Origin of the sequence: Staphylococcus sp. 191 (genome assembly GCF_011174885.1) — a bacterium.
In the GTDB taxonomy this organism is placed as follows: Bacteria; Bacillota; Bacilli; order Staphylococcales; family Staphylococcaceae; genus Staphylococcus; species Staphylococcus coagulans.
Genome location: NZ_PNRJ01000007.1, coordinates 57,672 through 115,342, shown reverse-complemented (window position 1 = coordinate 115,342; position 57,671 = coordinate 57,672). Strand labels below are relative to the sequence as shown.

The following is a 57,671-nucleotide window of genomic DNA, read 5'->3' as shown; positions in this document are numbered from 1 at the left end:
TAACAAATGACATCACAAATCCTAAAATCATTCTCGATCTATAGGGTGATACCCACTTTATAATCTTAAATGTAATATGAAACATATTAATCCTCCTTTGTATTTGAGTACATTACAAATTAAGAAGAAACCCCCCAATCTTTCGCATCGATGTGCATATCCCACATTTGTTTATAGTGACCATTCTTATCCAATAATCTTGCATGGTTACCTTTTTCAAGAATTTGCTGATGACCTAATACAATAATTTGATCTGCTTGTTTAATGGTAGATAATCGATGGGCAATTACGATGAGTGTCTTGTTTTGCGTCAAAGCATTTAATGCAGCTTGAATTTTTTGTTCATTATCTGGGTCGACATAAGCAGTTGCTTCATCTAAAACAATAATCGGTGCATCTTTCAAGATCATTCTCGCTATTGTGACACGTTGTTTCTCACCACCTGATAATTTATCACCAACAGAACCTACATTCGTATCATAGCCTTCTGGTAATTTCGTAATAAATTCATGACATTGCGCTAATTTGGCTGCTTCTTCAACTGCTCCATTTGATGCTTCCGGATTACCCAATTTAATATTTTCTTTAAATGTAAGATTTAATAAAAAGTTATCTTGCCCTACAAAACCAACTAATGCGTTCAGTTTCCTAGGCTCAATATCTTTAATATTTACGTCACCAATATCAATTTCACCAGACGTTACATCCCAGAACCTTGATAATAATTTCGCAATAGTAGACTTACCACTACCGGATGCACCGACAATTGCTGTAAAAGTCTTCTCTGGAATATCAAAAGACAAGTGATTAAATACTAAGTTATCTTGATCGTTGCAATAAGAGAACCCAACATCATTAAATGTGATTGTATAATTCTTAGGTTCTTTAAATGCATTCGAGACTTCGAGTTCTTCTAAATTCAGTACTTGGCGTACTTCTGTAATAGCATATTCGATAGATTTTAATTGATTAACATAATTCGTAAAGTTCTTGATTGGTGCTATAACACCTAGAGACAGTACTAAACAAATAAAAAATTCTGCATAATTCAACTGGTCAATTGAAATTAAATACATACCTAGCGGCAACACACCTAGAAAGGTTGAAGGGAGTATGCTCGCACCTAAATTCATATAGCCCCATGTACTTTTAAACCAATTTAAAGTGTGATTTTTATATACATTCACTGCATCTTTATATTTTTTATAAGAATTTTGCGATTGGTTAAATGTTTTAATCACTTCTATACCTTCAATATATTCAACAATGGCGCTATTCATATAATTATTCGATGTCATTTGTCCTTCGTAAGTATCATTAAATCCGGTCATTAATCTTTTGTAAGCAAAAAATGCAATAGGAACCGTAATCAACATGGCACAAGCCATACGCCAATCAACAATGACGATATAAACAAATATTGAAATAGAAAGTAATAAATTGCCTAATACTTCTGGAATAATATGCGCTAACGGTAATTCAATCGTTTCTACTTTATCGACAAATATACTTTTAAGTTCACCAATTTTTTTAGATTCTACAACTCCTAAAGGTAAACGCATTAATTTATGTGCTAATTGCTTTCTAATACTAGATAAAATATCATACGCTGTAACATGCGATAACATCGTCGAACTTCCGAAACAAATAACCTGTATAACATAAGCACCAACCGCGATGCTTATATAATAAATAACTTGATTCACCTCTGTATTTCCATCAATCATTAATAGTATGATTTTATATACCGTCCAATAAGGTACTAATCCTGAGAATACACTAATAATAGACAATAAAACAGATGAAATAATCTTCCATTTAGCATCTTGTCCAAATATAAATAGTGATTTTATCCAATGCTCATCAATATTCATTCTTAACTGTCTCCTCTCATTGATGCGATTTATACATCAAAATAATGATTCAATTTATCGATGCCTTGATGATTTAATGCAAACTGATTAATAAGATGACCGTCTCCAAATTGCAAGACATATGTACAAACCTCTAATATCAATGATTTGTCATGTGTAATGATAAAAATCTGCTTCCCCTTGTCATAAATGTCATTAATTATTTTCGCAACTTTTTTCATATGGTATAAATCCAACCCTGAAGTAGGTTCATCAAATATAATAACTTCTTTATTGCTCAATATTGCGGTCGCAATGGCCATTCTCTGTTTTTCGCCACCAGAGAGTGACAATGGATGTTCACGCTTTTTATCCAATAAATTCATACTTTCTAACATGTCATCAACTTGTTTTTCTGTTACATGAGTATTTAACAGCTGTAATTCTTGTTCTAAGCTTTCCGTAAACAATTGCGTATTTACATCTTGGAAAACCATGTAACTCTCCTTTAATAATTGTTTCTGCTTGAGTTGTTTATGATCATACGTAACATGTCCTTTAAAATCTTTGAGTAAACCACATAAACATTTAGCAAAGGTCGATTTACCACTTCCGTTATCGCCAATAATCGCGACTACTCCCTCTTTTGGAATTGCTATTTCATTCAGGTCTAATTGTTTTTCCTTACTAAATTTGTCATACGCATAAGTAAAGTTATACATCTCCATGACATGTTTACCAGATTTCGGCTTATGTTGTAATCGTTCCTCTTGTCCATATCTAATCCCCATACTTTCAAGTTCATGACGATTAAGTGATTTAAATGTATCTTTTTGGTACTGCGCATGTAACAAACCATTTTCCATATAATAGACACTATCTGCCTCGTCCATAATATAATCTAACCGATGTTCTATCAGTACTACAGTTTTACCGCACTCTTTTAAATAGCAAATCATTTCTTTTAACTTTTTAATACTATATACATCTAAATTAGATGATGGTTCATCCAACACAATAACGTCTGGTTCAGAAATAAGCGCCGTTGCACAGGCAATAATCTGCTTCTCTCCACCTGACAATTCAAATATATTACGGTCTAATAAATGTTCAATGTGAAACCTTTGTGTAACTGATTGAATTTTTTCAATAATGATATTTCTACTTATACCTTGATTTTCCAAATTAAAGGCGAGTTCACTTGTCGTATCAACGTTATAAAATTGTGTTTTCGGATTTTGAAATACGCTGCCTACCATTTGTGATAACTGATACATTTCAATTCCAGATATATTGTGGCCATTTAAACTGATATTTCCTCTTATTTCACCACTTTGAACTTTAGGAATTAACCCATTTATCAATTTAGTAATCGTTGACTTTCCACTTCCTGATTGACCACAAAACACTGCTAATTCCCCGCGCTTAATATGAAATGATACTTCTTTGATAGCCGGTTCTTCTGAAGAAGCATATTTAAAAGTTACATTTTCAAATTTAATCATTAAACAACTTCCCCTTAAAATAGATTATCCATAAGATGATCATGAGGATGATGAGCATAATATCTAAAAATTTGAGTTTCACAATACAAATATTCGTCCGTTTATATGGCGCATCCATTCCTCTTGTCATTGCTGCAAATGAAAGGTCATTGCCAATTTGTACGACAGATATAATAAGTGGTATCATTCTATACTCAATTGTCTTAAAAAAATGCTTTAAAAAGGTAATATCTCGCATTCTCATCGCATAGCTTATATTTCTATACTCCTCCACAATTGTTGGAAAAAACCTGAAGATTACAGATACTGGAATGATGATATTTTTAGGTATTTTCATTTTTTCCATAACAGCTATAAACTCACTGACCTTTGTTGAAGACACTGTGAAATAACCCACTATAAAACCCGGGAATATATTCATGAAAATGCCAATAAAAGCCAAGAGGGCAAATTTAATGATACCTTCAGAATGCGGCACCACCCAATATTGTATTGATATAAGCACTAACAACAGCGCAAAAAATTTGATAAACAACACTTGCTTTTGAATTGATAGTAATAAAGCAAGTGAACAGAATGTTAAGCATAATCTTAAGATACTTTGCACATCACCACTAGATATTAAAATTGTACTTACCGTAATGGTTAAAGCCACTTTTGTTCTAGGATCTAACTTTGCTACAATGTTTCTACCATCAGCTAATGAATCCTCCATAACCATCATAAAAGGCCTGCTTTTTTGAAATGTTTACGGAACATGCTCTTACCTAACCACGCCCCAATAAGACTCCCTATCAATGTCAATATGAACATTACAGGTAACATCCATAAAGGGGTAATAGATTGTAAAACGCTTACATAATCCTGTCCATAAACTTTACTCATCTCATTGAAATACTGATCTCTCACAATGAATAGTCTTACAAAAAAGCCCATAATCCACAAAGAGAAGACTGCATAACCCCATGTAATTAATTTCCAATCTCTATAGTTACCAGCTTTCATAATAAAATCACCAAGCAAACCAAAGACAATACCAAATGGAATCATAATTAAGCCACTACCCATTACGGTAAAAGCACAGCCTAAAATTATCCCTGTTAATGTCACCATTCCAAACTTATTGATTTTCATAACATATAAAATAAATGGAACACCACATAAAATCGAGCAAATTAATCCTAGAAACGGTATTAAAAATGGTATGTAACCAATCATAGAGGTTGCAAAAAATATGACTAAATATAGCGCTGTAAAAATACCTACTGTAATTAAATCTTTAACTACTAATTTATCCATAATCTAACTTCCCATCTGTTAAAATTTATATTAATAATTTCGCAACATGCGACGCATGTTCACTGCCTTCAACACAGTTATAATGATTACCAGGTATAGGAATTTCAGTAAAATCACCAATACAACATTTTTGCCAAAATTCATTACTATCCTGTGCTGGCAACAAATCAAACTCATCCTTATCTTGTGCTTTCAAATAAGTTACATCACCAATATATGTAGTAGGTGTCATATGCGCTCCTTCCCAACTTGCCATTTGAGTTTTATATGAAGAAATTAAGAAATCTTTATTTACTGTATTACCAACATCCTGTTTAGAACCAATAACTTCAGTATATTTTTCAAATCTTTCATTAAGAGATTTATCTTTGAAAAATTGTTCTAATTCCACTTTTAATTGATCATCTTCACTATACTGATTGGTAATAAAATTTAATAAATCGTATTGTGCATCAGTTTCGATTTTAGAATACATGGTTCTAATACTATCTTTTAGTTTGTTATAATCAATTTTCGGCAGTACGTCCTCAACAGTAATAAAGTAATTTTGTATAAATGCCATTTCAGAAACTATATAATCTATTTCTGACAGTGGTGATGGTGAAGTATCAATTAACGTAACCTTTTCAACATCAATATCACCAAGTATGAGTATACTAGCTACTTCCATAGCGATTAGACCTCCCGAACAGTAACCCACTAAGTGAACGGATTTATACCCTGATTCCTCAATAAGCTTTACATATTCTTCACTAATTTTCTTAACAAGTTGCTTTTTCTCTATATGACAGTATTTTTCTTGGTCTTGGATTGTGATACCTGCAATTGAATCCCCATCGTTCTTTTTTAATTCATCAAGCACATATCTTAAACAATTCATTGTTCCTAATCCTGCATGGAAAAATACTTTGAGTGTTTCTCCTTCTTTTTTAAGCATCGTTAATTTACCTATAGAATTATTATCATGTTTCTCTTCAATCTTGCTATCTATTTTTTTACTACTAATCTCTTGTAGTATCTTTTGAAGAGTTGGCTCAGCTAATAGCACCCTTAATAAGCCATCAAAATTTATTTCATCTAATTGATGTTCCTTACATGTAGTGATTATATTTGTTGATAGCCTTGCTAAAATTAATGAATCTGCGCCATATCCATAAAAATTATCCTTGTTACCGAGTGAATCCACTTTTAATATGTCTTTACATTGCTCAGTAACCTCATGAACTAATTCATCTGACAATTGGTTTTTAATATTATGTTCCTTAGCCTTTACGATTTCTTCAATCTCATCACAGCTTGCAAGAATTTGTTTATAGCTATTTTTATTACGCTCTTTAAAATACCAAGGTAACAATGTAGAACCTTCACTTGAATTAGTTACGACATCTAACAGAAACTTTTGATAATCTTTTGTAAATTCTTCTATAAATTCCTCATCAAATATGCCTTTTCTTGTATCTATATTGACGTATAATGCATCGTTCAACTCCATAATCTGACAATCCATAAATACCTGAGGAGTTTGACTTATGCCTGTATTCCCTAGCTCCATATATTCATAATTCATACCACCAGTACCTAAAGAACTTGTAAATACAATCGGAAATATGCAATTTGAATTTGATTTCCTAATTTCCCTTATTGTTTCTATACCTGTAAAATAATTATGTTCTAAATCTTTTAATAAATGTCCTTGTAATTTTTCTGCATTATAAATAAATGATTTATGCTCATCAATTTCTATATTTAACAAATTTGTTGAAGTAAAATCACCTATAGCATGCTGTATATCTTCAAATTCTGAATCTCTATTCATAGTTGTTAAATTTACTACAAACATCTCTTGATCAACCCATTTTTTTAAAACGCATGCAAATGCCGTTAAAGCCATTGTATTGTGAGTTAAAGCGAAATTTTTTGAAAGCTTCTTAATAGCATCCCAATTGTTTTTGTCAAGAAGAAATGATTTCCTAGTAAATTCTTTTTTTAGTTCGCTCATTTTAAGTGGTAACTTAGGATAATCTCCTAATTCTTCAATTTTTTCCGTCCAATATAATTCATCATTCAAATATTTAGAAGTTGCTTTTTTTAATTCACTACTTAGATAGATATCCCTAAGACATGAAACTTTATGATTTTCTACCTGTAAGTTGCCTTTAAAATACTCGCATTCAAATTCTTTTAGTAAAATCCAAATACTCGTCCAATCTAAAATTAAAAAATCAAAAGATAAATGTAAAAGTGAGTATTTAGATGTCTGAGTTACTTCAATATCAAATAACGGCCAGATAAATGGATCATAATATTTATTCATCAATCTATCTCGTGTTTTATTACGATTTTTTTCACCTTCTTCTACCAAAACTTCATATTCAAAGCCTGAATCTAATATTCTCTGCGAGTCCCAAGAGTCCATAACTGTTCTTAAAGCTTCATGCTTAGAAATCAATTTATTCCAAACTTGATTGAGTTTGATTTTATCTAATTTTGGAAATGTAACTTCAAAATAGACATGACTTGAAACTGATCCAAATTCACTTTTTTCACCTATTATATAAGCACTTTGGATATCTTTTAATGGAAATCGATTATCATCTTTAAAGAATTCAAACTTGCTATTTGATTTAAATAACTCAATAATTTTATTTTTGTTTTCTTTTAAGAAAGTTAAATCATCCTGAGATAACTTTCCTAATTTACTTTTATAACGTAATTGATTATTTTCAAGCCAGAGATTTATACCACTTTTATATAGCCTAATTAATTCTTTTTTTATTTCCAAGCTACTCACTCACTTTCTATCGACATATGGTTCGTTAATCTATATAACTCTCCATATTTATTTTTAAGAAGCACTTGATCAATTTCAGAATTTGTTCCTAAGGTCAATTTTAAATATTTATCATTTTTCATAGCATTTTTCAAAAACCCATATTCTTTTTCATTACACTTAAAATTAACACTTTGGATTTTCTCTATGTTATTTTTGTGTAAAACATGACTCGGGCGTTGATTTATACTATAATCCGAAACTATAAATGGTAATGTGGCTGGTATAACAGGTAAATAACTAAATGAAACCTTTTCGTTTTTTGAATTTTTTCTACTCCATGTTATTACTTTATTAGTTTCAATTCCGAGGTCTTTTAACATCATTTTATTTTTATGGAAATTATTTATATTTCGATATTCATCCTCGATAGTTTCTATTGCAAAATCAATAAATCCTTCTTTATTACCACACCATTTCTTCCACCTTTCTTTCATAGACCTTCCATAAACCCATCTAAATAAATAAGCAAAGGGAACTAAATTATTATTCATTTCTATGAGCTCAATATATGGACCAGTTTCAAACCAAATAAAAGCATTTTTAGACTTTTTATTAGCTCTTTCAACATCGAACCCTAATTGTTCAAACTTTTTCATAGCATTTTCTAGACTTTTAACTTTATATTGCAAATGACCAATTTTATACATACTTACCTCTTTTCTAATATAAATAGTGACTGATTAAATGAAGACAACTCATCTGTTTGATGGGGCGTTTTTGTCAGAACATTAAATCCAGTTTCATCAAAGATTTCATACCAACTTTGTAACGATAAAAAGGTCATATTTCTATACTTCCTTTCATCTTCAGGTTCTGTCATCATAAAAGCTTGAGATATTAGCATAACTGCGGATTCACCGTAAGCTTCTCCTATAAGGAGTTTCCCATTTTCGTTTAACATCTCGTTTAATCTATTTAATAAGCTCTTTATATTTTTCGAATTATTTATAACTCCAACCGCCACAATGACATCAAATTTCTGCTTGTTAATAATATGATTATCTTCCATATTGTCTATATCTAAAACGTGGTATTTCATAAATTGATATTGCCTAAACATTTCTTCAGCAGAAACTAAAAAATACTTTGATATATCTGTAAAAATATACTGTCCAGTAAATAAGCTAGCTACTTTATCTAATATTCTTTCAGTTGTGGCACCAGTTCCAGCACCTAATTCTAAAATTGATAATGAATTATTTTTAGATAAATTATTTACATACTGTCCAATCTGTTCATTAATGAATATAGAAATTGCTGTTCGGCTATACAAATCATTTGCGATATCATTTTTACCTTGATCGAATAGCAACATGTTAACGGATTTATTACCTTTTAATATTTGATCCATATGCTCAATATGTGATTTGAAATATTTTATGACAGAAATTGGCATAATATTCCTATGCCATGCCTTTTCAAGTTCACTCCATTCAAATAGGATATCTAATTGTGATTCATCCATTTGATCAAATATATAATTGTCTGGTTCAGCCTCAATAATGTAATCATTTCTTGATAAGTAATTTAACCAACGTTTAACAATATTTCTATAATTGTCTTTAACGTTTAGGCAGCTAATAATACTTTGGTAGGAGTATGCAATATTTAAATTATTAAAATCCCTACTTAGTACCCAGAGCATTGATTTAGCACAAATACGCTCTAGTTTACCCATTTCATCGATAATACTTACATATGGCTTTTCATATAGAACAAGTTGATCAACATCATATAAAGTGTATTTATCTTTAGCTACTAGCTCTGGATAACCTAAAGACTGCATTAATTTATGCCACATTATCGAACTGTTAATATGCTTTTGTGCTAATACATTGAAATAATGTTTATCTAATTGATCTCTTTCCATATATAAATATATTTCCTTAGAAATAGTCGTTGGCCATAATTCTGTAAATATCGCTTGTTGAGTTAAGTCTGAATTATCATAAAGCAACTTAACATGCTTTCGTGTCATTCCATTAGGTGGGTTATCAACGAAACTAGACGGTATCCTATATCGATTTGGAAATTTAATATATTCTCTCCAAAACACATATCCTTGAGGATCTAATAAATTTAGTTCGCCACCTTCAAAGCCAACTCTCATACTAAAGAGTAATCTCATAAAATCATCTACTTTATTTTCCACCGCTTCATTATACGCAATTAAATTTAACTGCGTTTCATTTATAGTTGTGGATAAAAATTGAAACGGACCATCTTCTTTTTTTGAATCACTAAATTCAATATTTTTACTTTCAGGAATCAATAAAGTTAATAACTGTGCAACTGGATAAGATAGTTGTGTTGCAAATTCTACATTGACATATTTTATGGACTGTTCTTTTTTTATATAGTAAAAGTTATCAATAAAGTTTTGCACGCTAGGTAGTTGACTGTATAAATTACAGACAGTAAAATACCTTTTTTCTTTTCTGGCTAATTTAAATAGTGATATATATTCCTTTTCAGAAAGAGGCTGCTCAAAAATGACATCAATTCCTCTTTTTAATAACGCTTCTGCTATTAAATTACCTTTTCCGCCTTGCACTTCAGATTTGATAGCAATACAAGCAAAATCAATATCATTAGGTAAATCATCAACATTATTGTACAACTGAATTTGATAGTGATTAGCGCAATCAATTGACCTTTCACTTCCTGATGCAAGTAACCCATAAAGTTTAATGCTTGGTATACTTTTCAATGCTTCTATATAAAATTGACCGAACCTACTTCCACAAACTATACATTTTTTCATGTTTTAAATGACACCTTCTTCTTCGATTGTGTTATTAAGTTCTTCAATTTTTGTTGAAATATCTTTAATAGTAGGATTTGAAAAGATAAAGGCCAGTTCAAGCTCTACATCGAATGCTTCTCTAATTTTATTAGTTAGTGCAATAGCTTTAAGTGAATCACCACCAACTTCAAAAAACCTACTTGAAGAACTAACAATATCGTGATTAACGATATGAGATAAAATTTCTTTAACTTCATTCACCTTAATTTCATTCACATTGTCACTATCATCTTTTTCAACTGTTCCAATCGTTTCAAAACACAAGTTTTCCTTATAACTATTATTTTGAACTTTTTCAAATAAAATTGATTTATCTTTTGATATTTTTAATAGGGTATTCACGAAGTAGTTAAACATTGTATCTAAATTATCTACACCGAGTTCACTATCAACACTATCCCAATAGATGTCTAAACCACCATCACGTTCAATAACTTGGTTGTCTAACCAAACTTGCGGTGTTTGACTAATATTGTAAATAATTTCACCAAATTGATTACTACTATTCAATGCGTTTATTCCCAATCCACTTGTAAAGACGAAAGGCATTAAAATGTAATCATCAATTTCACAATATTTTCTTATGGCTCTTTGAAATTCGACACCTGAATACTTATCATGTTCTAGATCTTCCATAAGCTGTGATTGTATCTTCTTGAATCTCTTACTTAATTGTTCTTCGTAGTTATTGTTGATTTCTAGTATTGTTAATGTTGTAAAATCACCTATTACTTTATTAATTTCTGGACTAACAGGTATTCTATTAAATTGGGTGATGTTTAAAGAAAAATTATCATTTGAACTTACAAGTCTAATTGCTTCGGAATACATTCCGATAAGTAGTGTTGTTGGTGTAATTTGCAGCTCTTTACATATAGTTTTTATGTTTTGCCAATCCTCACGTTCAATATAATATGACCGCCTTGTGAAGACATTAGACTGAGTTGCAAATTTCGCATCATTTTTAATTTGCGGTGCTTTTAAAAATCCTAATATTCTTTTTAGCCAATAAGATTTATCAATTTCGTAACGACTATTACTTTTCTCTTGATTTAAGTAAAGTACATAATCTCTGAAACTCAAATCAGTTATTTGATCATCTATAGATTCATTGAAATAAAGTTTATTCCATTGTTCTAATAGAGCAAACATACTCCACCCATCAAAAATCATATTGTCAAAACTAATATGAATTCTTATTTTTTCATCAGTAATTACAGAAACATCAATATTAAATATAGGCCATTGAAATATATTAAGAACTTGATGAGATAAATTTCTTCTTATATCCATGAGATTATCTTCTAACATTTGCCCACTTTGCCCTCTTAAGTCATTTATATTAAATGTATAATAAGGTACTTCTTTTAGGATCTTTTGCATCCCTTCTTCTGTAATAACAGCTCTCATCATTCCATGTTTTTTAATCAAGAAATTCCAAGCATTTTCAAGATTTTCTATATTTAAGTTTTCTCCATCAATTTCAAAGTAACAATGTGTAGAGACATTATTTTCACTTAATTCCTTTTTTCTACCAATAAAGTATGAATACTGAACCTCCGTTAATTCAAATGGCTTATTAATATTTTCAACGTCCTGTTTAAACTCATTTTGCTTTCTATTAATAGTGTCCCTACTCATTTTAGCTACTTTTTCTGCCTGTAATTTAATGGTCGTACAAGTCATGGCATCTTTTATTGTGAAATTCACTTTAAATTCTTTTTCAATTTCTGTTGCAATACGTGTAGCTAATAAAGAGTCACCACCATTTTTGTAAAAATTAGTATGGATATCTGATATTTTTTTATTAAATTCTGATTCCCAAATGCGTAATATTTTTCCTTCTATATCATTTAATTTCACTGTTTTTAATGAATGTTTTTTTATATCATCTTTTTTAATTAAATTAGCTAATTGTTTGTTATCAATTTTCCCATTTTGATTTAATGGAAATTCATTTATAATTGTAAAATTTGTAGGAATCATATATTGTGGTAATGTTTGATTTAATTTCTGTCTAATGATTGATTTATTGATATTACATTTAGTCATATAGAAAATATTTGAATAGATAGGATCTTCGCCTATGTGTTGTACCCTCTTACATTCAAGTTCTTGTATAGTAAATATATTCATCCATTCATCATAAGTTCTCTTGTACGTCTTTTCACCTACATAAGCGTTTAAAATATCGACAGTAAATTGTTCAATAAATAAACTTATATTTGGTTCTACTATAATAAGTTGACCGTCATCTTTCATTTTATCTTTAAGATTATTTAAAGTCTGATTTATATCAGAACTTCTATGTAATGCATTAATAATTAAAATAACATCGTATTTTCTATGCTCTATTTGACTGATAGAAGATTTTAAACTTATACCATAATGAGCTTCAAAGTAATCATCTTTAGATATTGATGTGATAGCCAAATAATCATAGTTATCTACTTTTTGTTCTAAACCTTGGTATATTAAATTACTAACTCCAACATTTTTTGTTTCATATTCTAATATATTTATATTATCTTTTTTAAAATGCGATATTCCTTTAATTAGCGACTCTATAACTATGTCTTGCCATGGCATTAATGAAGCTAAATAAGTTGGAGATAAATTTTTCTCTTCTTTATAAAATAAGTCCAATGGATCTATCTTGTTTGTTATTATATAAGGGATATATTTTTCAAGTTTCTTTATATAATTTTCGATAGGTTCCTGCTTTTCAAATGATTTAACAACTTTAGGACCAAACATTTTGCATCTGTATCTGTCACCTTTTATCTCAAGATACCCATCATCTACTAGTTTAGTTAGCCATCCATGTACAATCTTTCCATATTTTTCACTAACACTCAATCGAGTTAATATTTCCTGAAACGGTATAAAATCATCTTTATTTATAGTACTATTTGATTTTAATAGATTGAATGTATATTGATTGAGCAAATTATTCATAATCGATAAATATTGCTGAGTTTTGTTAGATACTTGCAGCATTTCCACTCTATTTTCATTTCTATTAGGTATAATAAAAGCAGCCAAACTTTTATTAGCTTCGATGACTTTAACTTTCCCAATTTCATCTATTTGAGATAAAGCATGCTCAATTTCTCCAGTTTCAATTCTATGCCCTTTAACTTTAATTTGATTGTCTACTCTGCCTAAGAATTCTATCATGCCATCTTCCCATATTCTGCCATTGTCACCAGTCTTATACCATTTAGTATTGTTTCTATCCCTATAGAATTTACTGCTTGTCAATTCGGCATCTCCAATATAACCTTGTGCTACGCCCATTCCACCAATGTGTAGCTCGCCAATAACATTTTTAGGACATTCTCTTCCAAATTTATCAACTACTTTATACAGTTGTCCTTTTAGCGGGGAGCCGTAAGGTATAGAATTCCAATGTTTAGGTATTATCCGAGGTACTTTTATGTAATTAGACCATATAGATGCTTCAGTAGCTCCTCCCATTGCTATAATCTGACTTTGCTCATTTGAGATACTATAAAATCTATTAGGTAATTGAAGATCTATCCAGTCTCCTGATAATAGTACTATGTCCAATGGTAGATGCTCTTTTTTCCCTTCAACATGCGTTACTAACATATCAAATAGAATAGGAACTGAATTCCAAATTGTCACACCATATTCTTTTATCATCGATAACCATTGAGTAGGATCTTTATAATTATCCTCACTCGTTAATATAAGTGCTCCTCCACAACCTAAAATGCCAAAAATATCATAAACCGATAAATCAAATTCTATTGATGACACCATAATTAAAGTGTCAGTTGAAGTTATATTAAATTTCCTATTTATATCTAATATTGTATTCAAAGCATTACTATGTGATATCTCTACTCCTTTAGGTGTACCAGTAGAACCAGAAGTCATAATAACGTACGCTGTCTCTTCTGAAGAAATATCCACTATCTCAGTTAGAGTTCCGTTGTCACTTTCTTCTATATCCAAAACAATCAAATTATCCTTATTTAGCTCATTGTTATTTATATATTTAGAGTTACTTATTATGACATCAATGCCTACTTGATTATAAATTTTCTTTCTTCTATCATTTGGTTGGTGTATTCCAATTGGTACATATGCTGCACCTACAAATTGAATAGCAAGTATCGAAACAATTTGGTGATATCCTCTCGGCAAAACGATACCCACATAATCACCTTTATTAATACCACTAATTCTTAATGTCTCGCCTAATACCATTGCTCGATTAAATAATTCTTTATAACTAATTTTAGTTTTTGAGTTAGTATCGATTAATGCAATTTTCTCAGGATATTTTGTAAAATTCTTTAGGAAACCGTCATATAGTTTTTCTTTTGGTGACATTATTTGAATATTGTATGTATTCTGACTTTCTGGAATAACACTACCTATCTCATGCCAGTTCAACTTTTCACCTAAATATGTAAGAAGGTCATAATAATCATTTAGCATACTTGTTATCATTTCATCACTAAACAATTCATCCACTTTATCCCAGCAAATTAATAATTCATCATTTTTGACATAAGATTGAAAATCTAACCACACACCAGGTGTTTGAGATATCATATATGTCATATTTCCAAGCACACTTCTTGTTACTTCATCCTCTAGTTCATAATCTATATTACACGCAAATACCACAGGTGCAATATTCATATAAGTACCGTTTTGTTTGGATATGTCTCTTTGCACATTTACGCCACTGTATTCTGAATGTGAAATATTTTGAATAAAAGTTTCTTTAACTCTTTCTAAGGTTTCCAAAAACTTCTCATCAGCTGTCGGTGTATGTTCAACTAATAATAAATTTGTAAAGTCTGCTACTATATCTCTGACATGAACATTACGGTGGTTTCTATCAAATAAAGGTACATTTACATAAAAAGCTTCTTGATTGCTATATTTTTCTAAAATAATCATGTAACAAGCTAATAATACAATAGATGGTGTTGTATTATATGATTTCGCATTATCTTTTATTTGGTTCCATAAATTTTTATTTATCTTTCTTGAATGTCGAGTAACCTTTACTTCTTTAACATCTGCTGGCTTTTTTAGAATAGGTAACTGAATGGGATTAATATTTAATCTTTCTACCTTATCTACCCAGAATTTTTTACTTTCATTAATAGTCTTATCATCTATCTCAATATTTTCAATATAATCTTTAAATGTATATTCTTCACCATTTCCTGAGTCTGTACCGTTATATATATTTGAAAGTTCTTTTATGATTATACTGATGCTTAAAATATCAGCAACAAGTAAGTCGATATCAATACTTACTGTCATTTGATTATTTGGTAATATGAATACGGTCAAACCAGCTACATCACCTTGTGTAACATCTCTTTTCAAATGCGATATATTTTCTCTATATGTTTTCAATTGTTTTTGAATATTTTCGTCATTAAATGAATCTAAACTAACAACTTTTATTTCATTTTTGTGTGGATATTGCATAAAATATTGCTTACCATCTTGTGTGAATTTGGCTCTTAACATTGGGTGCCTCATTTGAACTTCATACCATGCATAATTAAGCTTATTTATATCCAATCGTTCACCTGTAAACTCAAAATAAGCATGACAGCCTATACCACCTAATTCTTGATCATCTTCTCTACCAATTAAATATGCACTTTGAACATCTGTTAATTCAAAGGGGATTTCATTTTGTTTTTTACTTGTATTATCAGTTACAGTGTTTAGCTTTGAAATTTTTGAAGATCTAATCAGTTCTATCCATTGATTTAAAGTAGGTTCTTTAATTAATTGTGAAAATTTAATTTTTAAACCTTCTCTTCTTAAAATACTTACTAATTCCATGACATCTAATGATTGAACACCCAAATTAATTAAATTTTGGCTATAGTCTATATTATTGCAGCTTAGTTTTTTACTAATCCAATTATTCAATAGATCTATTGCTTTATCCTTATGTACTAGTTGGTCCATCTTAAACCTCCCACTTTTATTTAACCAGCGCTTTCAATTTTTTAATATCTATTTTCCCAAATGAAGTTAAGGGCCACTCATTTACTGTTTTGATACAATCAGGTAACTTAAAGTCTGCTAACCCATGATTCTTTAAATAGGTTCTGAGTTCATGAACATTTAAATTTGTTCCATTTTTTAAACACACACAGATTTTCTCACCAACAATTTCATCTTCAATACCAATGACTTTTACATCATCAATTTGGCTGTGTGTTAGTAAGAGACTTTCTATTTCCGTAGGCAATATTTTTTCACCTGATTTATTTATCATTTCTTTAATTCGACCGACAATTTTATATCTGCCATTTTGTTGTTTGCACACTTTATCACCAGTCATAAAATACATGTTATCGTCTACGCATTTAATATCAGGGGCATTGTAATAGCTATATATTGTATAAGGACCTCTTACATAAAGTTCACCGAATTCTCCGTCTGCTACTTCGTTACCATTTTCATCAACAATTTTTATTTCATCATATTCTGAAATAGGTACACCTTGAGTATGATATATAAGTTCATCTCTATCTTTAGGAGATGTCATACATATTAATCCCTCTGCTATACCATATACTTGTTGCAACATACAATTTAATGTTTCAACAATCTCTTTACCTGTATATGCATCTAATAATGCGCCACCAACTTGAATTAGTTTTAATGACCTAATATCATAATCCGGATTAAGTTTATAAAAATCTATACACATTTTAGCAATTGATGGTACTAACGCTGTATGAGTAGCAGAGTTTTCTTCAATCAATGGAAATATTTCATCAGGACTTGTTACATTGCAAATTATTACAGTTCCACCAACTGAAAAAGTTCCAATAATTCCTGGACAACCTAATGGGAAATTATGCGCCATTGATAATGAAGCTAAATAAATAGTGTTTTCATCTAATAGGCATCGTCTCGCACTTTGTTCTGCAACATAAATATAATCACAATGTCTTCTTGGTATTAGTTTGGGTATGCCAGTTGTGCCACCAGAAAGTAATAGTAAAGCAGTATCTTTATAATGATTCGAGTGTACAAAATCCAATCGATAAGAGTAATCATTACGTTTTGAAGTATAAAATTTTTTATATTCATTGGTATTACCAAGAATATACTTTTTTAACTTATAATTCATTTCTGTCTCTATTTCTTTAATAAAATTGTCATAAGAAAAACCTAAATAATTTGATTTAGCAATATAAGCAACCGCTCTAGAATTCTTAATAATACCTTTAATTTCTATTTTTCTATGATTTGCCAATGCTAGAACTGGTATTGCACCAATTTTAAACAGAGCAAATATTACAAATACAAATTCTAAGCAATTAGGTAATTGGATAACAACTTTGTCTCCTTTCTTTATACCGTCTGCAACCATTCTACCTGCATAATTCTTTACCTCTTGTATTAGAGTTTCATATGTAACTTCTAGTTCTCCATCAATAATTGCTACATTCTTAGAATATCTTTTAGCTTTTTCTTCTAAATACTCGTCTAGAGTATAGTGTACCCATGCCCTTTGATCATAAAAATTTTCTAGTTCTTGTCTTTTTATATTATTCATCTTTAACCTCCGAAGTAGTAACGCCGATAACATATCGTGAATGTATATGCTCAATTTGTATAACATACCTTAAATATGTATTCTTGTTAATAATCTCAAAATAATTTGAATTAATAACATTTATATTTGCGTTCTTTAATCCTTTAACTAAACCATATCCAATACATTTGAGAAATGCTTCTTTTGCGACCCAAAATTCAAAAAACTTAACAGAATCACTATTAATATATTCTTTTTCAAAATCACAAAAATAGTAATCTATTATATTTTCAAACTCTATGTTTCTTTCAATATTTTCAACATCAATCCCTATATCTGCATGTGAAAAAGCAACTACTGAACAACCAGAAGTATGAGAAATATTAAAATTAATATTATTTTTATTTTTTATGTATGGTTTATTATAAGGATTATGATAATAATTTAGCTTATCGATACTATAATTCATTAAATTGCAATAAAATATATTTACAATAGAATGACTGATTAAGTAATTCACTTTATCACTGAGTACTGCTATGTTCTCAATGTATTGAACTTGTTCATACGTTAAAAATTTATAATCTAATTTATTAAGTGCGATTTTTTCAGTCAATATAATTACTATAGAAGAATATCCTTTTAATAAGTCTCGAATTATTTTATCTGGATTAAATGATGCAATATTGCAAACCATGTTCATTTTATAAATCATTCAAATATTCCTTAACCTTAAAAATAGCTTCGCCTGGATTATCATTAATAAACATGTGACCACCATTGACATAGTCGTATTTAAAATCACAAGTCGTATACTTTTCCCATTCTAATAGTTCTTCTAGTTCAATTTGTGTATCATGTGTACCCATTAATGCTAATATGGGACTTTCTAATTTTTCGTATAATTTGTCTTGATACTCTTCATCTATAACAAAGTCAGCTCTTAACATCGGTAAAAACATATCCATCAAATCTTTATTTTCTAACACTTCTTGGGGTGTTCCACCATATGATTTTAAGCCGTCAATGAAATATTCATTATCAAGATGGTAAATTGGATTCTCTTCTTTATAGCACGGTGCTCTGCCAGCTGAAATAATAATACCTTTTGGATTTGGTAATTTTTCATTATGCTTTATTTTTAATGCAAGCTCATAAACCACTTTAGTTCCCATACTATGCCCAAACAGATAATATTCATTATCAAAATTGTATTCCTCTAACATTTCTTGATAAATTTCACAAACCAAAGTATCTATATTAGTTAAAGGTTGCTCATTAAATCGATTTTCTCTTCCTGGATAAAGGATACGCAACACGTTAAAATCATGAAAATTAGGTGTCCAATTTCTATAAATATTAGCTCCACCACCTGCATATGGAAATAATATAATAGATTTATCAAACTCATTATAGTTGTCTATCAAATATTTATTCAATAAAACATCCACTCCTTGTGCAATTTATTATTCTACTAGTAAACTTACAATATTATAGTACATTAAATGATAACGATTATCAATGAACTTTGTGTAATAAAGCACCCAAAAACACGAATATATAACTATTTTTTTAAGTTTAATCTATTATATAAATTCCGATAGTTTATATCGATTTAATAATAATTATATAACAGAATATAAAACCGCATCATTTATGATACGCTTTTACTATCAGTTTATGATGCGGTTCTATTAACATTCTTTTAACTTTTATTCAATCAATGTTCTAAATCCTTATTACTTAAATCTTCACTCATACATTGTGCCGAAAATTTTTTTATAAACAAAGCAACATCATTTAATATTTCAGCTACGATTTCATTAATTCTATAATTAAACTTATCACCTCAAATGGAATACGCTAAGAATCAAAGTCTTCAAAACTTCTACACAAATCTTGATACTTACTACTAATACTTTCTATATTATAAATGCTAATTTAAAAATGTACACTCTCGCTTGAATAAGTATGTACAAAAACGACTGTTTTAATCATAGTTTGATTGAGGTGAAATTATGAACTATACAGTCAAAATAGATACAGAAATTAAAATTACAAGCCTTTCAAGACTTAGCAAAACTGAAAGAAATGATGGAGAGTGCAAAAATGAAAATCAATAAAAGTAAGTTAGCTCGTGATCTTGGTAAAGATAGACGGACAATCGACAAATACTTAAAAGGTTTCACACCGTCAAGTTCTAGAAAAAGAACTTCAAAAGTTGATAAGTACTACAATGTGATTCAACTACTTTTATCAGAAGAAATGATATGCCCCCATTACACCGGACACATAAAGTGAAAAGTTAAATGGAGGCATTTTTTGTGATTGGTAAAATATCAAATGAAGATTTTAAAAAGGTATTTACCACATATGCTTTCTTTATTTATTCGACTGATAGTGTTTACCATGTTAAAATTTATCACAAAAACATGGAAATGTGTATTTTTTCACGTCAAAACTACTACTTCTATAATAAGTCAAAAAGTTCTTGAAACCGTTGATATTCCTATCTTTCGACTTCTACCATTACGAAAGCTTCAATAATATCGCCTTCTTTAATATCATTAAATTTTGCAATCGTGATACCACATTCATAACCTTGGGCCACTTCTTTTGCATCATCTTTAAAACGTTTTAAAGTATCTAATTCACCTTCAAATAGGACAACCCCGTCACGAATAATGCGGACACTTGAATCACGTGTGATTTTACCTTCTGTCACATAACTTCCGGCAATTGTACCCACTTTAGAAACTTTAAATGTTTGACGCACTTCTGCTTGACCAATGACTTTTTCTTCGAATTCTGGATCAAGCATACCTTTCATTGCTGCTTCAATTTCTTCAATAACATTATAAATAACGCGGTGTAGACGCATATCTACATTTTCAGCATCAGCCGCACGTTTTGCACCTGCATCAGGACGTACGTTGAAACCGATGATAATACCGTTTGAAGCATTAGCCAACGTTACGTCGGATTCGTTAATAGCGCCCGTAGCAGTATGGATAATACGCACATTTACGCCTTCCACATCAATTTTCATTAATGAAGCGGCTAAAGCTTCAACAGACCCTTGTACGTCACCTTTAATGATTACGTTTAAGTCTTTCATTTCACCTTGTTTCATTTGTTCAAATAAATTATCAAGGGAGACATTTTTGCTTTCTTGACGTTGTTGTAAAATGCTTTCTTGTTCACGCGCTTCACCAATACGACGCGCTTTCTTCTCGTCTTTAAAGACAACAAAACGGTCACCTGCTTGTGGTACATCGTTTAATCCTGTAATTTCAACTGGTGTAGAAGGGCCAGCAGATTTGATTCGTTTACCTAAATCATTAACCATTGCTCTCACTTTACCGTGTGTATTACCAACGACTAATGCATCACCTACATGTAATGTTCCGTTTTGAACGAGTAATGACGCTGCTGGACCACGAGATTTGTCTAACTCCGCTTCAATCACTGTTCCAACTGCTGGTTTGTTAGCATTCGCCTTTAATTCTTGGACTTCAGATACTAAAATTAACATTTCGAGTAAATCATCAATACCTTCGCCACTTAATGCTGATAGCGGTACAAAAATCGTATCGCCACCCCAGTCTTCAGGAATTAAATTATATTCTGTTAATTCTTGCATAACGCGATCAGGGTTTGCAGTTGGTTTATCAATTTTGTTTACTGCAACAATAATTGGCACATCTGCTTCTTTAGCGTGATTAATCGCTTCAATCGTTTGTGGCATAACACCGTCATCTGCAGCAACAACTAAAATGGTAATATCTGTCACTTGTGCGCCACGTGCACGCATTGTCGTAAATGCGGCATGTCCAGGTGTATCAAGGAAAGTAATCTTTTTACCATTGTTTTCTATTTGGTAGGCACCAATGTGTTGCGTAATACCACCCGCTTCACCTTCAGTGACACGCGTGTGACGAATCGAGTCTAATAAAGTTGTTTTCCCATGGTCAACGTGGCCCATGATTGTAACAACTGCAGGTCTTACTGTAGCATTTTCGTCTTCTTCAATGTCATCAAAGTAAATAGAAAGATCATTATCATCTACAACGACTTCTTCTTCTATTTCCACACCATAATCTGATGCAACAAGCTCTAAAGCTTCAACATCTAACGATTGGTTAATGTTGGCCATAATGCCTAGCAAGAATAATTTTTTAATAATCTCAGATGAATCTACACCTAATTTGTCAGCTAATTCTCCAACTGTAATGCCTTCAGTATACGTAATTTTAGATGGCATTTCTTTAGGTTCACTTGGTTGTTGTGCTTTTTGATTCTTTTTGTTTTGTTTATTATTTTTAGAACCTTTATTATTCTTTTTATTTTGTTTTTGTTGCTGGTTTGGTTTACCTTTTTGGTTTTTACCTTGTTTTTGGTTTTTGTGATTTGATTGAGTATTTTTTTGCGATTTTGTATCCTTTTGTGCTTGATCTTTTTTGAAAACTTTATCTAATGATTTAACTTGATCATCTTCTAAAGTTTGCATATGATTCGATACTTCTACGCCCTCTTTTTTCAACTCATCAATCACATCTTTACTTTTTATATTTAAATCTTTTGCATACTCATAAATTCTTTGTTTACCCATTAAACCACTCCTAACATTATTCATCTATCATTGACATCAACTTTTTTGCAAATCCTTGATCAGTGATACCAATATTAACACGTGCACTTTTGCCCAATGCGTCGCCTAAATCATCACGACGGCTGATGATTCGATATGGTGTTTGATAACTATGACACTTATTTATCAGATTGTTTTTAGTGTTATCTGATGCATCACTCGCAATTAAAACAAGCTTTAATCGATGCTTTTTTAGTTCAGCAAGAATAACAGACTCACCCGTTTTTACTTTACCTGCACGCATCGCTAAGCCTAAGAAATTCAAAATTTGTTGTTGATTCATTTGGTAGGTATCTCTTCTCTATAAATTAGACGAATAATTTCTTTATATACTGGCTCTAACGTTTCTTGAGACGCTTTAAAAAATTGTTCTAACTTTTGTGCTTGTTGTGCCTGTTCTATTAGCGCAATATCTTTTGAAACATAAGCGCCACGGCCTGGTAACTTTCCAGTTGCATCTGCAGATATTTCGCCTTCTTTATTTTGCACGACGCGGATCATATCTTTTTTAGGTTTCATTTCATTTGATAAGATACACTTTCTCATAGGAATTTTTCTCTTTTTCATTCAAAATCCCTCCTATTTTTCGTTGCTTTCATCCTCTAAACCAACCAAAACATCGTCATGCTGTTCATCTTCAACATGATTTGATTCTGAAACAGTATCGTTTGCTTCACCGATACCAAGTTCTTTCGCATCTGATTCAGATTTAATATCAATTTTCCAGCCAGTCAATTTCGCGGCAAGACGTGCATTTTGTCCACGTTTCCCAATAGCAAGAGATAATTGATAATCTGGAACAATGACCGTTGTAGATTGATTTTCTTCGTCAACAATAACATCGATTACTTGAGATGGACTTAAAGCATTTCTAACAAACACTTTAGGATCGTCATTCCATTGTACGATATCAATTTTTTCTCCACCGAGTTCTTCTACAACCGCTTCTACACGCGCACCTTTAGCACCAACACAAGCACCCACTGCATCAATGTCAGGGTTTTCTGAGTAAACACTAATTTTAGATCGGTCTCCCGCTTCACGTGCAACAGATTTAACCTCAACAGTACCTTCAAAGATTTCAGGTACTTCTTGCTCGAATAAACGTTTTAACAAACCGGGATGACTTCTAGAAACAAAAATTTGTGGTCCTTTTGTCGTTTGCTCAACTTTGTTTACATAAACTTTAATGCGTGCATTCGGTACATAAGATTCATTAGGGCTACGTTCTGCTTCAGATAACACTGCTTCAGTACGTCCTAAATTAACGTAAACATAGCGATGATCGACACGGTCAATAACACCTGTCATAATGTCTTCTTCTTTATCAATAAATTCTTCATATAAAATTTCGCGTTCTGCGTCACGTAAACGTTGCATCACAGCTTGTTTCGCTGCTTGTGCACCTACACGTCCAAAGTCTTTCGGTGTTACATCTTCTTCATAAATGTCCCCTACTTCGTATGCTGGATTTTTAACTAATGCAGTTGACAAGTCGATTTCTTCACGGTCATCAAATACTTCTTCAACAACTTCCTTACGTGAAATGACACGGAAAGTCCCACTGTCCAAATTAAGTTCGACACGTACGTTACGCGCACTATCATAATTCTTTTTATAAGCTGTAATTAAAGCAGCTTCAATTGCATCTACTAATACCGCTCTTGGAATCTTCTTTTCTTTCTCTAAATATTCCGTTGCTAACAATAATTCATTACTTTTCACTCATTTTCCTCCTCACATTTAAAGCATGACTGCATGGCGTGCTTTTGCAACTTTATCACGTGGAATTGTGACCGTTTTTGTTTTAGATTTAATTTTCACTTCGATTTCAATCGCTTCATCAGAAACGGATTCCAATCGTCCTAACCATTCTTTTTCACCTTCAATTGGTGCATAAAGCGACACAAATACAGGTTGATTTATCGCATTTTGAAAATCTTTTTCATTTTTAATTGGTCTTTCAGCACCTGGTGACGCAACGTCTAAATAATAAGCTTGTGGGATTGGATCATTTGCATCCATGACCTCACTAATACGTTCAGAAGCTAATGTACAATCATTTAAATCCACACCGCCTGGCTTATCAATTGCAATGTGCAAATAATGATCTTTACCCTCTTTTGTAAACTCAACATCAACTAATTCAAAATTTAATTCGTCAAGGACAGGTTGTATTATTGTTTCAACTTGCTCTGTAACTTTACTCATACGAGCCCCCTTATCACTGACAAACAAATAGAAAAGAGCGGGTGATACCCACTCTTTCTACTTGAGTCTAATTTTATAAGCATGCTTATTATACCACAGTTTTGATAAGGCGACAAATGAATGTTACATATCAAAAATCGAGAGTTGTGCTTTATCTGGCATATCATGTAAAGTTCCTAAATCATCGAGGTATTCAATAATTTTTTGAGAAACCCCCGCTTTTTTATTTAAATCCTCTTTGGATAGAAACGGACCATCTTCTCTCGCTTCCACGATACGTTTTGCAACGTTTTCACCAAGTCCAGGAACAGCAACGAAAGGCGGAATCAACGTATCCCCTTCGATTGTAAATTCATAAGCTTGACTTTTCTCAAGGCTCACTGGTTGCATACGGTAACCTCGATGTGCCATTTCATTCATAATTTCAAGCACGGTTAAAATGTCTTTTTCTTTTTTACCGAGATCCATATAACGTGAATACATGTCTTTCACTGTATTTCGAATACTTTCTTTATCTTTTACCATCGTCAATAAATCAAAATCGGATGCTCTTACTGTAAAATAACTTGCATAATAGAATAAAGGATGATGCACTTTAAAATAAGCAATTCTTACAGCCATAAGGACGTACGCTGCTGCGTGGGCTTTCGGGAACATATATTTAATTTTTTTACAAGAATCGAGGTACCAATCAGGCACGTTATTCTCTTTCATAACTTGTTCAAATTCTTCTGTTAACCCTTTACCTTTACGTACCGCTTCCATAATTTTAAATGCAAGTGAGGGTTCAAGACCTGCATACATTAAATAAACCATGATGTCGTCACGACAACCAATACAGCTCGAAAGTGTACAAGTTCCACTTCGAACAAGTTCTTGTGCATTTCCTAACCATACATCCGTTCCATGTGATAAACCTGAAATTTGGACGAGCTCGGAAAAAGTGGTTGGCTTCGTATCTTCTAACATTTGTCTTACAAAGCCTGTCCCAAATTCAGGTACACCAAACGTTCCTGTTTTCGCTAATATTTCTTCTTCTGTTACACCTAATGGCTCAGGGGAGCTAAAGATGCCCATCGTTTCTTTATCATCTACAGGTATTGTTTTAGGATCAATACCTGATAAATCTTGTAACATACGAATCATTGTCGGATCATCGTGTCCGAGAATATCTAGTTTCAATACATTATCGTGTATCGAGTGGAAGTCGAAATGCGTCGTCATCCAAGGCGAATTTTGATCATCTGCAGGATATTGAATCGGTGTAAAGTCATAGATATCCATATAATCTGGTACTACGATAATACCACCTGGGTGTTGACCTGTTGTTCGTTTAACACCGGTACAACCTTTAACTAAACGATCAACTTCTGCGCCTCGTTTATGGATACCTTGGTCATTTAAATAACCTTTCACAAAACCGAATGCTGTTTTTTCAGCAACTGTACCAATTGTCCCTGCACGATAAACGTAGTCCTCTCCAAACAATACTTTAGTGTAATTATGTGCTTGCGGCTGATATTCGCCACTAAAGTTCAAGTCAATATCGGGTACTTTATCCCCTTTGAACCCTAAAAATGTTTCGAATGGGATATCTTGGCCTTCTTTGATCATTTGAGTCCCACATTCACAAGTTTTATCAGGCAAATCAAAACCAGAACCAACTGAACCATCATTAAAGAATTCACTTTTTTTACACTTAGGACAAATATAATGCGGTGGTAATGGATTTACTTCTGTAATTTCAGTCATTGTCGCCACAAAGCTTGAACCCACTGATCCACGTGAACCAACTAAATAACCATCTTCGAGCGACTTTTTCACGAGTCTTTGTGAAATCAAATAAATAACTGCGAATCCGTTCCCAATAATACTTTCTAACTCTTTTTCTAATCGATCAATAACGATTTGCGGTAAATCCTCACCATATAGTTTTTTGGCATTATTGTAACTCATTTCACGAATTTCTTCATTGGCACCATCCATATTTGGTGTATAAAGTTTATCTTTAATTGGTACAACTTTTTCAACACGCTCTGCTAAAGCTCTTGTATTCTCTACAACGACTTGGTAAGCCCGAGATTCACCTAAAAAGTGAAAATCATTAAGCATCTCATCTGTTGTTCTGAAATGCGCTTCAGGTAAAGTAGATCGGTTCAATGGATTACCGGGTTGTGAAGCAATTAAAATTTTCCGTGCGATACTATCGTGTTCGTTTAAATAGTGCACATTACCTGTTGCGATGACTGGAATATTGTTTGTTTCGCCCACTTTCAAAATTCGTTCGTAAATTTCTACAAGCGTTTCATTGTCGCGAATTAATTCACGATCAAGTAAATCTTGATATAGTGCAGGTGGCTGTATCTCAATATAGTCGTAATACTTGGCAATCCGTTCGACTTCAGATTGATCTTTTTGCATCACCGCAGTGAAAACTTCACCTTCATCACATGCGGTTCCAACTAAAATTCCTTCACGATATTGATCTAATAGTGAACGTGGAATTCTAGGTGTACGATAATAATATTTAACAAGTGAAGCGCTGACGATTTTGAATAAGTTCTTTAAACCTGTCTGATTTTGAACAATCAGCGTAACGTGTTGTGGACGCGCTCGCTTATAAGCATCCTCATTTGATAATTTTTTATTAATATCTTGATGGTTGTGTACATCTAATGCTTTAAGTTGCGCTAACATTTTAATGAAAATATAGGCAGTTGCTTCAGTATCATAGATTGCTCGGTGATGTTGTGTCAGTTCGACACCATACTTTTTAGCTAAAAAGTTCAATCCATGCTTACCATAACTTGTATTAATCGTTCTTGAGAGTTCAAGTGTATCAATAACCCCATTAGTTGAAGGACCGAAGCCAAGTCGCTCATAGTTTGTGTCTATAAATCCCATATCAAAAGATGCGTTATGTGCAACGAAAATGGCGTCTCCTACCCATGTTTTAAAATCTGTTAGCACCTCTTTTATCTCTGGCGCATCTCGTAACATGTCATCGGTAATGTGGGTTAAATTTTTAATCGTTTCAGACAGCTTTTCGTGCGGATTACTAAAACGTTCAAACTTGTCTATAATTTCACCGTTTTTCACTTTTACTGCAGCTAATTCTATAATTTTGTCGTATTGGTTGGATAAACCTGTTGTCTCGACGTCAAACACTACATATGTGGCATCGCTTAATCGTATATCGGTCGGTTTATAGGCAATAGGTACACCATCATCAACGAGCATCCCTTCCATACCATAAATCATTTTTATGCCATGTTTTTCTGCTGCAGCATGCGCATCTGGATATGCTTGCACAACATTATGATCTGTCACTGCAATCGCTTCATGCCCCCATTTAGCCGCTTGTGCAACATATTCACCGATATGTGTCACACCGTCCATTTGGCTCATAGAAGTATGCAGATGGAATTCGACGCGTTTTTCTTCAGCCTTATCCACTTTCGGCGTACGCTTGATTTCTTCAATATCTGACATCATCATCACAAGATCTCGAATAAACATATCTTCTTCGATACGTCCTTGTGCTCTTATCCATTTACCTTCAGATAATGCTTTGAAGTGTTCTAAGTCGTCTTTATTTTTACGTGTAAACATTTTAAGTACTAATGAGTCTGTATAGTCCGTCACCTTAAGTTCCACAATATGGCGTCCACTTTTGAGTTCTTTAAGATTTATATCAAAAATGACACCTTCAATAGCGACTTTAAACTCTTCCTCAATAATACTTTCAATCGGTCGCACATTTTCAACTTGAATTGGTTTACCAATTTGACAGCGCGTTACGGATGCTTCGTTATCATCTTTTGTACGTTGCTCTTTCATCTTTTCTATTTTTGCTGTTGCTTCTCTCACACTTTGCTCATCCTCTTGTTGAATGTGTGCCTCAAGAGAAGCTAAATCATCGTCATGACCATGCACATCAGTTTCAAACACCACTTTTTCAACATCAAAACCACATCGTTGCATTGCTTTGACCAGGCTTCCGTTGCAGACCTTATTAAAGTGTTGGCCTTCGATATCATTTTGAACGAGCACTTTAACAACATTGCCAGACATCACAATACGTTTTTGTTTAAGTTGACCTTTGACTTTAGGAGATAGTTGCGTTTGGTCGATACAATCTCCAAAATATTTTAATAAATATTCATCTTGACCTTGATGCGTTGCAACTGTAATTTTCCAATCAACATTTGCGATATCTTGAAAGCTCTCTTTCATTGCATGAGTCAATACAGCATAATCATCATATTTTAATAATCGTGGTAATTGGATATGAAAAATCCATTCACGAGATTTTTCAGAAACATCGATGCGTGTCAATAGACCTTGTTCGATAATATCTTGATCAAAATAATCTTGCATATGAATTTGTTTTAAGAGAATCTTAAACTTTTCTTGATCCTTTAATGCCACACTCATAACCACCTTATTTTAATTGCCGTACATCCATTTGTATTTAAAAATGACTTTCAAACCATTTTATATTTCATACGGGATAAGGCTGAGAAATCAATAGATTCCTCAGCCTTCTTATTGTTGTTGCATCATCAATAGAACCCAATCGGTTAACCCATCGTGAAGCAATATGCTTATTTTTATTATAACAAATGATTGGCATCTTCTTACTGAATTTGTTCACTACATTTTTCTAAATGCGCTAATAAAGCATCAACATGGATTTCTTCAGTTTCACCATTATCTCTTCTTTTAACTTCTACAATACCCTCAGCTGCATTTTTTCCGACTACCACACGAAGTGGTAAACCAATCAAATCTGCATCATTGAATTTCACGCCTGCACGCTCATTTCTTTCATCATACAACACGTCATATTTTGTTTGTAATAAATCATATAAACGGTCTGCACATTCACGTTGATCTTCTTTTTTAGGATTCACTGTAATTAAATGAATGTCATAAGGTGATACTGCTTTTGGCCAAATGATACCGTTCTCATCATGATGTTGTTCAATAATTGCACTTAATGTTCGAGATACACCAATACCATAACAACCCATTGTAAGGTTTTGTTCACGTCCTTGTTGATTTAAAACGGTCGCATGCATTGACTCTGAATATTTTTCGCCTAAAACAAAGACTTGTCCCACTTCAATACCTTCCGCAAAACGTGCCGGACCGGATCCATCTGCTAGAGGCTCACCTTCCAGAATAAAACGAAAATCGCCATAAGCTTCAACTTTAAAATCACGATCTACATTGGCATTGACATAGTGATAGCCATCATCGTTAGCCCCTACAATTAAATTGTTTGCAGATTGAACAAATTGATCTGCATATACTTTGATATCTCTATCAGTAATTGGTCCTAAAGAGCCAGAAGTTGCATTTAGCAAATTACGTATCTCTTCATCTGAAGCGAGAGCAACATCGTCTGTTTTAAAGTAATCTTTAATTTTAACTTCATTGAGTTCATGATGTCCTCTAACTAAAATTAAAACGAATTCACCATTCACTTTGAAGACCATTGTTTTAGTGATGTTTTCTAAAGGCACACCTAAGAAATCAGCGACTTGCTTCGCTGTTTTCATATTCGGAGTCTCTACCTTTTCTAGGTCTTTTTGTGCATCTAATGTCGTATTAGACGCATAGTAAGGAACTTCTGCTTTTTCGATGTTTGCTGCATAGTCACTTTGTTCACTATAAACGATTGTGTCTTCACCAATTGCACTTAAAGCGTGGAATTCGTGCGTATGATTGCCACCAATCGCACCTGAATCAGCAACAACCGGTCTTACGTTTAAGCCTACTCGGTTAAATATCGTTTGATAAGCATGAAACATGTTTTGATATGTTTCCATTAAAGAAGCTTCATCCGTGTGGAATGAATAAGCATCTTTCATAATAAACTCTCTACCACGTAATAAGCCAAATCTCGGTCTTTTCTCGTCACGGAATTTTGTTTGGATTTGGAACAATGTTAAAGGCAATTGTTTATAAGAACGCAACTCGTCACGAACAAGTGATGTCACGACTTCTTCATGCGTCGGTCCAAGCGCAAACTCACGTTGATTACGATCACGAAGACGCATCAATTCCATGCCATATGCATCCCATCGTCCTGACTCTTTCCATAATTCAGACTGCTGTAATACAGGCATGACAACTTCTACAGCATCAATACGCTCCATTTCTTCACGAATAATTTCAGAAATTTTATGGATTACGCGTGTCGCAATCGGCAAGTAACTATATACGCCTGCTGCATTTTGTTTAATTAAACCTGCTTTTAATAATAGTTGATGGCTTTTTGCCTCTGCTTCAGCAGGTACTTCTCTTAATGTTGGAATAAAAACTTTTGATTGCTTCATCCTTCATTGTTCCTCCCTAGTCGTTTTATAAGAAATAACGTTGTATATCATTCCAAGTGACGAGCACCATAACAATAAGTACAAACACTGCACCCGCTGCTATGATCACTGTCTCAGCTTTTTTATTGGCTGGTTTTCTAAAGATGGCTTCGTAAAATACAAATAAAATACGTCCACCATCAAGTGCCGGAACAGGTAAAAGGTTCATAATACCTAAGTTCACACTTAATGCTGCAGTCCAAGTGATTAAATTAATGATTCCTGTTTTAACAACGGTGTCGACATTTTTATAGATACCGACTGGTCCATTTAACATATCAAAACTAAATGTCCCTGTGAAAATACTTGTAATCATACCAACAACTGCAACAAAGATGAGTTTCCCAAAGCGTAACGTTTCTTCAATACCAAAAATTAAAGGTTCGAATAGAGATCTTTCTTTTGTTGGTGTAAACCCTAGTTGATAAGACGTTTGTTTGGAAGTTTTAGAAGTTTGAATTTCAACTTTTTTCGGTTCAAACTTTTTATTAATCGTTTTACCGTTACGTTCAACTTCGACCGTCGATTCGGCTCCTTTAGTTTGATTCAATGCTTTACTCACATCGTCAAAGCGGTTAATTTCTTGGTTTCCAATTTTTTTGATTGTGTCACCTTTGTGAAGACCAATTTGTTCTGCGGGTGAATCTTTTGCAATCTGATCAATTGTCGTACTTGGCGCACCTTGATAATAGGCTAAACCAATTAACAGTACGAAAGCTAAAATGAAATTAAATAACGGTCCTGCAAATAAAGTTAAAAACTTTTGATACGGTTTCTTGTGTGCAAATTGTCGATCTCTCGGTGCAATTTGTATTAAGCTTCCATTTTGTACAAAATAAGCTTTCTTCGCTATTGAATAATGATGGCGCTCTTGATCATTGGCAGCAACACCTTCAATATACAATTGTTCTTGTAAATCAATTTTCTTTACTTCTATAGCTTCTATTTTTTGAAATTTATGTTGATCGTCTAAAATGATATGCGTTACTTCATTTTGATCGTTCACTTTAATTTTAACATGCATACCCGGCTGTACAGGCGCTTCTTCTAGTCCATCTCCAGCCATTCGAACATATCCACCTACTGGTAATAAACGAATAGTATAAAGGGTTTCATCTTTACGAAAACTGAAGATTTTGGGTCCCATACCAATCGCAAATTCTGGACACATGATACCTGCTCGTTTCGCAAAAAACATGTGACCGAACTCATGCACGAATACAAGCACACCGAATACGATAATAAAAGCGATAAGTGTTATTAACATAGGCACTACACCTCATATGATTTTGTTTTATAATAATGGTCGATTTCTAATATTTCTTCTAAAGATGGATCTGGAATCACTTCATGTGCTGCCATTTCACGCTCAATCATATGCTCAATTTCAAGAAATGTAATCTCATGGTTTAAAAACTTAGCCACTGCAACTTCATTGACGGCATTGAGTACAACTGGCATTGAACCACCTATACGCAGTGCATCATAAGCAAATTTCAAACATCGATATCGATCAAGATCCATTTCTTGAAAGTGCAATTGCGCCACTTGCGCTAAATCTAATGATGGCGCTCGATGTTCAATTCTCTCTGGATAAGTAAAGGCATATTGAATCGGCATACGCATGTCAGGGGTACCAAGTTGTGCCATCACACTCGTATCAACGAATTCGACCAGTGAATGGATAATACTCTCTTTATGCAAGATTGTTTTTATTTGATCTATTTTCAAATCAAACAACCATTTTGCTTCAATCACTTCAAAGCCTTTGTTCATCATCGTTGCAGAGTCAATCGTGATTTTATTCCCCATTGACCAATTGGGATGGTTCAATGCATCTTCCACAGTGACATGTTCTAATTGTTCACGCGTTAACTCTCGGAAAGAACCGCCACTCGCAGTAATTGTAACATTTTTAATTTTATGCATATCTTCACCATTTAAACATTGGAAAATTGCAGCATGTTCTGAATCTACAGGAAGGATATCAACACCATAACGCTTTGCGTGGGTCATGACAAGTTTTCCAGCCACAACTAAAGTCTCTTTATTCGCAAGTGCTATTTTTTTCCCTGCTTCAATCGCTTTCATTGTAGGCTCTAACCCGACACTTCCTAGAAGCGCATTTAAAACTAAATCGTTTTTTTCATATGTTGAAACATCGATTAATCCTTGGCGTCCACTCACTATGTTAGAATGATAAGGTTTTAAGCGTTCAACATCCGCTTCATCTTGAACAGAAACAATCTCTGGTTTAAACTTTTCAATCACTTCAATTGCAAATTCAATATTTTTCCCAACGGTAAAACTAATCAAGTTAAATGATTCTGGATGATGCGCAATCACATCAATCGCTTGCTGACCTATTGAACCTGACGCGCCTAAAATTGCTATATTTTTCATTAATGTTCCTCATTTCACTTTACATTTGAATTAAGAAAATATTCATTAAAGGTAAAACAAACATGAAACTATCAAAACGGTCTAAAATACCACCATGACCGGGTAACAAACGTCCAGAATCTTTCACACCAAAATGGCGCTTAAATCCTGATTCTACTAGGTCACCCAACTGTCCAAAGACACTGAGCACAACAGTTAATAAAAGAATTAAACTGATGTGATACTCAAATGATACAAAAAACATAAATGTAAGAGGTACGATGAGACTACAAATCAACCCCCCAACGAAGCCTTCAACGGTTTTATTCGGACTAATAATCGGCCATAGTTTATGTTTTCCAAAAAGTCGGCCAAAAATATACGCCCCTGTATCTGTTAACCAAACGATCAACAAACCAAATAGTATATATTGCAAGCCGGCTTCTCTCGTTTCATAGAAGTACATGAATCCTATCCCTACGTAGGCAACAGACATTAAACAAAATGCTGAATCCATGAAACTAAAGCGGTTTTTGGACATCACCGTATAACTTAAAATAACAAAGCTCATCGCTATCAACGATTTCTGTTGTAATACGGGCACCCATGCGCCTAAATCTTGTGGAATCATAATAATAATCAGAGCCAAGGCACTGATTATCCCTGGTATTGACAGCAATTGAATTCGATTCATGTTTAAAAGTTCTTTTAAAGCAATTAAAGCTAATAAGAATGTAAAATACATCCATACTGATCCGCCAATCAGTAAAATAGGTAAGAAAACGATTAATGCGACAATCGTTGTGATTGTTCTTACTTTCATCCCACTACTCCTATCTACAATCCTCCAAATCGTCTTTGGCGTGATTGATATGTTTTTATACATGCTCTTAATTCTGCCTCATCGAAGTCAGGCCACAATTTAGAATTAAATATAAACTCACTATAAGATAATTGCCAAATCAAAAAGTTGCTTATACGTTGTTCACCTGAAGTCCGTATTAATAATTCTGGATCTGGGTAATCGTGTGTCATTAAATATTTTTGGAAATGCTGCTCAGTAAGTGCATCAATATCATCATCTGAAGCGTGTCGCATCTCTTTCATCATATTCTGGATACCATTGATAATTTCAGCTCGACCCCCATAATTGATTGCAAATATTAATGTCAATCCAGTGTTGTCAGCTGTTTTATTTTTAGCCTCATCTATGGCTTGAATTGTTTTTTCGGGTAAATCATTTATAAAACCAATCGTTTCAACACGTACGTTTTTTTCAATCAATTCGGGTAAAAATGTATTTAAGAAGTTAACAGGTAATCCCATGATATAGTTAACCTCTTCATCAGGACGTGACCAATTCTCAGTTGAAAATGCATAAAGTGTTAAATATTTAACATTCAAATCACTAGCTGCTCGCGTAATGGTTTTAATCGTCTGCATTCCCTGATAGTGACCTTTAATTCGTGGCATTTTTCGTTGCTTTGCCCAACGACCATTGCCATCCATAATAATCGCTATATGTTCAGGTATATTATGTAAATCGATTTGATCGACATGTTTTTGACTGTCGATTTTCTTCTTAAATTTCTTAAACATGCGCGTTCCTCCGAGCCTATTCCGTCTCTTAAAATATTATAATCTCTTTAGCGTACAATTATCTACCATTTTATCACACTCAATCAGCGCATTGAATAAACAAAGAAAAAAACTGTACCAAAGTCGTATTCGGTACAGCTCAGTGAGAAGGCAAACCATTTCTACAATTTTACTATGAAATTAGGGTGAGGAATCACGATATGATAAGAAATAAAACTTATAATATTGATTTTAATTTATCAATATAGCGCCTCTTGTAAATAAAGAAAAGCGTCAATTTCACCCTATTCATTTGATTGATTCTTGTCTACTCGTCGGTAAGTGTAAAACTTAAACTGACATAATATCTTTTTCTTTATCAGCAACTAACTGATCGATATCTTTAATTGATGAATCAGTTATTTTTTGAACTTCATCAGAACCATTTCGTAATTCATCTTCAGAAATTTCGCCATCTTTTTGTTGTCTTTTTAGATGATCGTTTGCATCACGACGAATATTACGAACTGATACTTTTGCGTTTTCACCTGTTTTCTTTACATCTTTAACCAGTTCTTTACGACGTTCTTCAGTGAGTGCAGGCACCATAATACGAATCACTTCTCCGTCACTCGTTGGATTAACACCTAAGTTTGCGGCAATAATGGCCTTTTCAATATCACCAATAGATGTTTTATCGTATGGTGAAACAACAAGAAGACGTGCTTCAGGTACATTAATACTTGCCAATTGTTGGACTGGTGTTGGTGCACCATAGTAGTCCGCTTCAACGCCAGCTAATAAGTTAGAGTTTGCGCGTCCTGCATTAATTTGTGCCAATTCACGAGATAAATTCTCAATTGATTTTTTCATACGACTTTTAGCATCTTGAATAGTTTCTTTCATTTTTTTGCACCTCTATATTATTTTGTAATAATTGTCCCTATATCTTCACCTTGAACAGCACGTTTAATATTACCTTCTTCCATGATAGAGAACACTTTTAAAGGTATATTGTTGTCCATACAGAATGAAGAGGCTGTCGAATCCATGACTTGTAAACCTTCTTGTAACAATTGAATGTATGTTAAACGCTCATATTTTTTAGCATTCGGGTCTACTTTTGGATCTGCTGAATAAACACCATCAACATTATTTTTGCCCATTAAGATGACGTCTGCTTCAACTTCAGCAGCACGTAATGCAGCTGTTGTATCAGTTGAGAAGTATGGGTTACCGATACCCGCTGCAAAAATAACAACGCGTTTTTTCTCTAAATGACGAATCGCACGACGACGAATATAAGGTTCTGCAACTTGCTTCATTTCTATAGATGTAAGGACACGTGTATCACAATCAAGTTGTTCTAAGCTGTCTTGTAATGCAAGTGCATTCATCACTGTCGCGAGCATACCCATATAATCAGCAGTTCCTCGATCCATGCCTAAGTCACTACCAGTTTTGCCACGCCAAATGTTACCGCCACCCACGATGACAGCAACTTCTGTATCCATTTTTGCGACTTCTGCTACTTGTTGTGCAATGCTTTTAATAATCATTGGATTAATTCCAAATCCTTTGTCCCCTGCTAATGCTTCTCCACTCAGTTTCAAAACTACTCGCTTATATTTTGAAGTTTCAGTCATTATTTTAACCTCTCTATTCGTAATATGTAAAACAATACAAGTAAAGAAGACACAATAAGCATCACCCTTCTACACGGCTTCAATCTTGCATTGAAGTCCTGCAGAGGAGGACACGAAAGGTGTCTTCTTTCTTATACAAAACCGTGTCGATTATTTCATTTGTCCTTTTACTTCATCAGCAAAGTTTTCTTCACGTTTTTCTAAACCTTCACCAACTTCGTAACGAACGAAGTCTACTAATTGACCACCTTTTGATTTAAGGAATTGTTCAACTGTTTGGTCAGGGTCTTTAACGAAGTTTTGGTTAACAGCACAAATTTCTTGAAGATATTTGCGTAAACGACCTTCAACCATTTTTTCAACGATGTTTTCTGGTTTACCTTCATTTAATGCTTGTTGTTTTAATACTTCTCTTTCATGGTTGATTTCTTCTTCACTTACTTGGTCAGATGAAACGTATTTAGGGTTGATTGCAGCGATGTGCATTGCAACGTCTTTTGCTGCTTCTTCGTCAGTTGAACCTTCAACAACTGCAAGAACACCAATACGTCCGCCCATGTGTAAGTATGCACCGAATGCATCACTGTCTGATTTAGATTTGATTTCGAAACGGCGTAAGCTTAATTTTTCACCAATTGTTGAAATCGCTTCAGTCATATGTTCAGAAACTGTTTTACCGTTTGGTAATGTTGTTTCATTTAAAGCTTCAACTGAATCCGCTTTTGTTTCAAGAATTTGGTTAGCAATTTCTTTTACAAGTTGTTGGAAGCCTTCGTTACGTGCAACAAAGTCTGTTTCTGAGTTGATTTCTACGATAACTGCATCGTTACCTTTTACTTCAACATGCGTAATACCTTCTGCTGCAATACGGTCTGCTTTTTTAGCTGCTTTAGCAATACCTTTTTCACGTAAGTAGTCAATGGCTTTATCAATGTCCCCATCAGTTGCTTCTAATGCTTTTTTACAATCCATCATACCTGCGCCAGTTCTTTCACGTAATTCTTTAACAAGTTTAGCTGAAATTGCCATTCATGATTCCTCCAATATTCAATCAATATTTATTTTAAAAAAGGGGCTGGGACATATTCACGTCTCAACCCAATGAAAATACTCAAAATGATAAAGTGGCAGTAGATGACGCGTTTGATTCTACACTTTAAACCAAGCTTTTCTCAATCCAAGTCATCTTTGCCATTAGTGGGTCGATGAAAACAAATAAGTTTCTATCCCACACCCATTTCAAGATGCGACTTAGTTAGATTCAACAGATGTTTCAGTTGTTTCTACTGCTTCAGCTGACTCGTTGTCTGCTTTTTCATCTTCAGTTAAGTCGATGTTTTGTTCAGCAGCTACTTCATCGTTTGATACACCTTGTTGTCCTTCTAAAATTGCGTCTGCCATTTTACCAGTTAATAATTTAACCGCACGAATTGCGTCGTCATTCGCTGGGATTACGTAATCAATTTCATCCGGATCACAGTTTGTATCAACGATACCAACGATAGGGATGTTTAATTTACGTGCTTCTGCAATTGCGTTGCGCTCTTTACGTGGGTCAACGACAAATAATGCTTGTGGCATTGATTTCATATCACGAATACCGCCTAAGAATTTAATTAAACGGTCATATTCTTTTTTAAGTTCTACAACTTCTTTTTTAGGAAGAACATCAAATGTTCCATCTTCTTCCATTTTTTCAATTTCAGAAATACGTTGTACACGTTTAGAGATTGTTTTATAGTTTGTTAAAATACCACCTAACCATCTTTGGTTAACATAGAAGTGGCCAGCGCGTTCTGCTTCAGCTTTCACTGATTCTTGCGCTTGTTTTTTAGTACCTACGAATAAGACTTTACCGCCTTCTTCAGATACTTGTTTAATAAAGTTGTATGCTTCTTCAACTTTTTTCACTGTTTTTTGTAAGTCGATAATGTAGATACCGTTTCTTTCAGTGAAGATGTACTTTTTCATTTTTGGGTTCCAACGGCGTGTTTGATGACCGAAGTGAACACCAGCTTCTAGTAATTGTTTCATAGAAATTACTGCCATAATATAAATTCCTCCTATTGGTTTACATCCGCCACGAACACTCATATAAAAACGATGAAATTCATCGCACCCTTTTATACTTCGGTGTTGCGTGTGTGTTTTGACTTTTATAGCCGCTAATTAATATATCATAACATGCGCGAGTTTGCAACAAGGCAATCCAATTATTCTGCACGTGTTAATTCGTCTAAGAATGCTTCTTTCTTGACTTTAATAAAAGTCCCTTTCATACCTAAAGAACGTGATTCAATAACGCCGGCACTTTCAAGTTTTCTTAAAGCGTTAACGATAACCGAACGTGTAATGCCTACGCGGTCTGCAACTTTTGAGGCAATTAAGAGACCTTCTTTGCCACCGAGTTCTTCAAATATATGATCAATCGCTTCTTTTTCCGAGTAAGATAAAGAGTTAATTGCCATTGAGATTGCTGCTTTATCACGAGCTACAGATTCAATCTCTGAATGTTTTTCACGTAATATTTCCATACCAATTACTGTTGCAGCGTATTCACCAAGGACAAGGTCGTTTTCACCGAAATCATCTGCAACTCTGCCTAGCACAAGTGTAGCTAAGCGTTCGCCTCCACCAATAATTGGGAAAATTGTTGTTCTTGAATTTTTGAATAAATCTTCATTTTCTGGTGGGAATACTGATAAGTCACTATCAATTGTAATATTTGATGACGTTTCGTATACGTGCATTAATTTTTCTGTGTAAGCCTCTGGAATATGACGGTCCTCTAACATTTGAATAATACGTTCATTTTTAAGTAATTCATTCAAGCAAGATCCCAAAATTTTACCACGGCGAGAAACAATAAATACATTTGTAACTGTAACTTTACTCACCGTTTGTGCAACATCTTTGAAGTCGACAGAGATACCTTTATGTTTTTGTAACAAACTACTTAATTCTCTCGTTTTCGATAATAAGCTCATGTCATTTCTCCTTTTTTTCTTATAAAATAAATTCGCTTAAATCTTTGTTCGTTGAAATTGTTTTTAATTTATCGTCTACATATTGTGGCGTAATATCCACTTGAGCATGTGGCATATGTGGCGCTTCGAATGACAAGTCTTCTAACATTTTTTCTAAGATTGTATGCAGTCTACGGGCACCGATATTATCCGTTTCTTGATTGACATGATATGCCATCTCTGCAAGTCTGTATATCGCTTCATCTGTGAAATTCACTGTGACTTCTTCCGTTTGCAATAGCAACTCATACTGTTTAATCAGAGATAATTTTGGTTCTTTTAAAATTCTTACAAAATCATCTACAGTGAGATCTTTTAATTCCACACGAATTGGGAAACGGCCTTGAAGTTCTGGAATTAAATCGCTTGGTTTAGAAACATGAAACGCACCCGCGCCGATAAAGAGCATATGTTCCGTACTCACAGTACCATATTTTGTTCTTACAACGCTACCCTCAAGGATAGGTAAAATATCACGTTGCACACCTTGTCGAGAAACATCTTGACCACTGTTTTGGCTTGTCGTAGCAACTTTATCAATTTCATCTATAAAGATAATACCCATTTGCTCCGCAAGTTCAAGCGCTTCTTGGTTTGCCGTCTCATGGTCAATCATTTCATCAGCAAATTGATCAATAAGAATTTTACGTGCTGTTTTAACAGGTACTTCTTTTTCAACTTTTTTCTTAGGCATTAATTGGCTCATCATTTCTTGCATCTGTTCGTTTTGCTGTGTACCTAACATACCTAAAGCACCCGGATCTTGTTCTACTTTAACACGTACTTTTTCTTCTTCTAGCTTTCCGTTAAGGAGTTGGACTTTAATTTCAGAACGTTTTGTTTTGATTTCCTCTGTTGGCGGTTCTTCTTCCTCTTCTTCATTTTGCTGTCCAAAGTTTGGAATCGCACCACCAAATAAAGATTCTAAAGGATTATTTGTGTTTTTGCTGGCTTTTTTCTTAAGACTAGGTACAAGGAGTTTAACGAGCTTTTCGTTAGCTTTTGCCGTTGCTGCTTCAACAACATTTGCTTTTTTCTCATCTTTAACTAATCTTACCGAAACATCGACTAAGTCACGTACCATACTCTCAACATCTCTACCAACGTAGCCTACTTCAGTAAACTTGGTCGCTTCAACTTTTAAAAATGGTGCGCCTACAATTTTAGCCATACGACGGGCAATTTCAGTTTTACCCACACCTGTTGGTCCCATCATCAATATATTTTTAGGGGCAATTTCTTGTTTAACTTCATCATCAAGCAAACTACGACGGTAACGATTTCTAAGGGCAATGGCTACCTTTTTCTTCGCTTCATCTTGCCCAACGATATATTCATTGAGTTTATCTACGATGTCTTTAGGTGTATATTTAATCGCATTGTTCTCCATGCTTTAAACCCTCCATTATAATTCTTCTACAGTGATGTGATCATTAGTGAACACGCAAATTTCAGAAGCCACTTTAAGACTTTCATAGGCCATTTCTCGTGCACTCATATGTGATGCGTGTCTTTTTAGTGCACGTCCGGCGCTCAAAGCAAAATTACCCCCCGATCCGATTGCAATTAAATCATCATCCGGTGCAATTACTTCACCTGTCCCACTAACGACTAAAATATTATCTTTGTTCATGACAATTAACATCGCTTCAAGTTGGCGGAGTTGTTTATCGCCTCGCCACTCTTTTGCGAGTTCTACAGCAGCTCTTTCCAAATTACCACTATATTGTTGTAATTTTCCTTCAAACTTTTCAAACAATGTGAATGCGTCCGATACACTACCTGCAAAACCAGCAACGACGCGGTTATTATACAATTTACGAACTTTTTTAGCAGTTTGTTTCATAATGACTTGTTCACCTAAAGTGACTTGACCATCTCCGGCCATTGCTGCTTCACCATTATGTCTTACTGCGTATATCGTTGTCGCATGAATTGATGAACTCATGTTAAATTACTCTCCTTTTCTCGCACGTGGATGTGCCTTTAAATAAACATTTCTCAACTGTCGATTTGTTACATGTGTATATCGGCCTGTCGTAGATAAATTAACATGTCCCAGTAAGCTTTGAACAGTTCTAAGGTCTGCACCTTCATTTAACATATGTGTTGCAAATGTATGTCTCAACTTATGTGGATGAATCGCAGTTACACCAGCAGTCCGTTTGACGATATCATTTAAAACATAGCGCACACCTCTTTCGGTAATCGGTTGACCTTTTAAGTTAGTAATCAGATAGTCGTGCTGAACATCTTGAATAGGCTTAAACTGATTTAAATATTCTTCAAGACTCTGTCGACAAAACTCGCCGAAAGGTACAATCCGTTCTTTTCCACCTTTACCCAATACTTTTACCCAACACATTTCTAAATCAACATCTGAAACTTTTAAAGACACCAATTCCGAAACCCGAATCCCCGTCGCATAAAGCAGCTCGAGAATCACACGATCTCTGAGATCTTTTTGGTCCCCCTTACTTACCGTTTGAAATAGCGCTTCCATTTCTTCTGTATAAAAAAACGTAGGTAAATAACGCTCTTTTTTGGGATGAACTAATTGGACAAATGGATTCACTACATCTTGCTCTTGTGTCATCCAAAAAGCATAAAAACTACGCAATGTAGAAATTTTTCTTGATACTGTTGTACGTTGTAAACCTAAATCATAAAGTGTGTGTAAATAGTTTCTTGCGTCACTATATTTGAAATCTCTCAATCCTAATTGTTCTCGAACAAGAAAATGATTAAATTGGTCTAAATCGTCGTGATAAGCTTTTAACGTATGTGATGAGAAAAAACGTTCTCTTTTTAATGTATCTAAAAATTGTTCTTGGATTTGTTTCAAAGCAAAAACCCCTCCATCATTAGCATTGTAGCATAATGATAAGGGGAACTGCATTGATTATACATTGAATTTTTGTATTTATCAAAATTTTACTTATTTTGCCATTTTTTAGACCATTTATAATGTCTCTTTAAAATGGTTCAGTTGCGTCAATGCACGGTGTGCTAGTGTTTCATAGCGCTCTTTCTTATCTTTTATCCGTTCTTCCAAAGCAGGTACTAATCCGAAGTTTGCATTCATCGGTTGAAAGTTCTTGTTGTTCGTTGCATGTGAAATATAATAAGCCATACTTCCTATCATTGTTTCACGAGGGAAAATGACATCTGCTTTATTAAGCATACGGTGTGCTAAATTGATGCCTGCAACCAATCCACTGGCAGCACTTTCTACGTACCCTTCAACACCTGTCATCTGTCCAGCAAAAAATAAGTTCTCGCGGTCTTTAAAAGCATATGTTTCATTTAAAACTTCAGGTGAATTAATAAACGTATTGCGGTGCATGACACCGTATCTCACAATATCTACATTTTCCAATCCAGGAATAAGACGAATCACTTCTTTTTGAGCGCCCCATTTTAATCTCGTCTGGAATCCTACAATATTATAAAGCGTACCTGCTGCATCATCTTGACGTAGTTGAACGACGGCGTAAGGACGTTTCCCTGTTTTCGGATCCTCTAATCCAACTGGCTTCATCGGCCCAAATAACAACGTTTTCGGACCTCTACCCGCCATGACTTCAAAAGGCATACATCCTTCAAAATACTTTTCTTTTTCAAAATCGTTCATCGGGGCCACTTCTGCTTCAAGTGCCGCCTCATAAAAACGATTAAACTCCTCTTCAGTCATCGGACAATTCAAGTAAGCTGCTTCGCCTTTATCATAACGTGATTTAAGGTACACTTTATCCATATCAATTGAATCTTTTTCAATAATTGGTGCCGCAGCATCATAAAAGTATAACTGATCTTTACCAGTTAATGCGACAATTTCTTTTGCCAAAGGTTCAGTTGTCAATGGCCCTGTTGCAATAATTGTAGGTCCTTCTGGGATAGAAGTGATTTCTTCATTTTTAACTGTAACATTGGGATGGTTTTTTAATGTTTCAGTAATGTAACCTGCAAAGTCATGTCTATCAACAGCTAAAGCGCCACCCGCAGGCACACGTGCTTTATCCGCTGCCTCAATAATTAATGAATTTAATTGTCTCATTTCTTCTTTTAATACACCGACCGCATTCGTTAATGCATTACCACGTAATGAATTAGAACATACCAATTCGGCAAATTTGTCTGTATGATGCGCTGGTGTTTGTTTTACAGGACGCATTTCATATAAATTCACTTTAATCCCGCGTTCTGCAAGTTGAAATGCTGCTTCAGACCCTGCTAAACCAGCGCCAATAATATTAACAGATGTCATTATTATTTTCCTCTCTTTAAAACATTATTTTTGAACTTCTTCTTTATAATCACAGTTCGAACAAACGACTTGCGTTGTACGTCCTTTTTTGTGTTCAGCAAGGTAATGGTTACATTTCGGACAATCTCTGCCGATAGGTTTATCCCACGAGATAAAATCACATTCTGGATAATTTGAACAACCATAAAAGACACGGTTTTTCTTAGATTTACGTTCGACGACATCACCTGTTTTACACTTAGGACACTTAACACCAATCGGTTTCGTAATTGCTTTTGTATTTCGACAATCTGGGAAATTTGAACATGCCATAAACTTACCATAACGCCCCATTTTAATTACCATCGGGCTACCGCAGACTTCACAATCTTCACCGGCAGGCTCATCTTTAATTTCAATTTTTTCCATTTCTTCTTCTGCGCGTGCAACATCTTGTTTAAAGCTGTTGTAAAAATCGCCGACAACCTTTTTCCAAGCAATATCGCCTTCAGCAATTTTATCGAGTAACGTTTCCATATTTACTGTGAATTCCACATCAATGATTTCAGGAAAGTACTCTTTCACTTGTTCATGCACAATCTCACCCAGTTCAGTTGGCACGAAGCGTTTACTTTCATTTTTAACATAATTCCTTTTTTGAATGGTGTCAATTGTAGGAGCATAAGTTGATGGACGCCCAATTTTTAATTCTTCTAACGTTTTAACAAGACGTGCTTCAGTATATCGTGGTGGGGGTTGAGTAAAATGTTGAGCTGGGTCTATTTTAGTAGCAATAACTTCATTACCTACTTCTAATTTCGGTAAGCGGTTTTCTTTTTCTTTACCTTTATCATCATTTGTTTCCACATATAACGTCATAAAGCCTTTAAATTTAATTGTTTGGCCATTCGCTCTAAACTTAATATCGTTTTGTGTCAAATCAACAGAAACAGTATCTAAAATCGCAGGTGCCATTTGACTTGCTACAAATCTTTCCCAAATTAATTTGTATAAGCGATATTGATCCCGAGTTAAGAAATCTTTCATCTCAGCAGGTGTTCGAAGTGTGCTCGTTGGACGAATCGCTTCATGGGCATCCTGATCCCCTTGTTTTCCTTTTTGTGTTGATTTTGATAAATAATCAGCGCCATATTGAGACTCGATATATTGTTTTGCTTCATTTTGTGCATCTTTAGAAATACGTGTAGAGTCTGTTCTCATATAAGTAATCAGACCTATTGTACCTTTTCTTTTTAAGTCGATTCCTTCATATAATTGTTGTGCAATCATCATGGTTTTACGCGCTTTGAAGTTCAACTTACGTGCAGCTTCTTGTTGTAAGGTTGACGTCGTAAAAGGATATGCAGGCCGACGCGTTTTTTCTTTCGTCGAAACATTTGAAACGGTAAAACGGTCCCCATCCAATGCTTTAGTGATCACAGCGACATCATCTTTATTCGTTAATTTATAAGGTTTACCTTTATAATGTAGAAACTTGGCATTAAATTTTGATTTTCCATAACGAAACTCGCCTTCAATTGACCAATATTCTTCAGGCTTAAAATTACGAATCTCATTTTCACGATCAATGATGAGGCGTAATGCAACGGATTGCACACGTCCAGCTGATAACCCTTTTTTTACCTTTTTCCATAAAACTGGTGAAATATTATAACCCACTAAACGGTCCAAAATACGGCGCGCTTGTTGCGCATCCACAAGATCCATTTCAATGCCGCGTGGATGTTTGAAACTTTCTTTCACAGCATCTTTAGTGATTTCATTAAATACAACTCGATTCTCTTTACTATCTTCTAACTCAAGTATATTTGCTAAGTGCCATGCAATTGCTTCACCTTCGCGGTCGGGGTCACTCGCGAGAAAAACTTTTTTAGCTTTTTTCGCATGTCGCTTCAAATCTTTTACGACAGGTCCCTTTCCTCTTATAGTGATATACTTAGGCTCATAATTGTCCTCAACATCCACACCCATTTGGCTACGTGGTAAGTCTCTTACGTGACCCATAGATGCAATGACTTTATACTTCTTACCTAAATATTTCTCTATCGTTTTCGCTTTTGCAGGCGATTCAACTATGACAAGATTATCTGCCAAAGTAGTTACCCCCTTGCTTTTTCTATTTACAAAGATAAATGATAAACGGTTAATTTTATATTTGTCAATCTTTTATAATTATTTCACAAAGCATTAACATTTAATTTTTATAATCTTTAAGAATATCTTGTGCGGATAAAACCACTTCTGCCCCCTCTTTTACACGCAATAAATTACCTCTTGTGTTCTGATTAAAAATATCACCTGGTAATACATAAACATTACGATTTTGTTCCAATGCTTGATCCAAGGTAATGAGTGCCCCACTCCGTGCCCGAGCTTCTGTAATTAATACCCCTTGAGATAATCCGCTAATCAATCTATTTCTTTCAGGAAATCTAAATTTTGCGATAGGTGTGTGTGGTGGGTATTCACTTATTGTAAGAAACTGGTTTTCGATTTTTTGTCGCAACTGTAATGTACTTGTAGGATAATGATGATGATGACCAAATCCAAGAATACCAATAGTATGCATATGATAGTCAAGCGCAAATTGATGTGCAAGTGCATCGGTTCCATGTGCTAAGCCAGAAATAATAGTGATTGAGTATTCGCTTAAGTCTTTAAATAAATACGAAAGTGCTTGTGGCGTATAGTTCGTACAGCGTCTTGCGCCAACAATTGCTAGAGTATGTTTCATCGTTTTAAATGTTTGGAGATTACCTTTACAAAAAAGGATAAAAGGAGGGTCATGAATTTCTTTTAATTGGGAAGGATAAAGAGGGTCATGAATCGCTATAGGAATAATACGATGTCGTTTTAAATCAGATTCTATTGTATCGATTTCTAATGAACGAAAACGCCTAATTTTTTGCACAATGCTTTGAGAGGACGTCATTTTTAACATTTCATTTAGATAGTTGCTAACGCCGTCGACATTACCTTTTAAAGCGAGTAAGATAGGATACATTTTTTGAAGCTGTTGTGTTGTAAAACCGGCATACAATAGTAAAAGTAACAGTTGTTTCATCATCTTTTAGTCACCTCATTAAGATTATAAGGTATTTATGTCCTGCCATGTATGTCTAAAATGAATTAAATATTTATTATTTCTATCAAACAGCGCTCAATATACCTGTTCATTGAGCGGTTTAACACAAAGAATTCGGCTCATTTATAAATCAAGCATAAAAAGGGCTGACGCGAGCCAACCCTTTTTAATATTTAACTTTTAGTTATGCTGTTATGCCTTCACTGTTAATAATGATTCATAAATGCCAGCTTCCTTAGCTGCTTCAATTAACGTTGCACCAATTTCAGAAGGTGTTGCAGCTGTTTTAACGCCACAATCATTAAGCGTTTTGATTTTTTCTTCTGCAGTTCCTTTACCACCAGAGATAATAGCACCTGCGTGTCCCATACGTTTCCCTGGAGGAGCTGTTTGACCACCGATAAAGCCGATAACCGGTTTAGTCATATTGGCTTTAATCCATTCTGCCGCTTCTTCTTCAGCAGTACCGCCAATTTCACCAATCATTACTACAGCTTTTGTTTCATCATCGTTATTAAAAGCTTCTAAAACATCAATGAAGTTTGTACCATTAACTGGGTCTCCGCCAATACCTACCGCTGTAGATTGACCGATGCCTTCTTCAGTCAATTGATGAACAGCTTCATAAGTTAATGTACCTGAACGTGAAACAACACCAACATGTCCTTTTTTATGAATATAACCTGGCATAATACCAATTTTTGTTTCATCAGATGTAATGACACCCGGGCAGTTTGGTCCAATTAAACGTGTTTTTCTACCTTCAAGATAACGTTTCACTTTAACCATATCAATAACAGGAATATGCTCAGTAATACAAATAGCTAAATCTAATTCTGCATCCGCGCACTCTAAAATAGCATCTGCAGCAAATGGTGCAGGTACATAAATGACAGAAACGTTTGCGCCTGTTTCTTTCTTAGCTTCTTCCACTGTATTATAGACCGGTACACCTTCGACCACTTGTCCACCTTTACCTGGTGTTACACCTGCGACGATTTGTGTCCCATATTCTAACATTTGTTTAGTATGGAAAAGGGCAGTTGACCCTGTAATACCTTGTACGATAACTTTTGAATTCTTATCTACAAATACGCTCATTTTAGTTGTCCCATCCTTTCCTTACGCTTCACTTACAAGTTTAACGATTTTTTGAGCGCCTTCAGCCATAGTGCTAGCGGGTTCAATTGCTAAACCTGATTCTTTTAAGATTTTTTTACCTTGGTCTACATTTGTTCCTTCAAGACGAACGACTAATGGTAATGTAAGCTCAACTTCTTTAACAGCAGCTACAATACCTTCAGCGATGATATCACAACGCATAATTCCCCCGAAGATATTTACAAAAATACCTTTTACGTTGTCATCCCCTAAAATAATTTTAAAAGCTTCAGTCACTTTTTCTTTAGTAGCACCGCCACCTACGTCTAAGAAATTGGCTGGTGTACCGTTAAAATGGTTAATTGTATCCATTGTTGCCATTGCTAAGCCGGCACCGTTAACCATACAACCAATATTTCCGTCTAAAGCGATATAGGACAATTCATATTTAGAAGCTTCGATTTCTTTTGGATCTTCTTCATCCAAGTCACGTAGTTCCACCACATCTTTATGACGGAATAACGCATTGTCATCAAAGTTAATTTTAGAGTCTAATGCTAAAACTTCCCCTTCACCTGTTAAAACAAGTGGATTAATTTCAACAATAGAACAATCTTTTTCAATGAACACATTGTATAAAGAAATTAAAAATTTTACTGCTTTATTAATTGATGCTTTAGGAATGTTAATGTTAAACGCAATTCGACGCGCTTGATAAGGTGATAAACCTACGACAGGGTCGATTGTTTCTTTAAAAATCTTTTCTGGACTTTTAGCCGCAACTTCTTCAATTTCAGTTCCGCCTTCTTCAGATGCCATTAAAGTTACGCGATCTGTTGCGCGATCAATCACAAAGCCAACGTAATATTCTTTTTGAATATCTGCACCTTCTTCGATGTATAAGCGTTTTACTTCTTTACCTTCTGGACCCGTTTGATGTGTAACGAGCACTTTACCTAGCAATTCATTCGCGTATGTTTCAACTTCTGATAAAGACTTAGCAATTTTTACACCGCCTGCTTTACCACGTCCCCCAGCGTGAATTTGTGCTTTTACAACATAAACATCTGTATCTAACTCTTTCGCTTTTTCTACAGCTTCTTCAGCTGAAAAAGCCACGCGCCCTTCTGGTACTGCTACGCCCATTGAGCGAAAAATTTCTTTTCCTTGATACTCATGGATATTCATACTCCATCCTCCTGTTTCTTAAGGTTAAGTTCAATTTCAATTATAGGAAATGTAAGCGCTATTGTAAACAGATAGATATAGAGTTCTCACTATTTATCAGACTTTTAACACTGATTTAATCCATTTAATTTAAGCGCCCTACTTTTTAATGGGCATGAATGATAAAAGGATGTCACAGAAAGAAGCTTATGATGGACGCATCTTTCTGTATTGCATTATATTTCACTTTTATTGTTGTTGATTATGATAATATAAACTTAGCTTTCCTTATACATTAATAGACTGAAAAATAGGAGGTATCTTTAATGGATTTTAATACATATCAACAAAAAGCAATGCGAACTTTAAAAGATCAGCCCGATTTTCATAAACATATTCAGATGGCCGTATTGGGACTTAATGGAGAATCTGGCGAAGTCGCGGATATCATCAAAAAGCATTTGTATCATGGTCACGATTTTGATAAGGTGGCTTTTAAGAAGGAGCTTGGAGATGTATTGTGGTATCTCTCAACATGTGCATCTGTCATTGATACAGATTTGAATGAAATTGCACAGTTAAACATAGAAAAACTTGAGCGTCGTTATCCAAATGGTTTTAACCATCAAGATTCAATCCACCGCAAAGATCATTGATATAAGATGTATTGTTTTGAAGCATAAAAAATGCATAAAACAAAGGCCGGAAATGAGTTTACCATACATGTGATATGGCAACCTCGCTTCCGGCCATTTTTAAAGTTTATTATTCAGAGAAGCGGATGGATGATTTCATCAAATTACTTGTCTGCTTGGAAAGTAACTTGCGTGTCATCATCCATTGGGACATTAATCGTTTTTTGTTCATCTTCTGTTGATTCCACGGCAAAATTATGGTCTTTCAATAGACGAATCAAGTCAGCTTGTTGTTCTTCTTCAATAGAGATATTTAAATTTTGTTCAATTTCTTGCTTTATTTTTTCTAATTTCTTTTCATCATGTGTAATCTCCACTTCTGTTTCTTCAAAGTGAACGAGTACTTTATACAATTTCTGTAATGTTTCATCCATAAATTTCAAATTCCTTTCTTTAATTGGAAATTAATTATAGTAAAACATAGATTCACAAATTTGCAAACGAATACGATTAATTGACCTTCAAAATAGGATCAAATCAGCAACTAAATCTTACATCTTCTTTGCGATGATTGACTTGATCGGTTCAAAACTTTTGCGGTGAATATCTGTCACACCATACGCTTCCAAACCATCTAAATGTTTTTTCGTCCCGTAACCGGCGTTATTTGAAAAATCATAGCCAGGGTATTGTTGATCATAAGACGCCATCAAATCATCCCGATATTCTTTCGCAATAATACTCGCTGCTGCTATTGAAACACTTCGAGCATCCCCTTTTATAATGGACTGCTGTGGTGCAGCGATTTTATCTAATGTCATCGCATCAATTAAATAATGCGTAGGCACCACAGTTAACTTTTCAATTGCGCGATACATGGCTAATTTGGTTGCTTCGTATATATTGAGTTCGTCAATTTCCTGTGGTGTGACCACTCCAATTTGCCATGCACGTACATTCGCTTGTAACTGTGTATTCAAGTTCTTGCGTTTAGCCGAAGAAAGTTGTTTAGAGTCATTGATACCAATAAAGTGATGTTCGGGTTGTAAAACAACCGCACTCGCGACGACAGGCCCTGCTAAAGGTCCTCTACCCACTTCATCTATTCCACAAATCAATGCTTCCGGATGATGCGCTAAAATTTCATTTTCAAATTGGCACATTTCCTCATATTTTAATAGCTGTGCCTGTATTTTTCCGATTTGCTTTTCACGGCTTAAAAAAATACGTTGTACGCCCTTTCGAGTATCATGATAATCCGGGTGTGCCTTTAAACTTTGGATATTTTGAATGGCTTGTATTTCTTTTTTGATTTGAGCAATAGTTTTTGATGGTTTCATTTATTGCGCACTCAATTCATCATAAATATCGAAACAATATGTTCCTATTTTCGCATTTCTAATTTCATGAATAATTAATTCAATTACAGCTTCATAGTCCACTTCATTTCCACGTTGTAATAGGCCTCTTTTACGCCCAATTGCGTCAAACCATTCAATATTGTCTGCATCACGTGGCACATCAATTTTGTAATGTGCCAATAAGCCTTCATAATCATGTTCAATTAAAAACTCTAACCCATAAATGGCAACTTCATCCAAATGCACAATGCTATCTTTGATGGCACCTGTTAAACTTAGCTTTTTACCGATCAACTGATCTTCAAATTTAGGCCATAAAATTCCTGGTGTATCTAATAATTGCAATGATTGACCCACTTTAATCCATTGTTGCTGCTTCGTTACACCTGGTTTATTTCCTGTTTGCGCGATTGTGCGTTTTGCCAATTTGTTTATTAGCGTTGATTTACCTACATTTGGGATACCCACTATCATCGCGCGAATCGCTCTTGGTTTTAACCCTTTAGCTTTTTCACGTTCAAATTTTTCTTTCGTTACTTCTATAGCTGCGACTTCGACCTGCTTTAAACCTTTACCGTGCTTAGCATCGACCGCAACAGGATAGGCCCCTTTTTCTTTAAAAAATGTATACCACTTTTCCATTTCTTTTAAATGAGACATATCTTTTTTATTAAAAATGACTACGCGTGGCTTTTGTTGTATCACTTCATCAATCATCGGATTTCTTGAACTTAATGGAATTCGTGCATCTACTAACTCAAATACAACATCCACTTTTTTTAATTGCTCTGTTACTTCTCTTTTCGCTTTGGCCATGTGACCGGGAAACCACTGAATCACCATAAATTTTAAACTCCTTTAAATAATACGCTAGACATCGTTTTTTCAATTTATCTATGTTATATTAATTATTGATTTTGGTAGAAATATCATTTTAAGTTGTGCATTCATCAAAATGTTCTTCAACCTACCCGTACATGAATCACATGTATGATTTATCTTAGAATATTATGAGGTACCTACATTACTTTAAGTATAATTAACTTGAACGTCAATAGCTATTAATCACACAACGTTTGATTTCATGAAAGCAGGTATTTTTTGATGTATAATATAGAAAGAATTGCTGAAATTTTTAGGTTTGTTCTCGTAGGTGGTATTAATACATTGAACTATTACGTCGTATACCTTATCCTTTTGAACTTACTTCATATTCATTATCTTATCAGCCATATCGTTGGCTTTATTATTGCTTTTGTTATTTCTTACTATTTAAATTGTTACTTTGTTTATAAAGTCAAACCAACCTTAAAAAAGTTTTTAGCTTTTCCGCTAACACAAGTTGTGAATATGGGCACTCAAACGTTGCTTATTTTTATTTTTGTACAATATTTAAGTTTTAACGAATCGATTGCACCTTTTATCGGTTTAATTGTAACGATTCCAATCACTTATGTCTTATCTAAATACATCCTTAAAGATCGATAATATATAAAGTGGGGTTCAATGATGAAGCGCTTTTTTCAATCTGTAAACATGATTATCACAGCATTGATTTTATCTTTAATAGGTCACGCGTATATCATTTATCGCTTTAGTGTAGATGGTTTATTGTTCACTGGCCCTAATGATGGTCTAGAACAAATGGTACCAATTCAGATGTTTTTATATCAAAAATGGTCTGAGGGTACCTTTTTTTATACGACCGATTTCGGATTAGGGGGAGATTTTTTTACAGATCTATCTTACTACTTTTCAACGAATATCATTTTCATCATTACTGCACTTATAACATGGTTATTACATCATTGGGGACTTATCGATCCAACTCAAATGATGTATTGGTTAAAACTCGCACTGATTGTTTCAATTTTAAAATGTGCATGCATTATCCTTGCGACATACGCTTATGCAAGATACATACACTTAAAACACCACGCTGCAATTTTATTTGCGTTTTTATTTGCAACTTCACCGATATATTTTCGTTTTACAGTCTATTGGCCATTTTTCAGTGATGTATTTATTTGGATGCCTCTCCTATTTTTAAGTATTGAGCGTTTTTTTAGAACTGGAAAAATAGGACTTTTTGTAATCGTCGTCGCCATATCGTTCATCAATAATTTTTATTTTGCTTATTATCAAGTGTTAATGGGTATCATTTACTATCTTTTGCGTCTAATTTATCGGCACGATGAAGATTTAATACATCGAAAGCAATCATTTGTTCCGCTTGTTGTTGGAGCCATTTTAGGCGTAGGTGCAAGTCTTTTCTTTTTCTTTCATGGTGTTCACAGCTTTTTAAATAATAGCAGAGTTCCTTATAGTGGCCGTATTCCATTCGTTGAGCCATTCAATTCTGGCTCAAATTTATTTTACGATAATTATTTAATCGTTATATTATTCATTACGATTCAAGCTTTGCTGACCTTTAAATTATACCGTCATTTTTACTTTAGACTCTTTGCTATTCTAAGCTTAATCACGATTGTATGCGCATTTATCCCATATGTTGACAGTCTCTTTAACGGCTTTTCTGCGCCACAAAAACGCTGGCACTATTTACTCGCATTTGCTTCAAGTGGTTTAATTGCATGCTATCTCCATCACTTCAAATCTATAGACTATAGAACATATATCTTTACTTCTATTCCTGCAATATTGGTAGTATGGATAAGCGCTTATTTTTATGAGCGCTATGTCACTTGGATATATATGTTGCCCGCTGTCTTTTTCATCGGGCTATTAGCCTTATTATTAAAAAATACACAGACAAAGTATATTTTCTCATTTCTGTTCAGTATTTATTTGATATCGTTATTCGTATTGAACTTACTTGTCTCTCTTGTTTTTACAAAGTACCAAATCTTTCATCAAGACCATGAAAAAAGGGCAAATCGATTTTATGTAGAAGCAAGTCTTTACAATACACCGCTTCAACAAGAACTTGTTAACGACATGAAGTCTCAGTTAAGGGCCGGAGAACGTATCGATTGGCGAGTAAATGCGCAAGATAACACACCAATGTACCAAAATTTTAGAGGGTTGAGTCTATATTCGAGTATTTTTGATCATCATCTTGTAGCACTTTATTATCACGAATTGATGATTAATTTAAAAGAAGAATCTGTAAGCCGTTATCAATCGACAGGAAGCCGCTCCAATATCGCGAGTTTATTTTCTGTTCGTTATCAAATGTTGAAAGATTACCAACATGAATTACCTGCAAACTTTCAATGGGTTAAACAGCAAGGTCAATATCAAATATATGAAAATCAGGATATCCTTCCACCAGTTCGTGTCATGGCGCGTTACTATCGATCAAGTGATTTAAAACACCCTCTAGATCGTGAACATGCCATGATCGAAGGTGTTGTTTTAGATAATAAAGGAGACCCTTATCCGACAAAAACAAGCAATCTTATTAATAAGGTCTATCCCTCATATATTCATGCACATAAAATTGGTAGGAATAAAATTAAAGTCTCCCAACCAGAGGGCGGCTTGCGCATTCATGTTCCGTATACAATTCGAAAAAATAATAAAGATTTTTATCTTATTGTTTATGTTAAAAAAGGATTGCCTGATAGTAACAGTACGATTATCGTGAATGACTATCAAAACAATCGTTTGTTTAATGATTCCATTTATCGCACTGGTCAAAATGAATTATTATATCGGACTCAACCAGACGAAAATGGCAATATTCGTATTCAATTTTCTCCTCAAGGTATTTATCATTTCCAATTACGTGGTTTATATGGAGAAAATTATCAAATTCTCAAAAAAGCCAATCATCACATGAAGCATCATTTGGTTGAAAAACAAGGGAAGTTCTTTATTCGTTTGAGAGCACATCAGGGGGGTATGGCAGTTATAAACATCCCTTATCGCCTAGGCATGTCCGCTAAAGTTGATGGTAAAAAGGTAAAGGTTGAAAAAGTGAACTATATGATGACAGGCGTCCCAGTTTCAGCGCATGCAAAGGAAATCCAATTGACTTATCGTCCACCTTATTTTATAACAATGATTATTATTTCGATATTCAGTGTCGGACTCAGTTTCATGTTTAGCCGTTGGTGTCGACAACATTATCAAAAAAGAAAGAGTGAAAAAGTTGAAAAAGCAAACTAAAACGTTGTCCTTTAAAAAAGGGCTTAAACTTATGATCGTTGCAAGTTTTGTGGGATTGATTGTTTATTTACCTGTCCTCTATCGCTTTGTTGTTCATGGAATCATTTATAGTGGTAACGGAGATGGATTTAAGCAAATGATGCCATTCCAAATGTTTTTGTATGATCGGTTTTCTCATTTTAAGTCCTTTTATGATTTATCTTTAGGACTTGGCGGTGATTACTTTACTGATTTAGCCTATTATTATGCTACTTCTCCTATGATGTATTTTAATTTCTTATTTGTCGCTTTAGGACAATGGCTATTTCATATGCACCCTCAAGGGATTGCTTTTTGGCCTGGAAACCAAATATTTACGGCTTATTTACGTTGTATCATGACTTTTATCGCTGCATACGGGATGTTTAGAGCATTTAATTTTAAACGTTATGAACGCTATTTAGGGGCATTTCTTTACGCAAGTTCTTCCGTCGTTTACTATTTTAATTTTACGTGGTCATTCTTTGGAGATATTTTAATTTATTTACCTTTATCTATTTGGGATATGGAGCGTTTTTTTAGAAGCCGTAAAATCGGTTTGTTTATAATCGCGATTACTTTAACTTTATATTCGAACTTTTATTTTAGTTATTACGAATTAATTGGCCTTACAGTCTATTTAATTTATCGTATGATACATACACATCCCAAAGATTGTGTCACAAGATGGCAAAAACTCTACCTGTTGATACCGGCTACCATCATCAGCTTTTGCATCGCTTCGATTGGATTTATCACAGGTGTACGTTCGTTTTTAAATAATGATCGAGAATCGAATGATGTCATGATTTCTCCCATCATAGATTTTTCTCAGAAATATCATATCTTTACAAATGGATTTTATATTACAGTTACATTTATTGCATTAGTTGCGTTATGTTCATTTAAACTCTATCGTCATTATGAATATAAAATGTTTGCTGTCTTAACATGGCTTCTTTTAACTGGTTCTTTATCGCCTTATTTTGATAGTATGTTTAACGGGTTTTCCTTTCCACAACGACGCTGGGTTTATTTCCTTGCACTGACAACAAGTGCACTCATCACGCTATGGATTAAATATTTCAATGAATTGACACGCAGAGACTTTTTACAGTCACTCATACCGATTATTCTTTTAGCTATCACAACCCTGCTCTTTTCGAGAGGTGCCATGTGGTGGATGATTGTCAGTATCATCATCCTAATCATTTTGAGTCATTATGCACTTAAACAAAAGAAATTAACACAAAATATGCGGTGGATAATTCTAATCCTCTTTGTAGTACAACAATTTGTCCTACTTATCGATTATCATCATAATAATATCGCACCTTATCAGTCGACAATGAAAGATTTGCAAGCTGCAAAATATCATAGTCCTACATTACAACGAGAAATCAACCAAATTAAACAACATCAAACATCTATTGGACGGATAGACTATATGGATCCTTATGCAGTAAATTCAAGTCTCATTTATAGGTTTAATGGTGTAGCGCTCTACTCTAGCATTTTTGATGGTCGTATTCTTCAATATTACGATAAAGAAATGCAGATTAATATGGAATATGATAGTAATAGTACTTATCGGTTATTAGGTGATCGTGCAAACTTGTATGCTTTATGGGGTGTTTCAGATCGTATCAAAAAAGCGCCGGATACACTTCTACCCTATGGTATGCAACCTGAAAACGATATTAAAGATGGCAAAACAACATGGGCACATGCTAAAAATCTTATCCAATACCCGAGTGCGCACTTAACAAATAAAGTATATAATCCTGATGACTTAAAATCGCCTCTAGATCGCGAGCAAGCCATGTTACAAGGCGTCGTTATGCCAGATACAAAAGCAAATCATTCTTTTGAACCGAATACTAATTTCGTTTCCAAAGCAACCATACAACCTCGTGATGCAACATTAAATAAAGATCACTTATCAGTTCATAAAAAAGACGGAGGCGTAAATATTCAAATTCCCCACCAACAACATTCTGCATTTAAAGATTATTATATTGAGATGGATGTTGAATTACTGAGCCCTAGTCAGCCACATTACTTAAAAGTGGATGATTTCTATCAAAGACGTACATCATTAAATTATGCCTATCGTCGTTTTGTCACACCAGTTACCGTTCGAGTACCCGCCAAAGATAC

General features: G+C 34.0%; 43 protein-coding genes (2 of these 43 cut by a window edge). 4 read left to right on the top strand and 39 right to left on the bottom strand.

Going from position 1 to position 57,671, the window contains the following annotated elements; all coding sequences use genetic code 11:
- The 36 genes from C1H58_RS07075 to sucC all read right to left on the bottom strand — a co-directional run.
- A protein-coding gene (locus C1H58_RS07075) for an ABC transporter ATP-binding protein (protein ID WP_165545764.1) crosses the window boundary here: on the bottom strand, positions 1–85 show its start. 1,649 nt of this gene lie to the left of the window's left edge; the window shows 85 of its 1,734 coding nt (coding positions 1–85); it begins with the start codon at positions 83–85; its stop codon lies off the left edge, out of view.
- Between the two features lie 34 nt (positions 86–119).
- On the bottom strand, positions 120–1,874 hold the full coding sequence (locus C1H58_RS07070; protein ID WP_165545763.1) for an ABC transporter ATP-binding protein: 1,755 nt from the start codon (positions 1,872–1,874) through the stop codon (positions 120–122).
- 29 nt (positions 1,875–1,903) lie between these two features.
- Complete coding sequence (locus C1H58_RS07065) at positions 1,904–3,358, bottom strand: ABC transporter ATP-binding protein (RefSeq protein ID WP_165545762.1); 1,455 nt, start codon at positions 3,356–3,358, stop codon at positions 1,904–1,906.
- Positions 3,351–4,082: an energy-coupling factor transporter transmembrane component T gene (locus C1H58_RS07060; protein WP_165545761.1), complete on the bottom strand. Its 732-nt coding sequence runs from the start codon at positions 4,080–4,082 to the stop codon at positions 3,351–3,353. Before C1H58_RS07060 ends, C1H58_RS07065 begins: the two co-directional genes overlap by 8 nt.
- Positions 4,079–4,657, bottom strand: coding sequence for an MptD family putative ECF transporter S component (locus C1H58_RS07055; protein WP_165545760.1), 579 nt, complete (start codon positions 4,655–4,657; stop codon positions 4,079–4,081). The genes C1H58_RS07060 and C1H58_RS07055 overlap by 4 nt, the downstream gene beginning before the upstream one ends.
- A gap of 25 nt (positions 4,658–4,682) precedes the next feature.
- Positions 4,683–7,448: a condensation domain-containing protein gene (locus C1H58_RS07050; protein ID WP_347563070.1), complete on the bottom strand. Its 2,766-nt coding sequence runs from the start codon at positions 7,446–7,448 to the stop codon at positions 4,683–4,685.
- The gene (locus tag C1H58_RS07045; protein WP_165545758.1) at positions 7,445–8,137 is read right to left on the bottom strand and encodes a VOC family protein; all 693 of its coding nucleotides are present in this window, start codon (positions 8,135–8,137) and stop codon (positions 7,445–7,447) included. The genes C1H58_RS07050 and C1H58_RS07045 overlap by 4 nt, the downstream gene beginning before the upstream one ends.
- Before the next feature lie 2 nt (positions 8,138–8,139).
- Positions 8,140–10,254 carry a bifunctional Gfo/Idh/MocA family oxidoreductase/class I SAM-dependent methyltransferase gene (locus tag C1H58_RS07040; protein ID WP_165545757.1) on the bottom strand — a complete coding sequence of 705 codons (2,115 nt, stop codon included), beginning with the start codon at positions 10,252–10,254 and terminating at the stop codon, positions 8,140–8,142.
- Positions 10,255–10,257: 3 nt separating this feature from the next.
- Positions 10,258–16,278, bottom strand: a complete 6,021-nt coding sequence (locus C1H58_RS07035; RefSeq protein ID WP_165545756.1) for a non-ribosomal peptide synthetase — start codon at positions 16,276–16,278, stop codon at positions 10,258–10,260.
- A 16-nt stretch (positions 16,279–16,294) separates the two neighbouring features.
- Entirely contained in the window at positions 16,295–17,884 is a 1,590-nt protein-coding gene (locus tag C1H58_RS07030) for a (2,3-dihydroxybenzoyl)adenylate synthase (protein ID WP_165545755.1), read from the bottom strand.
- A complete protein-coding gene (locus C1H58_RS07025) occupies positions 17,877–18,578 on the bottom strand; it encodes a 4'-phosphopantetheinyl transferase family protein (protein WP_165545754.1) in 702 nt (233 codons plus the stop codon). Before C1H58_RS07025 ends, C1H58_RS07030 begins: the two co-directional genes overlap by 8 nt.
- Positions 18,568–19,302, bottom strand: coding sequence for a thioesterase II family protein (locus tag C1H58_RS07020; protein WP_207554701.1), 735 nt, complete (start codon positions 19,300–19,302; stop codon positions 18,568–18,570). The genes C1H58_RS07025 and C1H58_RS07020 overlap by 11 nt, the downstream gene beginning before the upstream one ends.
- A 1,070-nt stretch (positions 19,303–20,372) precedes the next feature.
- Positions 20,373–22,475, bottom strand: a complete 2,103-nt coding sequence (infB, locus tag C1H58_RS07015; RefSeq protein WP_050345730.1) for a translation initiation factor IF-2 — start codon at positions 22,473–22,475, stop codon at positions 20,373–20,375.
- A gap of 16 nt (positions 22,476–22,491) precedes the next feature.
- Positions 22,492–22,797, bottom strand: a complete 306-nt coding sequence (locus C1H58_RS07010) for a L7Ae/L30e/S12e/Gadd45 family ribosomal protein (RefSeq protein ID WP_165545753.1) — start codon at positions 22,795–22,797, stop codon at positions 22,492–22,494.
- Positions 22,794–23,081, bottom strand: a complete 288-nt coding sequence (gene rnpM / locus C1H58_RS07005; protein ID WP_016424922.1) for an RNase P modulator RnpM — start codon at positions 23,079–23,081, stop codon at positions 22,794–22,796. Before rnpM ends, C1H58_RS07010 begins: the two co-directional genes overlap by 4 nt.
- A 12-nt stretch (positions 23,082–23,093) precedes the next feature.
- Complete coding sequence (gene nusA / locus C1H58_RS07000) at positions 23,094–24,239, bottom strand: transcription termination factor NusA (protein WP_165545752.1); 1,146 nt, start codon at positions 24,237–24,239, stop codon at positions 23,094–23,096.
- Between the two features lie 18 nt (positions 24,240–24,257).
- On the bottom strand, positions 24,258–24,725 hold the full coding sequence (gene rimP, locus C1H58_RS06995) for a ribosome maturation factor RimP (RefSeq protein ID WP_050345731.1): 468 nt from the start codon (positions 24,723–24,725) through the stop codon (positions 24,258–24,260).
- A gap of 123 nt (positions 24,726–24,848) precedes the next feature.
- Positions 24,849–29,162 carry a PolC-type DNA polymerase III gene (locus C1H58_RS06990; RefSeq protein WP_207554674.1) on the bottom strand — a complete coding sequence of 1,438 codons (4,314 nt, stop codon included), beginning with the start codon at positions 29,160–29,162 and terminating at the stop codon, positions 24,849–24,851.
- A gap of 203 nt (positions 29,163–29,365) precedes the next feature.
- The gene (locus tag C1H58_RS06985; RefSeq protein WP_050331197.1) at positions 29,366–31,072 is read right to left on the bottom strand and encodes a proline--tRNA ligase; all 1,707 of its coding nucleotides are present in this window, start codon (positions 31,070–31,072) and stop codon (positions 29,366–29,368) included.
- Positions 31,073–31,097: 25 nt separating this feature from the next.
- A complete protein-coding gene (gene rseP / locus C1H58_RS06980) occupies positions 31,098–32,384 on the bottom strand; it encodes an RIP metalloprotease RseP (protein ID WP_165545750.1) in 1,287 nt (428 codons plus the stop codon).
- Positions 32,384–33,514 carry a 1-deoxy-D-xylulose-5-phosphate reductoisomerase gene (dxr, locus tag C1H58_RS06975; protein ID WP_165545749.1) on the bottom strand — a complete coding sequence of 377 codons (1,131 nt, stop codon included), beginning with the start codon at positions 33,512–33,514 and terminating at the stop codon, positions 32,384–32,386. Before dxr ends, rseP begins: the two co-directional genes overlap by 1 nt.
- 19 nt (positions 33,515–33,533) lie before the next feature.
- A complete protein-coding gene (locus C1H58_RS06970) occupies positions 33,534–34,316 on the bottom strand; it encodes a phosphatidate cytidylyltransferase (RefSeq protein ID WP_050345735.1) in 783 nt (260 codons plus the stop codon).
- Between the two features lie 14 nt (positions 34,317–34,330).
- Positions 34,331–35,092: an isoprenyl transferase gene (locus C1H58_RS06965; RefSeq protein WP_050331202.1), complete on the bottom strand. Its 762-nt coding sequence runs from the start codon at positions 35,090–35,092 to the stop codon at positions 34,331–34,333.
- A gap of 330 nt (positions 35,093–35,422) precedes the next feature.
- Positions 35,423–35,977, bottom strand: a complete 555-nt coding sequence (gene frr / locus C1H58_RS06960) for a ribosome recycling factor (RefSeq protein WP_016424913.1) — start codon at positions 35,975–35,977, stop codon at positions 35,423–35,425.
- A 17-nt stretch (positions 35,978–35,994) separates the two neighbouring features.
- A complete protein-coding gene (pyrH, locus tag C1H58_RS06955; protein ID WP_016424912.1) occupies positions 35,995–36,717 on the bottom strand; it encodes a UMP kinase in 723 nt (240 codons plus the stop codon).
- 150 nt (positions 36,718–36,867) lie between these two features.
- On the bottom strand, positions 36,868–37,746 hold the full coding sequence (gene tsf, locus C1H58_RS06950; RefSeq protein WP_050332198.1) for a translation elongation factor Ts: 879 nt from the start codon (positions 37,744–37,746) through the stop codon (positions 36,868–36,870).
- Positions 37,747–37,968: 222 nt separating this feature from the next.
- Positions 37,969–38,766 (bottom strand): 30S ribosomal protein S2, encoded by a 798-nt coding sequence (rpsB, locus tag C1H58_RS06945; protein ID WP_016424910.1) that lies wholly within the window; start codon positions 38,764–38,766, stop codon positions 37,969–37,971.
- Positions 38,767–38,930: 164 nt separating this feature from the next.
- On the bottom strand, positions 38,931–39,704 hold the full coding sequence (gene codY / locus C1H58_RS06940; protein WP_050331206.1) for a GTP-sensing pleiotropic transcriptional regulator CodY: 774 nt from the start codon (positions 39,702–39,704) through the stop codon (positions 38,931–38,933).
- Positions 39,705–39,723: 19 nt separating this feature from the next.
- Positions 39,724–41,133, bottom strand: coding sequence for an ATP-dependent protease ATPase subunit HslU (gene hslU, locus C1H58_RS06935; RefSeq protein ID WP_050332199.1), 1,410 nt, complete (start codon positions 41,131–41,133; stop codon positions 39,724–39,726).
- A gap of 15 nt (positions 41,134–41,148) precedes the next feature.
- Entirely contained in the window at positions 41,149–41,691 is a 543-nt protein-coding gene (gene hslV / locus C1H58_RS06930) for an ATP-dependent protease subunit HslV (RefSeq protein ID WP_050345736.1), read from the bottom strand.
- Positions 41,692–41,697: 6 nt separating this feature from the next.
- On the bottom strand, positions 41,698–42,588 hold the full coding sequence (xerC, locus tag C1H58_RS06925) for a tyrosine recombinase XerC (protein WP_165545748.1): 891 nt from the start codon (positions 42,586–42,588) through the stop codon (positions 41,698–41,700).
- A gap of 117 nt (positions 42,589–42,705) precedes the next feature.
- Positions 42,706–44,010 (bottom strand): FADH(2)-oxidizing methylenetetrahydrofolate--tRNA-(uracil(54)-C(5))-methyltransferase TrmFO, encoded by a 1,305-nt coding sequence (gene trmFO / locus C1H58_RS06920; protein WP_207554672.1) that lies wholly within the window; start codon positions 44,008–44,010, stop codon positions 42,706–42,708.
- 24 nt (positions 44,011–44,034) lie between these two features.
- Positions 44,035–46,104, bottom strand: coding sequence for a type I DNA topoisomerase (topA, locus tag C1H58_RS06915; RefSeq protein ID WP_050331212.1), 2,070 nt, complete (start codon positions 46,102–46,104; stop codon positions 44,035–44,037).
- Positions 46,105–46,204: 100 nt separating this feature from the next.
- Positions 46,205–47,077: a DNA-processing protein DprA gene (dprA, locus tag C1H58_RS06910; protein ID WP_182280460.1), complete on the bottom strand. Its 873-nt coding sequence runs from the start codon at positions 47,075–47,077 to the stop codon at positions 46,205–46,207.
- Between the two features lie 210 nt (positions 47,078–47,287).
- Positions 47,288–48,196 (bottom strand): succinate--CoA ligase subunit alpha, encoded by a 909-nt coding sequence (sucD, locus tag C1H58_RS06905; RefSeq protein ID WP_016424902.1) that lies wholly within the window; start codon positions 48,194–48,196, stop codon positions 47,288–47,290.
- A 21-nt stretch (positions 48,197–48,217) separates the two neighbouring features.
- Entirely contained in the window at positions 48,218–49,384 is a 1,167-nt protein-coding gene (gene sucC, locus C1H58_RS06900) for an ADP-forming succinate--CoA ligase subunit beta (RefSeq protein WP_165545747.1), read from the bottom strand.
- A gap of 305 nt (positions 49,385–49,689) precedes the next feature.
- On the opposite strand from sucC, the gene C1H58_RS06895 reads away from it, so the two are divergent.
- Positions 49,690–50,019 (top strand): nucleoside triphosphate pyrophosphohydrolase family protein, encoded by a 330-nt coding sequence (locus C1H58_RS06895; protein WP_165545746.1) that lies wholly within the window; start codon positions 49,690–49,692, stop codon positions 50,017–50,019.
- 143 nt (positions 50,020–50,162) lie between these two features.
- On the opposite strand, the gene C1H58_RS06890 is transcribed toward C1H58_RS06895, so the two are convergent.
- The 3 genes from C1H58_RS06890 to ylqF all read right to left on the bottom strand — a co-directional run bounded on the left by C1H58_RS06890 (position 50,163) and on the right by ylqF (position 52,202).
- Complete coding sequence (locus C1H58_RS06890; RefSeq protein WP_016424899.1) at positions 50,163–50,432, bottom strand: hypothetical protein; 270 nt, start codon at positions 50,430–50,432, stop codon at positions 50,163–50,165.
- A 117-nt stretch (positions 50,433–50,549) separates the two neighbouring features.
- Positions 50,550–51,338, bottom strand: coding sequence for a ribonuclease HII (locus C1H58_RS06885; protein ID WP_165545745.1), 789 nt, complete (start codon positions 51,336–51,338; stop codon positions 50,550–50,552).
- Positions 51,339–52,202 carry a ribosome biogenesis GTPase YlqF gene (gene ylqF, locus C1H58_RS06880; protein ID WP_165545744.1) on the bottom strand — a complete coding sequence of 288 codons (864 nt, stop codon included), beginning with the start codon at positions 52,200–52,202 and terminating at the stop codon, positions 51,339–51,341.
- Between the two features lie 261 nt (positions 52,203–52,463).
- Between ylqF and C1H58_RS06875 the strand changes: the two genes are divergently transcribed.
- The 3 genes in view from C1H58_RS06875 to C1H58_RS06865 are tightly spaced (at most 21 nt apart) and all read left to right on the top strand, a layout consistent with a single transcriptional unit that may run on beyond the window.
- Positions 52,464–52,847: a GtrA family protein gene (locus tag C1H58_RS06875; RefSeq protein WP_060830030.1), complete on the top strand. Its 384-nt coding sequence runs from the start codon at positions 52,464–52,466 to the stop codon at positions 52,845–52,847.
- 21 nt (positions 52,848–52,868) lie between these two features.
- Complete coding sequence (locus C1H58_RS06870) at positions 52,869–55,493, top strand: YfhO family protein (protein WP_165545743.1); 2,625 nt, start codon at positions 52,869–52,871, stop codon at positions 55,491–55,493.
- Positions 55,468–57,671 carry the 5' portion of a YfhO family protein gene (locus C1H58_RS06865; protein WP_481864908.1) on the top strand. The gene runs 403 nt beyond the window's last position, so only the first 2,204 of its 2,607 coding nucleotides appear in the window; its start codon is at positions 55,468–55,470; the stop codon falls past the right edge of the window. The genes C1H58_RS06870 and C1H58_RS06865 overlap by 26 nt, the downstream gene beginning before the upstream one ends.

Excerpts from the sequence above, each read along its gene's own strand:
- C1H58_RS07025 (WP_165545754.1), bottom strand. The coding sequence starts at position 18,578 with ATGATTTATAAAATGAACATGGTTTGCAATATTGCATCATTTAATCCA.
- hslV (WP_050345736.1), bottom strand. The coding sequence starts at position 41,691 with ATGAGTTCATCAATTCATGCGACAACGATATACGCAGTAAGACATAAT.
- C1H58_RS07060 (WP_165545761.1), bottom strand. The coding sequence starts at position 4,082 with ATGATGGTTATGGAGGATTCATTAGCTGATGGTAGAAACATTGTAGCA.
- C1H58_RS07045 (WP_165545758.1), bottom strand. The coding sequence starts at position 8,137 with ATGTATAAAATTGGTCATTTGCAATATAAAGTTAAAAGTCTAGAAAAT.
- C1H58_RS07040 (WP_165545757.1), bottom strand. The coding sequence starts at position 10,254 with ATGAAAAAATGTATAGTTTGTGGAAGTAGGTTCGGTCAATTTTATATA.
- rimP (WP_050345731.1), bottom strand. The coding sequence starts at position 24,725 with ATGAGTAAAGTTACAGAGCAAGTTGAAACAATAATACAACCTGTCCTT.
- C1H58_RS07010 (WP_165545753.1), bottom strand. The coding sequence starts at position 22,797 with ATGAATCAACAACAAATTTTGAATTTCTTAGGCTTAGCGATGCGTGCA.
- frr (WP_016424913.1), bottom strand. The coding sequence starts at position 35,977 with ATGAAAGAAACTATTCAAGATGCTAAAAGTCGTATGAAAAAATCAATT.
- dxr (WP_165545749.1), bottom strand. The coding sequence starts at position 33,514 with ATGAAAAATATAGCAATTTTAGGCGCGTCAGGTTCAATAGGTCAGCAA.
- C1H58_RS06875 (WP_060830030.1), top strand. The coding sequence starts at position 52,464 with ATGTATAATATAGAAAGAATTGCTGAAATTTTTAGGTTTGTTCTCGTA.
- hslU (WP_050332199.1), bottom strand. The coding sequence starts at position 41,133 with ATGGAGAACAATGCGATTAAATATACACCTAAAGACATCGTAGATAAA.
- C1H58_RS06990 (WP_207554674.1), bottom strand. The coding sequence starts at position 29,162 with ATGAGTGTGGCATTAAAGGATCAAGAAAAGTTTAAGATTCTCTTAAAA.
- C1H58_RS07070 (WP_165545763.1), bottom strand. The coding sequence starts at position 1,874 with ATGAATATTGATGAGCATTGGATAAAATCACTATTTATATTTGGACAA.
- sucD (WP_016424902.1), bottom strand. The coding sequence starts at position 48,196 with ATGAGCGTATTTGTAGATAAGAATTCAAAAGTTATCGTACAAGGTATT.
- C1H58_RS07065 (WP_165545762.1), bottom strand. The coding sequence starts at position 3,358 with ATGATTAAATTTGAAAATGTAACTTTTAAATATGCTTCTTCAGAAGAA.
- rnpM (WP_016424922.1), bottom strand. The coding sequence starts at position 23,081 with ATGAAAAAGAGAAAAATTCCTATGAGAAAGTGTATCTTATCAAATGAA.
- rpsB (WP_016424910.1), bottom strand. The coding sequence starts at position 38,766 with ATGGCAGTAATTTCTATGAAACAATTACTAGAAGCTGGTGTTCACTTC.
- C1H58_RS07055 (WP_165545760.1), bottom strand. The coding sequence starts at position 4,657 with ATGGATAAATTAGTAGTTAAAGATTTAATTACAGTAGGTATTTTTACA.
- C1H58_RS07035 (WP_165545756.1), bottom strand. The coding sequence starts at position 16,278 with ATGGACCAACTAGTACATAAGGATAAAGCAATAGATCTATTGAATAAT.
- C1H58_RS07030 (WP_165545755.1), bottom strand. The coding sequence starts at position 17,884 with ATGAATAATATAAAAAGACAAGAACTAGAAAATTTTTATGATCAAAGG.
- sucC (WP_165545747.1), bottom strand. The coding sequence starts at position 49,384 with ATGAATATCCATGAGTATCAAGGAAAAGAAATTTTTCGCTCAATGGGC.
- C1H58_RS06870 (WP_165545743.1), top strand. The coding sequence starts at position 52,869 with ATGAAGCGCTTTTTTCAATCTGTAAACATGATTATCACAGCATTGATT.
- dprA (WP_182280460.1), bottom strand. The coding sequence starts at position 47,077 with ATGATGAAACAACTGTTACTTTTACTATTGTATGCCGGTTTTACAACA.
- C1H58_RS06885 (WP_165545745.1), bottom strand. The coding sequence starts at position 51,338 with ATGAAACCATCAAAAACTATTGCTCAAATCAAAAAAGAAATACAAGCC.
- C1H58_RS06965 (WP_050331202.1), bottom strand. The coding sequence starts at position 35,092 with ATGTTTAAGAAATTTAAGAAGAAAATCGACAGTCAAAAACATGTCGAT.
- codY (WP_050331206.1), bottom strand. The coding sequence starts at position 39,704 with ATGAGCTTATTATCGAAAACGAGAGAATTAAGTAGTTTGTTACAAAAA.
- C1H58_RS06970 (WP_050345735.1), bottom strand. The coding sequence starts at position 34,316 with ATGAAAGTAAGAACAATCACAACGATTGTCGCATTAATCGTTTTCTTA.
- infB (WP_050345730.1), bottom strand. The coding sequence starts at position 22,475 with ATGGGTAAACAAAGAATTTATGAGTATGCAAAAGATTTAAATATAAAA.
- trmFO (WP_207554672.1), bottom strand. The coding sequence starts at position 44,010 with ATGACATCTGTTAATATTATTGGCGCTGGTTTAGCAGGGTCTGAAGCA.
- C1H58_RS06890 (WP_016424899.1), bottom strand. The coding sequence starts at position 50,432 with ATGGATGAAACATTACAGAAATTGTATAAAGTACTCGTTCACTTTGAA.
- C1H58_RS06985 (WP_050331197.1), bottom strand. The coding sequence starts at position 31,072 with ATGAAGCAATCAAAAGTTTTTATTCCAACATTAAGAGAAGTACCTGCT.
- C1H58_RS06895 (WP_165545746.1), top strand. The coding sequence starts at position 49,690 with ATGGATTTTAATACATATCAACAAAAAGCAATGCGAACTTTAAAAGAT.
- ylqF (WP_165545744.1), bottom strand. The coding sequence starts at position 52,202 with ATGGTGATTCAGTGGTTTCCCGGTCACATGGCCAAAGCGAAAAGAGAA.
- pyrH (WP_016424912.1), bottom strand. The coding sequence starts at position 36,717 with ATGACTGAAACTTCAAAATATAAGCGAGTAGTTTTGAAACTGAGTGGA.
- tsf (WP_050332198.1), bottom strand. The coding sequence starts at position 37,746 with ATGGCAATTTCAGCTAAACTTGTTAAAGAATTACGTGAAAGAACTGGC.